Below are 55,929 nucleotides of genomic sequence, written 5' to 3' on the forward strand. Positions count from 1 at the left end.
CCCCCTCCCCCCCCGCCCCCCCCCCCCTGGGGAGAGGGGAGCTGCTCCGGAGCCTCGAAGGGCGCTTCAGGGAGTTCCCCACGGCTCACGAACGGGACGCGCTCCACGCGCGCTCGGCACGAGAGCTTTGAAACCGGTCATTCCGGGCGACCCTGGGAAGCCGTCCGCCCATCCGCGGCCCCGTCGGTCCCGGGCGCCGTGGAGCCCGCCCGGAGCGGCCCGGCGCGGTGGACGAACACCTCGCGCTGGGGCAGGGGGATCTCGACCCCGTTGGCCTGGAAGGCGTCCCACAGGGCAAGCAGCACGGCGCCGCGCACGTTGGTGAGCCCGGCGGCCGGATCGCGGATCCAGAAGCGCAGGACGAATTCCAGGGAATACTCGCCGAAGGCCTGGAGGTGGCACAGCGGGCCGGGCTCCGCCTCCACGCGGCCCACCCGCTCGGCGGCCTCCACGGCGATCCGGCGGATGGCGTGGGGATTGCAGTCGTAGGCCACCCGGAAGGTGACGTCGAGGCGGACGAGCTCCTCCGTGTAGGACCAGTTGATCACCTGCTTCGTGATCAGGTCCTCGTTCGGGATGAGGTACTTGCGCCCGTCGCGGGTCACCACCGACACGAAGCGCGCCCGCAGCGACTGGATCCAGCCGAAGGTCTCGCCGAGCTGGATCACGTCCCCCGGCTTGATCGACCGGTCGGCCAGGATGATCATCCCCGAGACGAGGTTCGAGATCACCTTCTGCAGGCCGAAGCCGAGGCCGAGGCCGATCGCGCCCGAGAACACGGTGAGCGTGGTGAGGTCGATCCCCGCGGCCGAGAGCGTGAACAGCACCGCCGCCGTGAACAGGGCCACCTTGGCGAGCTTGCCGAACAGGACCTGGAACGAGGGCGTGATGTCGGGGCTGCTCCCGAGCCAGCCCTCCACGAGATCGCCCACGAAGCTCGCCAACCACAGCAGCACCCCCAGCAGGGCGATGCCCTCGAGGAGCGACAGGACGGAGATCCGCGTCGCCCCGAGGGTCAGGCCGTAGGCGCCCAGAAGATCAGCCGCCGGCCGCAGGAGGCCGAGAACGGCGAGGGTGGCCAGGATCCAGCCCGCCACGGCGACGATCTGGCCGAGGGTGCGGTTGCGGATCACCCGCGAGGCGATGGCGATGAGCACCCAGGCCGAGACCAGCATGGCGGCGAGCCCGACGATGGTGCTGCGGCTCGGCCAGGTGGTCTCGCGGATGGCGACGTAGGCCGCCCACAGGAGAGCCGCCGCCAGGATCCAGCGCATGCGCCGCAGCACCACCGCGAGCACGCGCAGCATGCGCGGCCACCGCCGGATCCGGCGCACGCGCGCCTCCAGGGCGGGCTCGATCAGGGCGTTGAGGGCAAAGCCCAGCCCGACGCAGCCCGCCACGACGGCGAGCTGCACCAGCGCCCAGGGGCGGCCTACGGCCGCCGCCACGTCGGCTAGTCGTTCGCCGATCTGCTCCATTCAGCACCCGCGCTCATCCGCCCCGCCCCGCGAACGCATGGGCACGCCGGCGGGATCGCGGGACACGGCGCCTCACCGCTTCCAGACGCCGAGCTTCGCGTCGCGGGCATGGTCCTCCGCCTTCAGGAGCTCGGGCGTCGCCTCGGCGGTGGTGCGGCCGCCGCCGTTGAACAGGACGACCCGGGACAGGTCCTGCCCGTTCACGGTGCAGCGATAGGCGTTCGACCCGGACACGGGCCGGCATTCGGTCTCGCGGTCGCGCAGGTAGCTCGTGAGGTCGTCGGGCTGGCCGCCGCGGGCCCATTCGACGCCGAACAGCCGCACGACCCGCCCCTCCATACGAAGCGTCACCGTGTCCACCACCTCGGGCACCCCGCGCAGGACGCCCTCCTCGGCGGCAGGTCGCGCCGGCACCCCGCCGGTCGCCTCCGGCTCGGCGCGCGCGGGCGCCGGCGCGCTCGCCACCGCGGGCCGGTTCGGCGCGGGCGCCTTCGCCCCCGTGGGCCACAATGCGTAGAGCAGGAGGCCCGCGAGCAGCAGGGCCAGACCATAGACATAGGGCGTGACACGCGGGGCCGACGGCGTCGCGGGCGCGAGCGGGCGCGGCCCCGTCCGCTCGACCGGCGGGGCCTCGAACCCGCCCGCTGCGGGCGCGGCCCGCAGCGGCGCGTCGGCGATGGTGGCGCGGCGCTCGTGGATCGCGTCGCGGGCGGCGCCGATGCGGTCGGACACCCCTTGCGAGGCGAGCCGGGCGCGGGCATGCAGCGCCTTCGCCATGCCGCCCACCCCCGTGCCCGCGCTGATCAGGGCGCCCGCCGCCCGGGCCGGGCGGCTGCGGGCGGGCTCCCCGGCCGGCGCGGGCGCGGCCTCGCGGGGGGCGGGCGCGGGAGCGGCCTCCGCCGCCCCGGCCACGCCGCCGATCATCAGCCAGTCCCGCGAGCGCGGCTCGGGCGGGGCGGGAGCGTCCACGACGAGGCTCCCGCGGGCGGGCTCGCTCCCCGCCGGGGCGGGGGCCTCGAAGAGGGCGGGATGGCGCTCGCGGATGTCCGCCACGAGCCCCGGGATGTCCATGGGCACGCGCTCGCCGCCGCGCTCCATGAAGCGCTGCGCCCCGCTCTCGTCGACGACCTGGAAGCCCGCCTTGCCCTCGACGGCGGAGTAGCGCACCGCCATCTCGGCGATGAGCTCCAGGGTTCGGCGGGACACCTCCAGGGGACGATGGCGGTCCAGTTCGGCGCGGATCTGCGCCTGGGCTTCCTCGCGAGGCGTCATGGTCTCAGTTCTCCTCGTCCGATTCGGCCGGAACGAGGCGCCCGCGCCGCACGACGTTGCTCGTCTCCGAGACGATCACGGGGGTGGAGCCCGCGAGCGCCACCACGAGCTCCAGTTGGCCCGTGCCCGTCGAGCGCTTGCCGAGCTGCGGGTTGGAGGCGACGAAATCGAATTGCGTGCGCACGGTGCAGACCTCGCCGGCCGGCGCGCAGGAGACCCGCATCGTCTCCGGACGCGGCGTGTACTCGCGCTCGGGCCAGCGGCGCACGAACCGGCGCTTCTCGTCGAAGACCGCCCGCGCGCTCATGAGCTTGCCGTGGAACTCGACCCGGGAGCCGTAGAATTCCGGCATCACGTCGAGGGTCTCGGCGTTCGAGGCGGACCAGAAGCCGAGATAGTCGACGGCGAGGCGCTGCGCGGCGCTGCCGAGATTCGCGGCCGGGCGCTCCGGGGTCTCCCGATCGGCGGGGCGCTCCGTGACCACCGGCTCGCGGGGGGCGGGCCGGGGCGCGGGCGCGCGGGGCGCCGGGGCGAGGATGTCGGGGCTCGCCTGACGGCGCGGGGGCTCGGCCTCCGGCTCGGGCCGGGTCGCGACGTCGGGCTCGGGATCCACCGCCTCGGGGGCCGGGCGGGGCGGACGGGCGGCGCGGGTCGGGGGCGGGGGCTCCGGCGCGCGCGGGGCGGGCGAGGCCGTCGTGGCCGGCCGGTCGGCGAGCGGATCCGTCTCGACGCGGCGCGGTGCCGGCGGGGCCGCGGGCGGAGGCGGCGCCGGGGGAGCCGCCTGGGGCGGGGGAGGGGCGGGCGGCGGCGCCGGGGCCGCGGGTGCGTCCGTGCCAGGGGGGTCGACCCAGCCCCGGTCCGACTGGGCGAACCCGCCCGCGGGCACGAGCCCGGCGAGCAGCGCGATCGCGACAGCCTTCCTCCGATATGCCATGCTCTCCCTCCATCGCCCCGCTTCGCGGCCGACAGGGGAGAACGTTCCGACGGGGCACGCGGGTTCCCGTCGATCGCCATTCCAGGCCGGGCCGTCGCGCCCGGCCGGGTGATCACGCTTCGTAAAACGGACGTTTTGTACACTTTCCATTCAGCACGGCGGGCGCCTTTCTTGGGACGCCCGCAAGGACCCCGACGAGACCCGCCGCATGAGCAGCATCCTCGTGAAGATCTTCGCGACCGCCCTCACCTTGAGCCAGGTGACGACGGCGCCCGAGGCGGTGCGCACCTCGTTCGATCCCGTGCGGGACCAGGGGGAGGTGTCCCGCCTCCTGCGCCAGGGCTGCGACCACTTCCGCAAGGCCTTCGACATCGAGGACATCAACCTCGACGACCTCATCGCCACCGCGATGGAGGATCCCGGCGCCGTCGCGGGCGACGTGAAGATCCTCCAGGGCCTGCAGTTCGGCGATCTCGTGAGCTCGTACCGCCTGTTCTGCAAGGGCGAGGCGGTGAGCCCGTCGCCCGTCGACCTCGGCGAGGTGATCGCGTACTTCAACAAGGCCGTCGACAACCTGCCCGACCACACGACCCTCAAGAACGCCCGGCTCCCCGGCATGAGCGTGGTGATCGACGGCAAGGGCGAGCGCTTCGCGGAGGTGTTCGAGGCCGACCACCGGCGCCAATGGGTGCCGCTCGACCGCATCTCGCCCCTCGTGCGCCAGGCCTTCATCGCGGCGGAGGACAAGCGCTTCCCCACCCACCGGGGCATCGACGAGCGCGGCGTGTCGCGCGCCTTCATCGGCAACCTGAGCGCCCCCGGCCGCCCCCAGGGCGGGTCCACGATCACCCAGCAGGTGGCCAAGAACCTGCTGGTGGGCGACGACGTCACCTATGACCGCAAGATGCGCGAGATGATCGTCGCGGCGCGGCTCGAGCGCACGCTCACCAAGGACGAGATCCTCGAGATCTATCTCAACTCCATCTATCTCGGCCGCAATTCCTGGGGCGTCGAGATGGCGGCCCAAACCTTCTTCGGCAAGCCCGCCAAGGACCTCGACCTGCGCGAGAGCGCGCTCATCGCCGGTCTCGCCAAGGGGCCGAACTATTACGACCCGGACCGCTTCCCCGACCGGATGCGCGACCGCATCGCCTACGTGATCAGCCGCATGCGCGAGGACGGCTATGTCAGCCCCGAGCAGGCGCAGGCCGCGCTCGCGAAGCCGACCCGGACGGTGGCCTACGAGCGGGCGCGGCGCAACGGCGCCTTCCACCTCATCGACCTCGTGGACCGGGAGGCCCGCACGCTCGCCGGGATCCAGGGGCTCTCGAAGGCCTCCTACACGGTGCGCTCGACGCTCAATCCCGCGCTCCAGCGCGCCGCCGAGGGCGCGCTCCAGGAGGGGCTCGCCCGCTACGAGCTGAACACGGGCCGGGTGGCCTTCACCGGCCCCGAGACGAACCTCACGGCGGCGATCGACGCCATCGAGAAGGCGGCGAAGGGCGAGCCCCTCGCCCAGCCCGCCTGGCGCACCGCCCTGGAGCGGGCGCGCCTGCCCCTCTACGACGTGCAATGGCCCGCCGCCGTGGTGGTGCAGAAGGCGCGCGCGAAGGAGGGAGGCGAGGTGATCCGGGTGGGCCTACGCGACGGGCGCATCCTGCCCCTCACCACCTGGAACGCCGCCATCCGCAAGTCGCTCAAGCCCGGCGACGTGGTCCATGTGCGTGTCACGGAGGGCAAGGCGGGCGCCAAGGGCGGGGCCCGCGCCGAGCTGCGCGTGCGCCCCTCCGTGCAGGGCGCGCTCGCGGTGATCGAGAACGCCACGGGGCGGATCCTCGCCATGTCGGGCGGCTTCTCCTACCCCTTGAGCCAGCTCAACCGCGCCACCCAGGCGCACCGCCAGCCGGGCTCCACCTTGAAGCCGCTCGTCTATCTCGCGGCGCTCCAGCACGGCCTGCAGCCCAACACCCTGATCTGGGACGCCCCCGTGAGCCTGCCGCCCCCCGACGGCGGGCGCGGCGAGTGGTGGTCGCCCAAGAACTACGACGGCACGAGCAGTGGCACGATCACGCTGCGGCGGGCGCTCGAGAACTCGAAGAACCTCGTCACGGCCCGCCTGCTGGACGGCGGCATCGCCTCCGATCCCAAGGCAAGCCTCTCGGCCGTGTGCGACCTCGCCGTCGAGGCGCAGCTCTATCTCGAATGCGACCGCTACTACCCCTTCGTGCTCGGCGCCCAGCCCCTGCGGCTCATCGATCTCGCGGCCTTCTATGCCGGCATCGCCAACGAGGGCGCGCGGCCCCAGCCCTATGCCCTGGAGGCGGTGGAGCAGGACGGGCGCGTGCTCTACAGGCACGAGCCCAAGCCCCCCGTGTTCATCGGGTCGGCGGACCGCCCGGCCTTCTTCCAGCTGAAATCCATCCTCCAGGGCGTGATGGAGCGGGGCACGGCGCGCGCCTATCGGCGGCTCGGCCCCTACGTGGCGGGCAAGACGGGCACCACCGACAACGAGAACGACGCCTGGTTCGTGGGCTTCACCAACGAGGTGACGATCGCGGTCTGGGTCGGCTACGACAACGCCGACGGCAAGCGCCGCACCCTCGGCCGCGGCCAGACGGGCTCGAAGGCCGCCCTGCCGATCTTCGACGCGGTGCTCCAGGCGTCCTGGGCCCATCACGCGCCCAAGACCGCGCTCAAGGGGCCCTCGCCCGAGGCCGCGCGGCGCCTGGCAAGCCTCGCCATCGATCCCTATTCGGGCGACCGGATCGGGGGAGGGCAGGGGGGCTTCATGGAATATTTCCGCCTCGACGGCAGCGGGCGCCTGAGCGAGACCCAGTTCAGCCTGGTGCCCCGCGCCGAGGCCTATGCCTACGCCCCTGGAGGCTGGGGCGCGGACGACGGCGGCGATCGCGCCGAGGATCTCGGCCAGGACCCTTATGCCCGGAGCTACGGCTGGAACGAGCCGCGTCCCCGGCGGGATCCCAACCGGCGCGGGCCGGTCTACAACAGCCCGCTATGGCCCGACGAGGACGAGCCGGTGCGCCGGCCGCGCCGGGTGGATCCCGATTATCTCTGGGGCCGGCCCGTCTATTGACCCGCCGTCCCGCCTCCCACCAGGACATCGCCCCGATGCGTCTCGCCGCCTCCCTCTCCCTCCTTCTCGCGCTGGGCGGACCCGCGCTCGCGCAGCAGCAGCAGGCGTTCCGCATCGAGGAGGCGCGCTCCGCCGCCGCGGTGGCGCCCGCCGCGCTCAAGCCCGGCGTGGTCGTCGTGAGCGACGGGCGCGGCAGCGAGATCGCCGATCCGGTCACGGGCCTCGTGCGGTTCGAGGACTGGGAGCGCACGCAGCCAAGGCAGAAGCGGCTCCTCTCGCTCTACCCGTCCTATGTCGAGCCCACCATCAACGTGACGGTGCACGGGGTGACCAAGCCCTACAAGGAGAAGCTCCACGTCTACGTGGCCGAGGCGCGCTTCCTCATCGACAAGCCGGCCGAGAGCCTCGATCTCGCGCGCTTCGCCACGACCGGCTTCCTGGAGCGCATCGACCCGGCCATCCGGCACCGGCCCTTGAACGCCGCCGACATCGTGCCCCTCAAGGACCCGGAGGAGAAGCACGGCCTCAACCCGCAGCGGCCCTGGTGCGGGCCCGGCACCACCTGCCTCGCCTCCACCTACCAGCTCGAGGGCAAGCTCCCCATGGGGATCCGGCTCGCCAACAAGCTGGAGGACAGCGGCAAGAAGATCTCCGAGGCCATGGAATTCCAAAGCGAGCTGCGCGTGGTGCCCGCCGCCGAGACCGGTGCGCTCGCCGAGCTCACCGCCCTGGGCACGCCCGTCGCGGGGGCGGTGGAGCAGTCGATCTTCTGGGTCAACCAGGTGATGCAGTTCGGCAAGTTCCTCGCCGTGTTCCAGCGCCATCCCGCCGATCCGGCCAAGAGCGTCTGCACCGTCTTCATGGCGCTCGGCGTCGAGACGGACGTGCTGGAGAAGAAGAAGGAGTTCGAGCGCGTGCCCGTCCTGCGCAACCTCGTGCCGGCGCAGGTCCTCTCGGGCAACAGCTCGTTCAACACGGGCGCCTCGCTCAGCGCCGGCCTGCCGAGCTACACCCGGAACCAGATCAAGGCCGTGGCGGCCGTCGTCAACGGACGTTAGCACGCGAGACGCCGACCTCGGGCTGCAACCCTCACCGGGGCCTGGCGTTGGTCAACGAGACCAGCACCCAGGAGGCTTCCATGAGCGGCACGCGCCAGCAAGGCGGCGGAACCAATCCCGGCGACGACGCCCCTCCCGGCACCCCCGGCACGGGCGAGAACGTCTGCCCCGACTGCAAGGGCTCCGGCCGGATCGGCGCCGCGGCGTGCCAGACCTGCGGCGGGACCGGCAAGGTGATCGAGGGCATGGGCGGGGGCTGAGCCCAAGGACCCCCGTGACGACGCGGGAGACCATGCCTGACGCCCTCTTCCTCGACTTCGACGGAACGCTCGTCGAGATCGTCGGGCGCCCCGACGCGGTCGCCGTCGATCCGTCCCTGCCCGGCATCCTGACCCGGCTGCGGGAGCGCCTCGGGGGCGCGCTGGCCCTGGTCAGCGGCCGCCCGGTGGCGACCCTCGACGGGTTCCTCGATCCCTTTTCCGGCGACGCGGCGGGCCTGCACGGGGTCGAGCACCGGATCGGCGGGCACTTCTTCCCCTGCGATCCGCAGGCCCATCCGGCGCTGCGGCGCGGGGTGGATCGCCTGCGTGACGCCGTGGCCGGCTGGCCCGGCGTGCTCGTCGAGGACAAGGGGTGCTCGGTGGCCCTGCACTGGCGCCTCGCCCCCGGCCACGCCGCCGAGGCGCACCGCCTGATGCAGGAGCTTGCCGGCGATCTCGGCGGCTCCTACCGCCTCCAGGGCGGCAAGGCCGTGGCCGAGATCCTGCCGGCCTTCGCGGGCAAGGGCCCAATCATCGAGCGCTTCATGCAGGAGCCGCCCTATCGCGGGCGCCGCCCCGTCTTCATCGGCGACGATCTCACGGACGAGAACGGCTTTGCCGTCGTGAACCATCTCGGCGGCCTGTCCGTGCGGATCGGCGGCGGCGAGAGCATCGCGGCGGTCCACCTGCCCGATCCCACGAGCCTTCGGGCGGCTCTCGCGCGCTGGGCGGAGCTGGGCCGGGTCGACCTCGGCTGAAAGGACCGCGCGGGAGCGCCGAATGCGTTCCGCAGTGTGGAATCGGCCGGCTCCGGGCTGGAACTTTTCGTCGCGCCGAACCTTCCCCGTCCGGTTTTCCAATCTTCGCCACGGAGGTCCGTCCGCCATGTCGCGCGTACTCATCGCGTCCCTGTTCGCCTCCACAGGGCTGGTCTCGATCGCGGCGGCGCAGACGCCTCTGACTCCCGTCGCGGCCTCGGCCTGCGAGCGCCTCGTCCAGACGGTCGAGACCCGGCAGGGCGAGGCGCTGCCGGTCTCGGCCGAGACCGCGCGGGCCTATCGCACGGCGGGCGACGACGGCGCCTGCCGCGAGGCGCTGGCCCGCATGGGCGAGACCACCATCGTCACGCAGGGCGCTCCCGTGCGGGTCGATCCCTCGCGCATCGTGGTGCAGCCCGCGGCGCCGGCCGTCCAGGTCCAGTCGGCGGCGCCGCAGATCGCGGTGCAGCAGCCCCAGCCCAACGTCTCCGTGGGCCAGCCGCGGCCCGAGATCGTCGTGCGCCAGCCCGCCCCCACGGTGACCGTGGACATGCCCCAGCCCGAGATCATCGTGCGGATGCCGGACCCCGCGGTGAACGTCGCCCTGGGGACGCCGCAGGTCGAGGTGCGCCAGCCCCAGGTGCGCTACGAGCGCGCCGAGCCGCGGGTGGTGGTCAACCAGGCTCCAGGCGAGCCGACCGTGCGCTTCGAGGCGGCGCCCCCCGCCCCGGCGCTCCCCGCGCTCGCCCAGGCCCAGTCCCCCCAGGTCCAGCCCCTCCAGGTCCAGCCCGCCCCTGCGCTCGCGCCCCCGGTCTCTCCCCCGGCGCTCCAGGCGGCGCCGCAGACCCCGCCGCCCGCCGCCGAGGTGCCGCGGCTCACCGCCGAATCCGTCCCGCCCGTGCCCCTCGCGGCGGGCGCGGTCGCGGAGCGGGCCGAAACCCAGACCCCGGCCGCGCCGGTGCAGGGGCGTCAGCTCGGCGCGCGGGAGCTCGAGGACATGCGCGTCCACAGCGCCGCGGGCGACCTGATCGGCGAGGTGGACGACGTGCTGATCGGCCCGGCCGACCAGACCTTCCTCGTGGTCACCTATGGCGGCTTCCTCGCCATCGGCGAGCGGCAGGTTCTCCTGCCCCTGAGCCGGATGCGGGTCCAGGACGACCGGCTCGTCGCCGACATGACGGCGCAGGAGCTGCGCGCCCAGACCCCGCGCCAGGGCGACGCTCCGGGCTACCGCCAGGCCGGCGCCGACTTCCGGGCCCCCGCGTCCCTGACGCAGGGCGACCCCGCGATGGCGGCCTACGGCACGGCGCCGGTCCCCGCCGCGACAGGGGGGATCCAGTCGCCGCCGGCCGCCGGAACCCAGCAGGTCGCCGTCTCGCGTCTCAAGGACCTCAAGCTCTACACGGTGCAGGGGCAGGCCCTGGGCGAGATCGAGCGCGTCGTCCAGGGGCCCGACGGCGGCTTCCGCCTCGTGGTGTCGCATGGCGGCTTCCTGGGCCTGGGCGAGCGCCACGTGATGGTGCCCGCCGGCCAGGTGGCGTTGCGCGACGATCGTCTCGTCGCCCGCGACCTCGCCGACGACCAGCTGAAGGCGCTCCCGACCGCAAGCCGCAACGACAGCGTCTTCCGGGATATCCCCGACGAGCAGCAGGTGCCCGTCGGCAACGCGCCTTGAGCCCCTTGCGCGGGCGGCGCCGGAACAAGCGCCGGGTCCCCGGCGTTCGCTCCGGTTCGGGCGGTGCGCGGCAGGGGAGGCCGCGCGACCGTGCGGGAGCCGCCCCGTCGGGCGGTCCCGGGTGTGCAAGAGAACAGGTGCGGGCGTGATGAAGGCGGCGGAAACCACGTTCGAGATGGAAGCCACGCGGCGCCGGCCGGAGGAGCGCCGGCTCGCGTTGCGCACGCTCTACGTGCTCGCCGTCGCGGCCCTCGCCGCCCTGGTGCCCCTCATCCTCTTCGCGGGCCTGTGGCTGCGCTCCGAGCTCGCCCAGAGCCAGCGCGACATGGAAACCTACCTCGCCGACCGGGTGAAGGCCCTCTCGCAGCAGGTGGACGCGCAGATGCGCCAGCAGCTGAGCCTCGTCACCGCGGTCAGCGCCCTGCCGAGCCTGGATGGCCCCGACCCGGCCGCCTTCCTCGCCGACGCGAGCCGCCTCCTCACGGGAGGCCCCCGCTGGCACGCCCTCACCCTCGTGGAGGTGGAGAGCGGGCGCACCCTCGTGAGCGCCCCGCAGGAGGCCGAGACCGGGCAGCCCCTCACGCCCTCCGCCGAGCTGGTGCGCCAGGTGGCGACGAGCCGCCAGCCCGCCGTCCGGGCCTTCCCGCCCGGCACGGGCACCGGCGGGGCGCGGCCCGAGCAGCAGATCGCGCTCTACATCCCCGTCATCCGCAACGGCACGCCGGGCCACGTGCTCGTGGCCGCGGCGCGCGCCTCCGCCGTGCAGGACGTGCTCATGGCGGCGGCGACCCCTGAGCTCCTTACGGTCGTGATCGACGGCTCGGGGCGGGTGCTCGCACGCTCGCGCGGGCCCGACCTCACGGGCCAGCAGGCCAACGCGGACCTGCGCGGCGTCATCGACGAGCGCCCCACGGGGGTCTTCGCCGCCCGCACCCTCGACGGGCAGGAGGTGTTCACCGCCTTCCAGCGCTCGCCGCTCACGGGCTGGACCGCCGTGGCGGCGATGGACCGGGGGCGCTACGCCGCCCTGTCGAACCGCTCCACCTTCGCGACCCTCGCGGCGGGGCTCCTCAGCCTCACGCTCGCGGCGGTGCTCGCCATCGTCCTGTCCTACAACGTGGTCCAGAGCCGGGTGAACCACGAGCGGCTCGCCGCGTCGCGGGCCTTGAGCGACCTCGACGCGCGCCTGCTTGCCGCGACGCAGGACGCGCTCGCCGAGCAGCGCAAGGCCGCCACCGAGCGCGAGGTGCTGCTGCGCGAGATCTATCACCGGGTGAAGAACAACCTCCAGATCGTGCAAAGCCTCCTGCGGCTCGGCGCGCGCGACCTGTCGCCCGAGCAGCAGGAGCCCTTCGAGGCCGCCGTGCGGCGCATCGGCGCCATGGCCCGGGTCCACACCCTCCTCTACAATTCCCCCGATCTCGCCTCCGTGGACCTGCGCGACTATCTCGACGACCTCACCGAGGAGGTGGCGTCCTCCTTCGGGGCGCAGGAGCGCGGCATCAAGGTGGTGCTCGACGCCCAGCCCATGCGCGTGCCCCTCGACACGGCGGTGCCGCTCGCCTTCATCGCCGTGGAGCTCCTCACCAACGCCTTCCGCCACGCCTTCCCCGGCGATCGGACCGGCACCGTCACCGTGCGCAGCTACCTCTCGGGCGAGCGGGGCGTGCTGGAGGTGTCCGACGACGGCATCGGCCTGCCCGAGGCCCGCCCCGGGCGCCGCTCGCTCGGCCTCACCATCGTGACGAAGCTCGCCCGGCAGATCGAGGGCGAGCTGGAGATGCCTCCGCCCGGCGGCTCGCTCGCCCGCATCGCCTTCCCCCTCGACGCGAAGCCCGCGCCGCCCCTGCCCGGGATCGCGAAGGCCGCCGGCTGACCGGGGCGCGGTCCGCGACCCGGACCGACGGTCTCCCACCCCCTCATGCTGAGGAGCGCTCGAAGAGCGCGTCTCGAAGCACGCAGGACGCTGCCACAGCCTGAGGGAGGTTACTGGAGCGCCCTTCGAGGCCCACCTGCGGTGGGCACCTCAGGACGAGGGTGGAGGGTAGGCCGTACTTATGGGCCAGCCTCTCAGGACGAGGTCGGAAATTGGTCCCCACGTCTCATCCGGCCTCCGGGACCCCGGCCCTTGATGCGGCGGGCTGCCTTATCCATATTCGATGGCGAAGGAGAACGGTGCTGCATCCCGCGGGCCGCCCTCCGGCTAAGTGCCTTGAGAAGGGCTTTGCCATGTCGCGTCAGTCGCCGTTCGGGCATCCGTTCCTCCTGGGCTTCGACGAGATCGAGCAGGCGCTCGACCGCGTCGCCAAGGTCGCGAACGACGGATACCCGCCCTACAACATCGAACGCCTGGTCCGCACCGAGGCGGAGCCGGACCGATTGCGGATCACGCTGGCGGTCGCGGGCTTCACCCGGGATCAGCTCGAGGTGACGCTGGAGGACAACCAGCTCATCGTCCGCGGACGCCAGGTCGACGACAAGACGCGCCACTTCCTGCATCGCGGCATCGCCGCCCGGCAGTTCCAGCGCGCCTTCCTCCTCGCCGAGGGCATGGAGGTTCTGGGCGCGGACCTGTCGAACGGCCTCCTCTCCATCGACCTCGCCCGGCCCGAGCCCGAGCGGATCGTGCGGCGGATCGACATCGCGATGAAACCGAAGGCCTGACCGGGGCTTCACCCCTATTGCCGCTCGAAGGAGGGCGATCATGAACAACCTGATCCACGACACCACCCGCCTCGACCACGCCGATCTCGCCCAGATGGGCGAGGGGCAGGTCGCCTACGTGAAGCCCATGAGCTCCGACGAGGTGACCCGCCTCTTTCCCGGCGCCCCCGAGCTCCAGCCGGGCCTTGACCTCTTCGCCGTCATCTCCGCCTCCGGCGCCCCGATCCTCCTCGCGGACACCCGCGACGCGGCCGTGGCCAACGCCTGGGCGAACGACCTCGAGACCGTGAGCCTGCACTAGCGCCAAACTCCCCTCTCCCGAGTGGGAGAGGGGCCGGGGGTGAGGGTGGCGCGGTTATACCAGCGTGCTCCCGCACCTCCGCTTGTCGTGGCCGGGCTTGTCCTTCGACAGGCTCAGGATGAGGCCGGCCATCCAGGTGGCGCGTGACTTCGGGTCCCCGGGTCAAGCCTGGGGATGACAGAAGCGCGGCGGCCAGGTGGTGCGCCCCTCCCGGCTGTCCACCCTCACCCCCTGGCACTCCGTGCACTCCTCTCCCATCCGGGAGAGGGGAGGCCCGTCACCCCATCCCCTCCACCGCCCTGATCAGCCGCTCCAGATCCTCCGGTCTCGAGAGCCGGTGATCCCCGTCCTTGATGAGGGTCAGCGCCACGTCGTCTGCGGGCAGGTGCTCGACGAGGAGCATGGCGTGCTCCCAGGGCACGTCCGGGTCCTGCATGCCCTGCAGGATGTGGACGGGGCAGCCCGTCTCGATCGGCGCGCCGAGCATGAGGTGGCGGCGGCCGTCCTCGATCAGCGCCCTCGTGATCGGGTAGGGCTCGCTGCCGTACAGCGTCGGCCGCAGGAACCGGCCCGTCTCCAGGATCGCGCGGCGGATCTCCTCGGGGAAGGCGTCCCACATCAGCCGCTCGGTGAAGTCGACCGCGGGCGCGATGAGCACCAGGCCCGCCGGCGCTCGCTCGGGCGCGCGCTTGCGCAGGGCGCGCGTGACGAGGAGCGCGATCCAGCCACCCATGGACGAGCCCACGAGGATCGGGCGCTCGCCCACGAAGCGGTCGATCACCGCGAGCGCGTCCTCGGTCCAGCTCGAGATGGTGCAGGACTCGAAATCGCCGCCCGATTCGCCGTGCCCGCCATAGTCGAAGCGCACCAGCGCCCGGCCCCGCGTGGCCGCCCACTCGTCGAGCGCGCTCGCCTTGGTGGCCCGCATGTCGGAGCGGAAGCCGCCGAGCCACACCACGGGCGGGCCCGATCCCCCGCGCGCGCGCACCGCGAGGGGGCGGGCCGCGGATCCGGAGCCGGCCTGAAGAATTTGCAGCATTGGTTTACGAACCTTAAACCCATAGCCGCGACTCTGCCCGCGGCGAACCATCGGACAAGGCTCATATCAAGGTGTACCCCTCAGCGCGACAAGCCGTGCATGGCGACCCGCCGACGGGGCATCATCCCTTGGCGGGCCGGACCATCCTCCAGATCATCCCCGAGCTCGAGGCGGGCGGCGCCGAGCGCACCACCGTGGACATCGCGGCGGGGCTCGCGGCCGCCGGCGCGCGGGCGCTCGTGGCCACCGAGGGCGGCCGGCTCGTGGGCGAGCTCCAGGCCAAGGGCGGCATCTGGGCGCCGTTCCCCGCCGCGACGAAGAACCCGCTCGCGATGCTGCGCAACGTGCGCCGCCTCGCCAAGCTGTGCCTCGACGAGGGGGTGCACCTCGTCCATGCCCGCTCCCGCGCCCCGGCCTGGGTGGCGCTGGGCACCGCGCGGGCGCTCAACCTGCCCTTCGTCACCACCTATCACGGCAGCTATTCGGGCCGCTCGCCCATCAAGGTGCGCTACAATTCCGTGATGGCGCGGGGCGACGCCGTGATCGCCAACTCGCATTACACGGCGGGGCTCATCGCGAGCGCCTATCCCATGGCCGAGCCCCGCCTGCGGGTGATCTATCGCGGCACGGACTTTCGCTCGTTCACGCCCTCGGCCGTGGAGCCCGAGCGCGTCGAGGCCCTGCGCCAGGCCTGGGGCGTGGCGCCCCACGAGCGCATCGTGCTGCTCGCCGCGCGGCTGACCGCCTGGAAGGGGCAGCGCGTGCTCATCGACGCGGCGGCCCACCTCAGAGATATGGGCGTGCGCGACGTCGCCTTCGTGCTCGCGGGCGATCCGCAGGGGCGCGATTCGTACGTCAAGGATCTCGACCGCGCGGTGGAGGCGCGCGGGCTCGGCGGGATCGTCCACCGGGTCGGCCATTGCACCGACATGGCGGCGGCCTTCCTCGCGGCCTCGGTGGTGGCCGTGCCCTCCACCGAGCCGGAGGCCTTCGGCCGCTCCGCCGTGGAGGCGCAGGCCATGGGCACCCCCGTGGTGGTGTCCGATCTCGGCGCCGTGCCCGAGACCGTGCTCGCCGTCCCCGACGTGCCGGGCCCCGAGCGCACGGGCTGGCGCGTGCCGCCCAACGATCCCGAGGCCCTCGCCGACGCCCTCAAGGCGGCCCTGTCCATGGGGGCGAGCGCCCGGGAGGCCATGGCGGTGCGGGCGCAGCTCCACGTCCAGCGCCACTTCTCCCTCGACAGCATGGTGGAGCGCACGCTGGACGTCTATTGCGCGCTCCTGGAGCGCCGGACCGGCCGGCGTTGAGGATTCTTTGATCAGCATCGGGCCCGTTCCCCGCCGAAAGCGGGGCGCGGGCGCGAAGGCCATTGACTCTTTCGGGAAATCTGCCCAGCATCGGGCGTTTAAACGTCATGCGTCGAGGCCGGTCCCGGTTCGCTGCCCCAAGGAGCGGGCGCGGGTTTCCGTCGTCACCCATGTCACAGAGGAGAATGCCGCCATTCGCCGACCCATGAGAGCCCTGCCGACCCCGCAGAAGGAGGGGCCGCGCGCCAACCGAGACATCCGCGGCGTCCGCGACGTTCAGCTCATCGATCAGGATGGCCAGAACCGCGGCGCCATGCCCTTCTTCGACGCGCTCAAGATCGCGGAGGATGCCGGCCTCGACCTCGTCGAGATCGCGCCGAACTCCATGCCGCCGGTCTGCAAGATCCTCGATTACGGCAAGTTCCGCTTCAACGAGCAGAAGAAGGCCTCCGAGGCGCGCAAGAAGCAGAAGACCGTCGAGGTCAAGGAGATCAAGCTGCGCCCGGGGATCGACGACCATGACTACATGGTCAAGATGAAGGCGATGCGGGGCTTCTTCGAGGAGGGCAACAAGGTGAAGATCACCTTGCGCTTCCGGGGCCGCGAGATGGCGCACCAGGATCTCGGCCTCAAGGTGCTCGACCGCGTCCGCACCGACGTGTCGGAGCTCGCCAAGGTGGAGATGGAGCCCAACTTCGAGGGCCGTCAGGTCACGATGGTCCTGGCGCCGCGCTGAGACGCGGCCGCAGCATCCCGCATGAGGGCCGCCCCCGGGGCGGCCTTCGTCGTTTCGGGGGGCTGGACGCCCTCGCCACGCGCCGCCGCGCTCCCCCGCAAGGGGGAGCGCGGCGGCGCTCGTTCAGCCTCGCGTCGCCAGACCTGCACCGCGCATGGCACCGTAGGGCGTCACAGAATCCCCTCCCCCTTGCGGGGAGGGGCAAGGGGTGGAGGTGACGGCTGTGCCGAGCCAGAATGGATCTCGACCGATCGGCCGGTGACCTCTCCAGGCCCGACACCGCGATCACTCGACGTCAGGGGAGGGAGCCCCGCGGCGCTGGCCCGACTGAGCGAGGGAAGGGCCCGTGAGCGGTCCGGCTCATCGCGCCCCAGATGTTGCCATCCGTGCCGTCTTCTGTCATACACCGCGCCTTCGAACCGACCGGCTGTCAGGGCTGCCGTGGCGGTTCGTTTTGCTCAATCAGCAAACCACGACGGCGGGCGGGCTCGCGAGGGCCCCGTCGCGCTGCGTTCAGGAGAGCCAAATGCCCAAGATGAAGACCAAGTCGGGCGCCAAGAAGCGCTTCAAGATCACCGGCACCGGCAAGGTGCTCTACGCCCAGCGCGGCAAGCGCCACGGGATGATCAAGCGGACCAACAAGCAGATCCGGAACCTGCGCGGCACCACCGTCCTCTTCGAGGGCGATGCCGTGAAGGTGAGGAAGTTCTGGATGCCGCACGGCTGATCCAGCCCCTGATCGTTGTTCCGCTAACCCCCATTCTCCAGGAGATCATCCATGGCCCGCGTCAAGCGCGGCGTGACCTCTCACGCCAAGCACAAGAAGGTCCTGCAGCAAGCCAAAGGCTTCAAGGGCCGCCGCAAGAACACCATCCGCATCGCCAAGCAGGCGGTCGAGAAGAGCATGCAATATGCTTATCGCGACCGGAAGAACCGGAAGCGCACGTTCCGCGCGCTCTGGATCCAGCGCCTGAACGCGGCGGTGCGCGAGCACGGCATCACCTATAGCCGCTTCATCGACGGCCTCAACAAGGCCGGGATCGAGGTGGACCGCAAGCTCCTCTCTGAGGTGGCGATCCACGAGCCGGCGGCCTTCGCGGCCTATGTCGAGAAGGCCCGGGCGGCGCTGCCCGCCGAGACCGCCCAGGCGGCGTAAGGATGAAGGGCGGCCCCAGGGCCGCCCTTTTCGTTTCCACGTCTCCCCGCCCGCGGGGAGAGGGCCGGGGCTGGGGGGCGCAAAGTCGGAGCTGGGGATCGGGATTTGGAGCACGCCCGCCCGTACAGCCTTCTCCTGAGCCGACCGCGGATGGCGTCCCGACCCCCACCCCTGACCCCTCCCCGCAAGGGGGAGGGGGAATGCCCTCTTGACGCTTCCCGCCTCCCCGGTCCATGTCCCCCGCTCTTCCCCGAGGGACCGATGACCGATCTCAGCACTCTCGAACGCGACCTCCTGGCCCAGGTCCGGGCTGCCTCCGACGAGGCGGCGCTGGAATCCTTGCGCGTGGCGGCGCTCGGCAAGAAGGGCTCCGTGTCCGAGCTCCTCAAGTCGCTCGGCGCCATGACCCCGGAGGAGCGCAAGGAAAAGGGGCCGCTCATCAACGGCCTGCGCGACGCGGTCCAGTCGGCGCTGGCCGAGCGGCGCGAGGTTCTGGCCGCGGCGGCGCTGACGGCGCGCCTTGCCGCCGAGCGCCTCGACGTCACGCTCCCCGTGCGCGAGGGGCCCGAGACCCGCGGGCGCATCCACCCGATCTCCCAGGTCATCGACGAGCTCACCGCCATCTTCGCCGACATGGGCTTCGCGGTCGCCGAGGGGCCCGACATCGAGACCGACGACTACAACTTCACGGCGCTCAACTTCCCCCCCGGCCACCCAGCCCGGGAGATGCACGACACGTTCTTCCTCCAGCCCGACCGGAACGGCGAGCGCAAGGTCCTGCGCACCCACACCTCGCCCGTCCAGATCCGCACCATGCGCACCAAGGCGCCCCCCATCCGGGTGATCATCCCCGGCCGCACCTATCGCCACGACTCGGACCAGACCCACACCCCGATGTTCCACCAGGTCGAGGGCCTCGTCATCGACAAGGCCGCGAACATCGCCAACCTCAAGTGGATCCTGGAGGAGTTCTGCAAGGCGTTCTTCGAGGTCGACCAGGTGAAGATGCGCTTCCGCCCGTCCTTCTTCCCCTTCACGGAGCCCTCGGCGGAAGTCGACATCCAGTGCTCGCGCAGGGGCGACGAGATCCGCTTCGGCGAGGGCACGGACTGGCTCGAGATCCTCGGCTGCGGCATGGTCCACCCCAACGTCCTGCGCAATTGCGGCCTCGACCCGGACGAGGTCCAGGGCTTCGCCTGGGGCATGGGCATCGACCGCATCGCCATGCTGAAATACGGCATGCCGGACCTGCGTCCCTATTTCGACGCGGACGTACGCTGGCTCAACCATTACGGCTTCCGGCCGCTGGACCTGCCGACGCTGGCGGCGGGATTGAGCTCATGATCGGGCTCGCGCCCGAGGGCGCGGATCGCCAAGCCCATCCCTGGAGCGCCGGCGCCGATGCCGGTGATCCCTCTCCCCCCTTGCGGGGGAGAGATGGAGAGGGGGGTGTGGCGCGACAGCGCCGCGCGCCCGATGCTGCAATGCTCCCGGCTGATCGTTCCGTCGCGGCGCCGTTGCTGCGCACCGGCGCACCCCGCTCTGTTCCTGCGGGGCATCCGCCCCGCAAGGGGGTAGAGGGACGTGGTCCGCGGTGGAAGCAGGCCCCCGCGCATGCGGAGGTCGCGCCGCGGCTGAGGGCGTCCGCGAAGCGTCTTCGCCGCGAGATGACCGAGGCCGAGCGAAAGCTCTGGCATGCTTTGCGCGGACACCGCTTCCAGGGTCTCGGCTTCCGCCGGCAAGTCCCGATCGGGCCATATGTCGCCGATTTCGCCTGCCATCGCGCCCGGCTCGTCGTCGAGGTGGACGGTGGCCAGCACGGCTTCGACGATCACGTGGCTCGTGACGCGGTGCGCGACGCCTGGCTTGCAGGGCGTGGCTACCGCACGCTCCGCTTCGCCAACCACGATGTCCTTCGCCGGCGCGAGAGCGTGCTCGACACCATCCACGCTGCCTGCGAGCCCTTCCTCATCCCGGAGCCGACGGCCGGAGACCTGCTATGAAATTCACCCTCTCCTGGCTCAAGGACCACCTCGAGACCTCCGCGACCCTCGACCAAATCGTCGAGACCCTCACCCGCGTCGGCCTCGAGGTCGAGGACGTGCGCGATCCGGGCCGGGCGCTGGAGCCCTACCGGATCGCCCGGGTGATCTCCGCCGAGCAGCACCCCAACGCCGACCGCCTGCGCGTCTGCATGGTGGACACGGGCGAGGGCGCGCCGGTGCAGGTGGTGTGCGGGGCGCCGAACGCGCGCGGGGGCATGACGAGCGTGTTCGCGCCGCCGGGCACCTACGTGCCGGGCAAGAACATCACGCTGGGCGTCGGCACGATCCGCGGCGTCGAGAGCCGGGGCATGCTGTGCTCGGCGGCCGAGCTCGGGATCTCCGAGGACCACGAGGGCATCATCGACCTGAGCACCGACGCACCGGTGGGAGAGGCTTATGCCGCGTTCGCCGGCCTCGACGATCCGGTGATCGAGATCAACCTCACGCCGAACCGCCCGGACTGCACCTCGATCCACGGCATCGCCCGCGATCTCGCGGCGGCGGGCTTGGGGTCGCTGAAGAACGGCGCCGTCGCGCCCGTGCGCGGCGAGGGCAAGTGCCCCGTCGTGGTCGACATCGCCTTCGAGGGCGAGGACCGCAGGCTCTGCCCCGCCTTCGCGCTTCGCCTCGTGCGCGGGGTGAAGAACGGACCTTCTCCTGAGTGGCTCCAGCGTCGGCTGCGCGCGATCGGGCTTCGCCCCATCAACGCGCTCGTCGACATCACGAACTACGTCACCTTCGACCGGGGCCGCCCGCTCCACGTCTTCGACGCCGCGAAGGTGCGCGGTGCGATCACGGTGCGCCGCGCGCAGGCCGGCGAGGAGCTGCTCGCCCTCGACGGGCGCACCTACCGCCTCGACCCCGAAGTGGTGGTGATCGCCGACGAGGCGGGGGTGGAATCCATCGCGGGCGTCATGGGCGGCGAGCATTCGGGCTGCGACGAGGGCACCACGGACGTGCTCATCGAGTCGGCCCTGTGGGACCCGCTCAACATCGCCCAGACCGGACGGCGGCTCGGCATCATCACGGATGCGCGCTACCGCTTCGAGCGCGGCATCGACCCGAACTTCACCATCCCCGGCCTCGAGATCGCGACCCGCATGGTGATGGAGCTGTGCGGCGGCACGCCCACGGAGGGCGCCCTGTTCGGCGAGATCCCCGACGCCAGCCGCATCATCGAGTTCCCCTTCTCGGAGGTGCGCCGCCTGTCGGGGCTCGACGTGCCCGTGCCGGAGGCGCGCGCCATCCTCTCCGACCTCGGCTTCCACCTCTCGGGGAGCGGCGAGCGGATCCGGGTGCTGCCGCCGTCCTGGCGGCCGGACGTGGAGGGCAAGGCCGATCTCGTCGAGGAGGTGATCCGCATCGTCGGCCTCGACCGCATCCCCTCGACGCCGCTGGAGCGCATCGAGGCGGCGGTGATCCGCCCGCTCCTCACGACGATCCAGAAGCGCACCCGGCTCGCCAAGCGTGCGCTCGCCACCCGCGGCCTCGTCGAGGCCGTGACGTGGTCCTTCATCGCGGATGGCGAGGCGCGCCTCTTCGGCGGCGGCGGGGCCGCCCTCAAGCTCGCCAACCCCATCGCCTCGGATCTCTCCGACATGCGCCCGAGCCTCCTGCCGGGGCTGATCAAGGCCGCGCAGCGCAACGCCGACCGGGGTTTTGGCGACGTGGCGCTCTTCGAGGTCGGCCAGTGCTTCGCGAGCGACGAGCCCGAGGGCCAGACGATCCGCGCGGCCGCCGTGCGCCGGGGCAGCGCCCGCCACGAGGGCACGGGCCGGCACTGGGACGGGGGCGGGCGGGCCGTCGACGCCTTCGATGCCAAAGCCGACGCGCTGGCGCTCCTCGCGGCGCTGGGCGTGCCGACGGGCGGCCTCCAGGTGGCCCCGGGCGGGCCCGACTGGCTCCATCCCGGCCGCTCGGGCACGCTCCAGTTCGGGCCGAAGGGCGTGGTCGGCCATTTCGGCGAGGTCCATCCGGCGGTGCTGAAGAGCCTCGACGTGAAGGGCCCGGTCGTGGCCTTCGAGATCACGCTCGACGCCCTGCCGCTGCCGAAGGCGAAGCCCACCAAGGTCAAGCCGAAGCTCGTTCTGCCCGACTTCCAGCCCGTCTCCCGCGACTTCGCCTTCGTGGTGGACCGCGCCGTGCAGGCCGGCGACATCCTCCGCGCCGCGCAGGGCGCCGACCGCACCCTCGTCACGGGCGTGGAGCTGTTCGACGTCTACGAGGGCGCGAACGTCGCCGAGGGCAAGAAGTCCGTGGCCATCGCGGTGACGCTCCAGCCCACGGAGCGCACCCTCACCGATGCCGAGATCGAGGCGGCTTCCGCCAAGATCGTGGCCGAGGTGGCCAAGAAGACGGGCGCGACGCTCCGCTCGTGAGCGGGGCGGCCCGCTCATCCCGCCCGAGAGGCTGGCTCGTCAGTGCAGCCTACGCTCCACCCTCGTCCTGAGGCGCCCCGCAACGCGGGGCCTCGAAGGGCGCTCCAGGGATCTCCGGACGGCTGTGGCGAGGTGCTGCGTGCTTCGAGACGCGCTCTTCGCGCGCTCCTCAGCATGAGGGGGTGAGGAGACCGCCGTTCCGGGACAGACCCCGAGCCAGAGCCGCCCGGCGGCCCTCGGCGGCGAGGATCAGGGCGACGTCGAGGAGGCCGCGTTCCATGGCGCGCAGGGTGGGCCGGCGGTCGCGGCGGGCGTGCGAGCGGGGCAGGGGGATGTGGACGAAGACCGTCGGCGCCGCGCCCGTTTCCAGCGCCGCGTAAGACGAGGCGTTGCACAGGTAGCGCCCGGCATCGCGTGAGGCGTGGGCGTCGAGGCCGCTGCCCCGCAGGGCCCGGATCAGGCCCGCCAGGGGCGCCCGCGCCCGGCGCAGGTGCGGCCCGCCGGGGCGGAAGGCGAGGCGGGAGGCGACCCGGCCGCCCGCGTCGGGAAACAGGCGGCTCACCCGGTTCACGGCCCGGGTCTCGACGCTGACATGACGCCGCCTTGCCGCGACGCCGAGCATCAGGACCGCGTCGGGCCGGCGCTCGCGCAGGTGCGGCACGAGGGCGGCATCGACGGCGCCATAGGCCGTGCGCAGGATCAGCGCCTCCGCCTCGATCCCCCGCAGGCGCAGGCGGGGATGGGCGGCGAGCGCCCGCGCCAGCCGCTCGGACGGGTTCCTGGGCACGCGGGGGAAGGGGCCGAAGCCCGTGACGAGGAGGCGGGTCATCCTACAATCCGATCAGGGCCGCGATCTCGTCGGCGGCGGCGCTCGGCGAGGCGGCGCCCGCCCGCACCGAGGCCTCGATGGCGCCCATGCGGGCGCGCACGGCCGCGTCGCCGGTGAGGCGCTCGCGCAGGCGCTCGTCGACGAGGGCCCACATCCAGCGGATGTCCTGCGCCCGGCGCTTCGCCGCGATCTCCCCCGTGGCGTCGAGGCGGCGGCGATGGTCGAGGATCCGCTCCCACAGGTCGTCGAGGCCCTCGCCCGTCAGGCCCGAGACCGTCACCACGGGGGGCGACCAGGCGGGGGAGGCGGGGGTGAGGATGTGGAGCGCGGCGCGGTACTCGGCGGCGGCCGCGAGCGCCCGGGGCCGGCCCTCACCCTCCGCCTTGTTGACCGCGATCATGTCGGCGAGCTCCAGGATGCCCTTCTTGATGCCCTGGAGCTCGTCGCCGGCGCCCGGCAGCATGAGGACGAGGAAGAAATCCGTGAGGTCCGCCACCGCCGTCTCGGACTGCCCGACGCCCACGGTCTCGACGAGGATCACGTCGAAGCCCGCCGCCTCGCACAAGAGCATGGTCTCGCGGGTGCGCGCCGCCACGCCGCCGAGCGTGCCCGAGGTGGGGGAGGGGCGCACGAAGGCGGCCGGATCGGCGGCGAGCCGCGCCATGCGGGTCTTGTCGCCGAGGATCGAACCGCCCGTGCGGCTGGAGCTCGGGTCGACGGCGAGCACCGCCACGCGGTGCCCCTTGGCGGTGAGGCCTGCGCCGAGCGCGTCGATGGTGGTCGACTTGCCGACGCCCGGCACCCCCGTGATGCCCACCCGCACGGCACGCCCCGTGAGGGGCATCGCGGCCTCGATCAGGCGGCGGGCGGCGGCGCGGCGGTCGGGGCGCTTCGATTCAATGAGCGTGATAGCGCGGGCGAGAACCGCCCGGTCGCCGCCGGCCAGCGCCTCGATCGTGATCTCCATGCCCTCACCCCGTCGGCGGACCCCGCTTCCGCCTCTTGTGCCGGGGCCGCCCCCCGCCGTCGAGGGCGAATTGCGCGCGGGAGCCGAAGCTTTGCCGCGTCATGTCTTCACGCGTGCAATTCTTGCCGGCTCATTCACCATCTTGGCTTCATGGCTGATGGGATTGCTCGCATCGCATGGCTCGCAACTATGACGGAACTTGCGAATTCGAGCCATATGGATTATGGTTAGGTAACAAGTGAATTCAACGCGGCTATCGGTGACATGACGAAACTGACCATCACCCCCTTCGGCGTCCCTGCCGGGGAATTCAAGACCGGCTCGCAGCCCCTGGGCGGCGACACGGCCTTGTTCGATGCCGCGCGCCGGACCGCCGCCACCCAGAACGCCACTGCCGCCGACGCCGTGAACCGTCCGCCGGGCGTCCTGGTGGGGCAGAACGCCGGCGTCGCGCCCATGGGCGAGGCGGCCGCCACGTCGAGCCAGCCCTACGACTACAACCGCTATTCCTATAGCGACCCGCGCATGCTCCAGGCCTTCGAGCAGAAGGAGCGTCAGCACATCCAGACGCTCTACACCTCGATCCCCGGCAACACGAGCGTCTGACGGCTGACCCATGGCTCAGATCAACCTCGCGATCTTCACCCGCGTCCTGTTCATCTCGCAATATGGCCGCCCGGAGCATCGCAACGGCGCGCTGGCTCGCCTCGCGCTCCTGAAGGACGCCCTCCAGGCCGACCGCCGCTTCCCCAGCACCCAGCCGGTGCTCAACGCCGTCGAGACCGAGTGCTGGACCTGGTGGCACCAGGTCGACGCCGAATCGGCGCGCGCGATCGCGGCGGCTTAGGGAGCGGCTTCGCCGCAGCTCCTTGCGCTGGATTCCGGATCTGCGTCCCGCCGGCGCGGGACTTGCCCGGGACAGTGGCGGAGGGTGGTCCAGAGGTCTCTAGAACCTCAACCCGCTTTCCCGGGCAAGCTGCGCGAATGCGCAGCGCCGATCCGGGATCCAGGATTCAGCTGCCGCGAAGCGGCTCCTCAAATCCCCCTCACACCAGGCTCGCCACCCCGAAGCGGCCCCAGAAGGGCACCTTCACGGCGGGGCGGCGCAGGTCGATGCCGGCGACCGCGCCGAACAGGATCACGTCCACGCCCTCGACCCAGCCGACCGTGATCCCGGCATAGCCGCCGAGCGACAGGCTCACCCCCGTGCCGCTCGGGGTCAGGCTGAGCCAGCTCTCGAGGGGGCGCCAGTCCTTGCCCAGCGCGGTGGGCGGCAGGATGGCGCCGAGCTCCGGGGTGGCGCGCAGGACATGGGCGATGAAGGTGTTGGAGTTCGGCCCCGGCCAGGCCCGGTAGTCGCCAAAGCCCCGGTACGGGTAATCCGCCACGGCGGCGCGCACGCGCGGGATCAGGCGCTCGGCCGCCTCGCCCTCGAGGGCGGCGACGAGCTGGGGCGGGTTGCCGAACCAGCGCCCGTCGGCGGGCCAGCCATTGGTGCGCACGGGCGAGCCCCAGCCCACCTTGTCGAAGCGCGTGTAGCGCGCGGCGCCGGCCTCCTTCACCACGATCCAGGCGTGATGCGCCACGATCCCGCGCCAGCGCCCGACCCGGGCAGCGTAGACGTGGATCATGGCGTCCGGCTTGTCGGCGGGGCGGGGCAGGAGGCCGGCGCTCGACCAGTCGGCGCTGCCCCAGTCGCCGGGCAGGTCGCCGCGCAGGGTCCACCACGCGACGCGGGCCGCGAGCGGCACGACGAAGACGAGGAGCAGGATCACGACGAGGCGGGCGAGGGTCATCGCCCAGGACGTGGCCCTCCCGCGTGGCGCCATCAAGGCGGGCGGGGCCGCTTCATGCCGTCGCGGCGTGACGATCACCCGAGGTCTGGCTCGGACCGGGAGACCTCTCCAACCCCCTCATGCTGAGGTGCCCACCGCAGGTGGGCCTCGAAGCACGCAGCACGGTCGTGAGCCGGAGGGAGATCCCCGGAGCGCCCTTCGAGGCCCCGCGTTGCGGGGCGCCTCAGGACGAGGTTGGGGGTGGGATCGGCGGGCTGTTCCGGGCCCGCCCCCCTCACGCCGTCGCGGCGCGCAACCCGCTCAAGCCCCGCACGGCCTTGTAGGCGAACAGGCCCCAGACCGCGACGGTGAGCCCGCCGAGCACGCCCGCGATGGGACGCTCGAAGAAGGCGAGGAAGGAGCCGTCGGACTTGATCATCGAGGTCATGAAGTTCTGCTCGAACATCTCGCCGAGCACGAGGCCGAGGATGATCGGCGCCACGGGAAACCCGTTCTCCTCCAGGAGCCAGCCCGCGATCCCCATGGCGAGCATGACGACCACGCCGTAGATCGAGTTCGTCATGGCGTAGGAGCCCACCACGCAGAAGATCAGGATGAGGGGCACGAGCACGTTGCGGGGCGTGCGCAGGATGACCTTCGCCGACTTGATGGCGGCCCAGCCCAACGGCAGCATGAGGAGGTTCGCGAGGATGAAGATGAGGAACACCGCATAGATAAATTGCGGGTTCTGGATGAACACCATCGGCCCCGGGTTCATGTTCTTCATGTAGAGGACGCCGATGACGATGGCGGTGATGGAGTCGCCCGGGATGCCGAAGACGAGGGCCGGGATCCAGGCGCCGCCGAGCGCCGAGTTGTTGGCCGAGGTGGCGTCGACGATGCCCTCCAGGTGGCCGGTGCCGAACTTCTCGGGCTCCTTCGAGAAGCGCTTGGAGACCGCGTAGGAGATCCAGGCCGCGATGTCGGCGCCCGCGCCCGGCAGGGCGCCGATGACGGTGCCGATCACGGAGCCGCGCAGGACGTTGAACCAGTAGCGGCGGGCGACGGCGCCGATTCCCTTGAAGATCGAGCCCACCTTGCCCTCGACCGCCTCGAACCCGCCCTCCATCGCCACGGAGCTGCGCAGGATCTCGGAGATGGCGAAGAGCCCGATCATGGCGGGGATGAAGCTGATCCCCTGCATGAGCTCCACCGTGCCGAAGGTGAAGCGGGGAAAGCCCGCCGCCGGGTCGATGCCGATGGTGCCGATGGCGAGGCCGAGCAGCAGCGAGACGAAGCCCTTGAGGGGATCGAGGGTCGCGATGAGCACGGCGCAGGAGAGGCCGAGCGCCGCGAGCCAGAAATATTCATAGGACGAGAAGTTGAGCGCGATCTCGGCGAGCAGCGGCGCCGCCACGATGAGCACCGCGACCCCGAACAGGCCGCCGACGACCGAGAAGACGAGGTTGGTGCCAAGGTTCAGGTCGAGCTGGCCCTTGCGGGCCATGGCGTAGCTCTCGTCCGTATAGGCGGCGGAGGCCGGCGTGCCGGGCATGCGCAGCATGGCGGCGGGGATGTCGCCCGCGAAGATCGCCATGGTGGTGGCGCTGACGATGGCCGCGAGCGCCGGCACCGGGGGCATGAAGAAGGTCACCGGCACCAGGAGCGCCGTCGCCATGGTGGCGGTGAGCCCCGGCATGGCGCCGACGAACATGCCGAACAGCGACGAGGCGAGGACCACCCACAGGACGTAAGGGTCGGCGACGAGGACGAAGGCGGCGCTCAAGGCATCCATGGCGCCCTCCTCACAGGATCGAGTCGAGGATGCCGCGGGGCAGCGGCACCCGCATGAGCGAGGCGAAGAACCAGTGCACCACGAGGCTCGAGGCGACCGCGAGCGGCAGCACGAGGAGCGGGCGGACCTGGAAGCGCCAGAACAGGACGGCGAGGATCGCGGCCGCGGTCACGATGAAGCCGAGGCTCTCGGACACGAGGATGTAGCCGACGAGGCACGCGAGCACGAGGGCGAAGGTGAGGGGCTTGCCGGGCTCGCGGGTCCAGTCGCCGGCCGCGATCCACGCCTCTCCCATGCGCCTTGCGGCAAGCCCCCGCACCACGAGGGCCGCCCCGCACAGGATGATCCCGGCGCCGAGCAGGCGGGGGAAGAGCGCGGGTCCGTAGCGCTGGCCCGGAAAGGCCGGGAACGTCGCCGTATAAGCCACCATGGCGGCGGCGATGACGATGAGCAGGACACCGACGACGGCATCGTTGGCACGCATGGGGGGCTCCTGCGAGAGAGGCGGGCACCGTCGGACCCTAGATCCCCGGCCTCCCCACGGCTGGAGGCCTCGGCGTCCGGCTTCAGGACGATGCACCCCTCCCCCCTTGCGGGGGAGGATGCGGAGGGGGGTACGGCGCGCAAGCGCCGGACCACGGTTCTTTCCAACGATCGCTTGGTCGTTCTGTCGTGCGGCGAGGCTTGCGCCTCGCCGACCCCCCTCTGCCCCTGGCGGGGCATCTCCCCCGCAAGGGGGGAGAGGAGCGTCGCGCGCGCCCTAAGCCTTTGCCAGGCCGGCGGCCTTCATGGCGGCGCCCATCTTCTGGTCGCCGTCCTCCATGAAGGCGGCGAAGGCCTGCGGGTCGGCCCATTTGATGCCGAAGCCGCGGTTGGTCATGAAGTCGGTGAACTCCTTCGACTCGTAGGCCTTCTTGAGCCCCGCCACGAGCCGCGCCTGCACGTCGGCGGGGAGCCCCTTCGGGCCCGCGATGCCGCGCCAGGCGCCCACCGAGTAGTTGATGCCGAGCGCCTCGTTGAGGGTCGGCACGTCCTTGAACATCGGGTTGCGCTCGGCTGCCATGATGGCGAGGCTTTTCGCGCGGCCCGCGTCGATCATGGCGCGGCCCTCGGGCACCGAGCAGGTCACGATGTCGATGCCGCCCGCCGCGAGGTCCTGCATGGCGGGCGCGGCGCCATTGGAGGGCACCCAGGCGACGTGGTCGGGCTTCAGCCCCATGGCCTGGAGCCAGCCGATGAGGGCGAGGTGCCAGATGCCGCCCTGGCCCGTGCCGGACGCCTTGAACTTGCCCGCGGGCGCCGCCTTGATGGCGTCGGCGAGGTCCTTCACCGTCTTGTAGGGGCTGTCGCCCTTCACCTGCACGCCCGGCGGATCCTCGTTCATGAGGGCGAGCGGCGCGTAGCTCGTGGGCTTGAGCTCGGTGAGGCCCTGGTGGTGCATCATGGTGATCTCCACCGTCACCATGCCGATCGTGTAGCCGTCGGGCGCGGCGGTGGCGATGGCCGAGTGGCCCACGACCCCTGAGCCGCCGGTGCGGTTCACGACGTTCACGGGCTGGCCGAAATCCTTCTCCAGGAGCGCGCCGACGATGCGGGCGGTGGCGTCCGTGCCCCCGCCGGCGCCCCAGGGCACCACGAGGGTGAGGGGGCGGCTCGGATAGGCGGCTTGAGCGAAGCTCTCGCGGGACAGGGTGCCCGCGGCGGACGCCGCGGCGATGGACGCGATGAGGCCGCGCCGGGTGAACTGCGTCATGGTTTCCTCCTGCTCGCATCCCGGGTCGTGCGCCCGGTTCTGGTCGAACCCCGGCAGGCTAGAGCATTTCCGGGGGGGCTGTGAAGCGAAGATGCAACAGGTCCGGCGAACCCGCGCGCGCCCCCGTCGGCCCGCCGCACGCCTCAGGCGCTGCGCACGCTCGGCGCACGGGACGCGGGCTTCCCGGCGCAGGTCTCGCAGACGACGTTGATGGTGATGTTAATGGGCTGTAAAGCATGCGAGCCGCTTCCAGCCTGGTTAACGGATCCTAAACGCACTCCGTCCCCAGATGGATAAAGTTCGATGCAAAATGAGCGCGTTCCAGGAGTGGTGCAGCAACGTTCCGTGTTCGTTGGCGAGATCGATCCAATTCTCATCGTTATCGTCCTTTTCGGTGACGCTGTTTGCCTGTTATCTCCCGTTGCATGAGACGTGCCCCGCCACGGGCTCGCCATCTTTGCCCCCCATCAGGCGCTCGTCCGCCCGCACCGAAAGCCCCCGCCCCATGACCGCCCATCCCGCCGCCCGATCCCTTGCGCGCCTGGCTCTCGTCGGCCTCGTCGCGGCCGGCCTCGGCGGCTGCTGGGGGCCCCGCGAGGGCATCCTCGCCACCGGCTCGTCGGAGCCCGCCCTCGCCCAAGGCGAGCCGACGCTGCTGGTCGCCACCACGCGCCGCCCCGTGGCGGGCGGGCAAAAACCCTGGTTCTCGGGCGAGCGCGGGCGCGGCCTGTCCTTCGCCCGCGCCCGCATGGCGGGGCCGAGCGATTCGCTCGTCCAGCGGGTGACGAGCGTGGTGACGGGGGACTGGTCGGTGGCCCGGGTCGACACGCCCCAGTCCGAGCGCGCGGCCGAGACCTTCGCGGAGACCGCGGTGGGCAAGGACGTGCTCCTCTATGTCCACGGCTACCGCGAGACCTTCGAGACGGCGGCGGTGAGCGCCATGGAGCTGTCGCGCGGCATCGGCTTCCGCGGCGCCACGGGCCTGTTCACCTGGCCGTCGGGCGGCGCCACCTTCGACTATGCCTATGACCGCGAGAGCGCCCTGTGGTCCCGCGACGCGCTGGAGGACCTGCTCACGGCGCTCGCCCGCTCGCCGAGCGGCGGGCGCGTCCACGTGGTGGCCCATTCCATGGGCTCGTTCCTGACCATCGAGACCCTGCGCAACGTGCGCGCGGCTGGCGGCGAGGCCGCGATGGCGAAGATCGCCTCCGTGACGCTCGCCTCGCCCGACGTCGACATCGACCAGTTCGTGCGCGCCGTGGAGCGGCTGGGCCCCGACGCCCGCAAGATCACCGTGATCACGTCGGTGAACGACCGCGCCCTGGAGCTCTCCCGGCGGCTGGCCGGCGGCGTCGCCCGCGCCGGCGCCGCCGACCGCGAGAAGCTCGCCGGCCTCGAGGCGCTCGGCGTGCGCATCGCCGACGCCTCCGAGTTCGGCTCAGGCCTCATCAACCACGACCTGTTCCTCACCAACCCCGAGGTGAAGGCGGTGGTGAAGCGGGCGGTCGAGCGGGCGGGGTAGGGGGGCGAGGGCTGGTCCCCCCTCACCACAGGCTCTAGCTTAAGGATGTGAGACGCTTACCTTCAGCTTGGAGGCTGTATCGATGACCAAACGGGCGATCGTGCCGCCGGGGCTCAAGGAGGCGGCGGCGCGGGCTCGCATGTCGCCCGCCATCCTGTCCGGCACCCACCTGTTCCTGACCGGGGTGACGGGTGGTGACGCGCAGGGCATCATGCCGGCGGAGCCGGAAGCGCAGATACGCAACGCCTTCACGAAGATCGGCATGGTCCTGCACGAGGCGGGGCTTACCTTCGAGGCGATCGTCGAGATGATCACCTACCATGTGGGCCTGCGCGACCACTTCGAGCTGTTCGACGCGATCCGCCTCGAACACCTCGCCGAGCCCACCCCGGCGTGGACGGCCGTGGAGGTCGCGGGCCTCAGGCGCGAGGGTGCCGTCGTCGAGATCCGCGTCATCGCGAGCACCGAGCCGGGCGGCGGAGCCTAGCGCCGCTCCACCCCGAACAGCTCCCGCCGTGCCGCCGTCAGATGCGGCGCCAGCACCTCCGCCGGCACGAAGGCGGTGGCGCCCTCGGGCGCGCGCTCGCTCGTGCCGTAATGGAACGTGATCCCTGATGCCCGCGCCGCGTCCGCGCCGGGCGTGAGCGTCCAGGCGCGAAACGATTGCGGCTCGGCCTTGATGGCGTCTGCCAGCGCCGGCGCCCGCTCGCGCAGCGCCCCCCGCACCGCGTCGCGCAACGCCGTCATGGCGGGGCCGCCGGGGCGGGGCTCGCGGAACAGCTCGCCGAGGGTGACGTAGAGGCCCCGGTCGAGGTCCCAGGTGAGGCTGCGAGGGGTGACGGACGGGCGGGCGTCGCCCTCGCGCTCCGTCGCGGTCGAGAGCAGGCTCGCGACGCGGTCCGTGAGGTGCACGCGCTCCACGTCGAGGGTGAAACGCCGCTCGGTGCGCGCCTCCACGGCCTTGCCCCGCGCCTCGGCCTCCGCGCCCCCGACGGCCCGCCCCAAGGCCTGGCGCGCCTCCGCGATCACCCGGCCGGCGAGCCCCGTATCCCGCTCCACGGCGCATGTCACCCGCGCCTGCGCCACCACGATGGTCGGGCGGGCGACGCGGGTCTCGAAGCTGTAGGGGCAGCGGGGATCCGAAACCGCCTGGGCATGGGCCGGAAGCGACGCGAGGATCGCGGCTCCGGCGATCAGGGGGATGGGGCCCCTCACTCCGCGGCCGCCCTCGGCCCGTAGCCGAGCCGTCCGTTGAGCTCGTGGATCAGCTTTTCCGCGGCGTCGGCGATCACGGTGCCGGGCGGGAAGATCGCCGAGGCGCCGGCTTTCAGGAGCGTGTCGAAGTCGCCCGGCGGGATGACGCCGCCGACCACGATCATGATGTCCTCGCGGCCGAACCGCGCGAGCTCGGCCCGCAATTCCGGCACCAGCGTCAGGTGGCCGGCGGCGAGCGAGGAGACGCCGACGATGTGGACGTCGTTCTCGATCGCTTGGCGGGCGGCCTCGCCCGGCGTCGCGAAGAGGGGGCCGATGTCGACGTCGAAGCCGAGATCCGCGAAGGCGGAGGCGATCACCTTCTGGCCGCGGTCGTGCCCGTCCTGGCCCATCTTGGCCACCAGGATGCGGGGCCTGCGCCCGTCGTCGGTCTCGAAGCGCTCCACGAGGGCGCGAACCCGCTCGACCGCTGGCGACATGGCCCCGACCTCCTGCCTGTAGACGCCCGAGATCGCCTTGATCTCGGCCCGGTGACGGCCCCACACCTTCTCCAGCGCACCGGAGATCTCGCCCACGGTCGCCTTGGCGCGGGCGGCGCCGACCGCGAGGTCGAGGAGGTTGCCCGAGCCCGAGGCGGCGCAGGCGGTGAGCGCGTCGAGGGCGCGCACCACCTCGCCCTCGTCCCGCTCCCGGCGCAGGCGCTTCAGCTTGTCGATCTGGAGCGCGCGGACATTGGCGTTGTCGACTTTGAGCACCTCGATCGGCCGCTCGTTCTCCGGGCGGAAGCGGTTGACGCCCACCACCGTCTGGAGGCCGGAATCGATGCGGGCCTGCGTGCGGGCCGCGGCCTCCTCGATGCGCAGCTTCGGGATGCCCGCCTCGATGGCCTTCGCCATGCCGCCTAAGCGCTCCACCTCCTGGATATGCTCCCACGCCCGCTCGGCGAGCTGCTGGGTCAGGCGCTCGACATAGTACGACCCGCCCCACGGATCGATGATCCGGGTGGTGCCGCTCTCCTGCTGGAGGAAGAGCTGGGTGTTGCGGGCGATGCGGGCCGAGAAGTCGGTGGGCAGCGCCAGCGCCTCGTCGAGCGCGTTGGTGTGGAGCGACTGGGTGTGGCCTTGCGTCGCCGCCATGGCCTCGAGGCAGGTGCGGGAGACGTTGTTGAACACGTCCTGCGCGGCCAAGGACCAGCCGGAGGTCTGCGAGTGGGTGCGAAGCGGCAGGGACTTGTCGCTCTTCGGGTCGAACTCCTTCACGAGGCGGGCCCACAGGAGGCGGGCGGCCCTGAGCTTCGCCACCTCCATGAAGAAGTTCATGCCGATGGCCCAGAAGAACGAGAGCCGCGGCGCGAACTGGTCGACGGTGAGCCCCGCGCCCAGGCCCGCCCGGATGTATTCGACGCCGTCGGCGAGCGTATAGGCGAGCTCCAGGTCCTGCGTCGCCCCCGCCTCCTGCATGTGATAGCCGGAGATCGAGATCGAGTTGAAGCGCGGCATGTGGGCGGAGGTATAGGCGAAGATGTCGCCGATGATCCGCATCGAGGGCGCGGGCGGGTAGATATAGGTGTTGCGGACCATGAACTCCTTGAGGATGTCGTTCTGGATGGTCCCCGACAGCTTCGCCGCCGGCACGCCCTGCTCCTCGGCCGCCACGATGTAGAGCGCCATCACGGGGAGCACGGCCCCGTTCATGGTCATGGACACGCTCATCTGGTCGAGCGGGATGCCGCCGAAGAGCGTGCGCATGTCGTAGATGGAATCGATCGCGACGCCCGCCATGCCGACGTCCCCCGAGACGCGGGGGTGGTCCGAGTCGTAGCCCCGGTGCGTCGCGAGGTCGAAGGCGACCGAGAGGCCTTTTTGCCCCGCGGCGAGGTTGCGCCGATAGAAGGCGTTGGAATCCTCCGCCGTCGAGAAGCCCGCGTACTGGCGCACCGTCCAGGGCTGGTTCACGTACATGGTGGGGTAGGGGCCGCGTACGTAAGGCGGCAGGCCGGGATAGGTGTCGAGGAAGTCGATGCCCTCCCGGTCCTCGGGGCCGTAAGCCCCCTTCACCGGGATGCCCTCGGGCGTCATCCAGGGCTCGGCCGCCGTCTCGGGGGCGGGGACCGCGACGGGGGCGAGGGGGATCGCGGTGAAGTCGGGGATGCGGGTCATGAGCGCACTCTTGCCTCGGGTCTCTGGCGTGCCGGCAGCCGTCGCTTGATCTCGTCCATCAAATCCTTGGCCTCACAATGCGCAAGGTACAAGGCCCGTTCATCATCGCTGTCGAATGTGTGGATGTTGCGGGTCAGCAGGATGCCCAGGATTTCGGGCAGGCGCCAGATCAGCCGATAAAAGATGCGTCCGCGCAGCGGCCCGCGCCAGGCACGCCTGATGGCCCAGCCATGGGGGGCCAACGTGTGGAAAGGCGCGCCGTGCCGAGCGGCGACGAGATGCTCGATCATGAGCAGGACCTCGTCGAGGCGCGCCGCGAGCGCGGCGTCGTCCAGCTTCGCCAAATCGCCACGCAGGTTGACGCCAGGTCGCCAGAGAAAGCCGAGCATGGCGTCCCATGTAGGGTCACGGCCCGGTCCCGACCAGATCGGGCCCGGGCATGCCTAGCCCCGCCGCCGCCAGGATCAGCCCCATGTCGTGCCCCGTGGCCTCCAGGAGGCCGAAGCGGAAGGGGTAGCCCCAGGCGCGCCGGCCGCGGGTGAGGTCGAGGCGGTCGAGGAGGGGGGGGATGGGCACGGGCGCGGCCTCCCGCCACGCCACCGCCCGGCGCCAGGGCCGGAAGCCCTCGTCCATGTCGGCCTGGTAGACGGCGTCGTCCGCCACCGTGCCGAACGCCGTGAAGGCCTGGCAGCGCTCGGAGCCGCGGAAGGCGATCACGGGCGAGTAATAGACCACCGCGTCCCCAGCGTTCAGCCGCCGCAGCGGTCCCGCCTTGCCGTGGCAGACCTGCATGACCCCCTCCGCGATCCCGCGCCGGACATGGTCGGCGCAGGCGACGGCGATCCAGTGGCGCGGCTCCCTGGCGGCCGGGGTCTCGCGGGGTGGGTGAAGCCCGAGGGCGGTCGTGGTCTCGTGCAGATGGCGGGGCATCGGTGGGTTCCTCATGACCCGATGAGCATCGCCCCGGCCTGCTGACAGCCTCTGTCAGCAGCGTGGAATCAGGTGAGGTCCGGGATGCCCTCCTTCAGCCGCCACTCGGCGGTGAGCGCCGCGCGGCGGCGGGGATAGCGCTCGGGCAGGAGGGCGGGCGCCGCGATGCGGTCGACGCGGAAGTGCCGGAAGCCGGCCCGCAGCTCGCACCAGGCCGCCACCACCCGGGCCTGCTTGAAGAAGGCCAGCGCGAAGGGCCACACGGTGCGCTCGGTCCACTCGCCCGCGCCGTCCATGTAGGTGATGCGCAGCTTGCGCTCGGCCTGGATCGCCTCGCGCACGAGCCCGAGATCGGCGCCGGGCTCGGCCTCCTCGGGGACCGCGAGGAGGCCGGAGGTCTGCGCCCGGTCGCGCAAGCCTGCGGGCAGCACGTCGGCGATCTTGGCGAGCGCGTCGCGGGCGGCGGCGGCGAGCGACGGGTCGCCGTTCTGGGCCACCCAGCGGGCGCCGAGCACCACGGCCTCGATCTCCTCGTCGGTGAACATGAGGGGCGGCAGGGTGAAGCCCGGGCGCAGCACGTAGCCCACCCCCGCCTCGCCCTCGATGGGCGCGCCCTGGCCCATGAGCGCCCCGATGTCCCGGTAGAGGGTGCGCAGGCTCACCCCGAGCTCGTCGGCGAGCTGCGCCCCCGTCACGGGCCGTCGGTGGCGCCGCAGGATCTGGAGGAGGTCGAGGAGCCGCTCGGAGCGGGCCATGGCGCTACTCGCAGGCGGTGCGCTGGCGGGCGCAGACCGCGTCCGTCCAGCCCCGGCCCATGTCGGTGTCGAGTTCGACCCAGGCGCCCCGGCAGGCGCGCAGGGCCCGCACGCCGACGCCCTCGGGCCCGTGGAGGACGAAGACCGACCCCGGCATGCGCTGGAGGCCCATCACGCGCGCCGAGACCGGCGCCCCCTCGCGGGGCTCGGCGCGCAGCTCCAGGCCCGCCGCCGTGGTGCGCACGGCGTCCTGCGCCACCCAACCGGCCCGCTCCAGCGGCACCCGCCGCCCGCCGGGCACGAACCCCACCTCGTCCGAGTAGCCCGCCTCCTCGATCCGGAACCAGCCCGGCACCCACCCCGTCACGGTGAACGCCACCGCCACCTCCCCGTCGCCCACGAGGACGGGATCAGGCAGCCGCAGCAGCACCGCCGCCTCTGGGGACGGCGCCTCCCGCACCGCGACCCCGGTTCCGTGCCCATAGGCCTCCACGAGGCAATCCACGGGCGCCTGAGCGCGGGCAGGGGAGGCGAGGAGGGCGAGGGCGAGGATGAGGGGGCGCACGGCAGGGTCTCGGTGTGGGGCGGGGGAGTGTGGCGGATCGGGGGAGGGGGGTGCAAGCCGGGAGAGGAGCGGACGGGCGCTCCCCTCCCCCTTGCGGGGAGGGGCTGGGGGTGGGGGTCGGAAAGTCGGAGCTGGTGCGGACGTAGGGAGCACGCACGCTCGTACAGCCTTCATCTGGACCGGGATCTCTCGCGCCCCGACCCCCACCCCTGACCCCTCCCCGCAAGGGGGAGGGGAAGCGCCGCGAGCCCGTGCCCTTGATTTCGGCGGCTCGCGCCGCAACGTTACGGCACCCGACAGCGGAGATTCCCATGGACGAGCTCATTGCCCGCGTGACCCAGAAGACCGGCCTCGACGCCGCGACGGCGGAGAAGGCCGTCGCGATCATCATGAACTTCCTGAAGAAGGAGGGGCCGCCCGCCGAGGTGAACCAGCTCGTGGCGGCGATCCCCGGCGCCGAGCAGGCCATGGCGAACGCGCAGGCGAGCGACACGGGCGGCGGCGGGATGATGGGCGGCATGGGCGGCGGCGTCATGGCGCTCGGCGGCCAGCTCATGGGCATCGGCGTCGGCATGGGCCAGATGCAGCCGCTGGGCCGCGAGCTCTTCACCTATGGCCGCGAGAAGGCCGGCGAGGACGTCATGGGCCCGATCGTCGGCGCGATCCCCGGCCTCACCCAGTTCCTCTAGTCCGATAGGGCCACGGGGCCGGACGCGAGCCCGGCCCCGTGCAGATTCTACCCGCGCTTCTCGGCGTTCCAGCGGCCGGAGCACTGGGTGTTGCCGGCCGCGCTCCAAGTGCCGACGCCGTTGGCGCCGTCGAGCTGGCCCTTCACGGCCACCCGGTCGCCGCCGCGCCCGATCGTGCCCTGGACGGCGCCGTTGGGCTGCACCTTGCCGGTGACCTGGAAGTTCTCGGTGCCCGCATAGCGCACCTCCCCCTTGTCGATCGCCACCGCGTAGCGATAGGCGCGATCGCAGTCGCCCTTCTCGGTGATCACCTCAACGCTCCAGCGCCCGTCGAACTTGGCCGCGCTCCCCTGCGCGAGGGCGGGCCCGGCGAGCCCGGCGAGCGCCAGGGCCATGAGAAGGCTCTTCGTCGGCATCTGCGTCTCCTGCACGGTTTCGTTGGCGGAAGGATAACGCGCCAACCTGAATCCGGGATGAGCGGGCGTTTCGGGATGGGACTGCGGCGGATGGCGGCGGGGGTTGCTCCACCGTGTCATCCCCGGCTGGAGCTGGCGAAGCCAGCGGAAGGGAAGAGGATCCAGCGTTACTCTTGTCGCGAAGCGACACCTTATGCCCGTCCAGGGCCCTTCGCGGGCCAAGTCGTGCCGCTGACGCGGCAGCATCGCTTGCGCTGGATCCCCTTCCCCTTCACCGGCCTTTCGGCCGGTTCCGGCCGGGGATGACAGGGTGGAGCGAGGACGGAGGTGGGAGCGCTATCGCCGGCCCCACGCAAAAAAGGCGCCCGGGGATCCCCGAGCGCCTCGAAACCTGAGCCGAGCCCTGCCCCTCAGCGCGAGGCGGTCTCCGTGCGACGGGTGGCGGTCCAGCGGCCGGAGCAGCCGAGGAACTCCACCTTCCAGGCGCCGGCGCCGCCGTTGCCCTTGAGCTTGCCGGAGGCTGCGGCGCTGGCGAGCGAGCGGCGGATGCCGAGGGTCACACCGCCGTCCTGGCCGATGCGGCCCGACACGGTCACCTTCGGCTCGTCCGGGGAGGCCTGGTGATAGCGCACCGCGCCGTCCTCCACCGCGATCGTGTAGGTGTAGCTGCGATCGCAGGAGCCCGCCTCCGTCACCATCTCGACGGCCCAGGTGCCGTCGAACCCGGCCGGGGCCGGACCGGCGCCAGCCGCAACGGCGCTGCCGGCGGCAAGGGCGCTGCCGGCGGCAAGGGCGCTGCCGGCGGCAAGCGTGCCGAGGCCGAGGACGAGCGTGCGGATCTGATGGCGCATCTGGAGCCTTCCCGTGGCAAGAGGCCGGGCCGCCGCAAGGCGATGGGCGCGGTCAGGACCGTCGGCAGGCCGTCTCGTGGGCCTGATCGAGGATCCCGAGCGCGTCGCACCCGGCATGGATGGTGGACGTCAGTCCGGCGGCGCGGAGGTCAGCTTCGATGTCCGTCGCCCGGCCTGCACTGTAAATAGCCCCACAACCCGCCTGTTTCAACCCTTTCACGGCGTCTATCGCTAGTTCTACGTAAGTCTCGTCCGTCGAGCACAGGCACGCAAGCTTGGCCCCTGACGCAAGGTAAGTAGTCACGATGCTGTCGACGTCTGTTAATTCGCCGTTCAGGGTCGCTTCTATGCCACCGGCTTCAAAGAAGTTCTTTGCGAATGTCGCGCGCGCCGTGAACGCCGCCACGGGGCCGAGCCCCGCCAGGAACACCCGCGGCCGCGCTCCCGTGCGGGCGAGCCACGCGTCGGAGGCCGCGCGCAGGCGCTCGAAAGGCTCGGCCGCGCGCACCGGGCGCAAGGCCGGGAAATCGCCTTGCCCCCGCGACGGGGCGTCCACGGGCGCGGGCATCAGGACATCGACGGGGGCCTCCGCGATGTCGGGGAACTCGCTCGTGCCGGTGATGGGATCGCGCCGGCGCGCCACGTTGCGGGCGCGCTCCTCCCGCACGGCCGCGATCCGCCCCTGGAGGGCGCCGGCCGAGAGGCTCGCCGCGATCCCGCCCTCGCGCTCGATCTCCTGGAAGGCGCTCCAGGCCGTCGCCGCGAGCGCGTCGGTCAGCGCCTCGAAGCCGCCGGCTCCGGCGGCCGGGTCGGCGACGCGCCAGAGCTGACCCTCCTCCATGAGGACGAGCTGGGTGTTGCGGGCCACGCGCCGGGCGAAGGCGTCGGGGAGCCCGAGCGCCGCCGTGAACGGCAGCACGGAGACGATATCCGCGCCGCCGACGCCCGCCGAGAACACGGCGACGCTCGCCCGCAGCATGTTGACCCACGGGTCGGCCCGCGTCGTCATCCGCCACGCGGTCTCGGCCGTGAGGCGGACGGGTTCGGGCGCCAGGCCGCACGCCGCCTCGGCCCGCGCCCACAGGCGGCGGAACGCGCGCAGCTTCGCGATGGTGAGGAACTCGTCGGCGTCGGCCACGAGGGTGAAGGCGATGGCGCGGCGCGCCTCGTCGAGATCGATCCCGTTGGCCTCCAGGCCGCGCAGATAGGCGACGCCCGTGGCGAGCACGGCGGCGAGCTCCCCCGCCTCGCTCGCGCCCGCCTCGTGGTAGGGCCGGCCGTCGGCGCGCAGCTGCGGGCCGTGCAAGCCCCCCTCGCGCAGGAGGCGCAGGGTGCCGGCGACGCGCTCCATCAGGGCCGCGAAGGGCATCGGTGAGCGGCCCGTGCGCGCCATGTCGCCCGCGGGATCGAGGCCGATCTCGACCGACAGGGTGGCGGGGTCGAGGCGGCGGCGCTCGACGAGGGCCAGCACCTGCGTCGCGGCCTCCCGGCCGGCGAAGGGGGCGGTCTCGATGGCGAGGTGGATGAGGTCGAGCATCACCCCGTCGAGGGCCCGGTCGAGATCGTCGACGCACGTGACCCCGACGCCGAAGCCGCGCCCCGTGGGGGCACCCGCGAGGGTGAGGACGAGGGCGTCGGCGCCGCCCTCCAGGTCGGCCAGCGCGAGGCGGTTCGCCTCCACGGGGTCAGGATGGTCCATGTGCGCCGCGATCCGCCACCGGCCTCCCGCCGCCCGCCCCGGCTGCGCCGGCGGCTCGGCCTTCGGGTAGAGCGGCTCGATGCGAAGGCCGTCATAGGTCCGGCCCACGAGGCGCTTCTCGACATCGGCCCCCTTGAGCACGCCCTCCACGAGACGCAGCCACGCCTCGCGGGTGGGGCTCTCGAAGGCGGCGGCGAGGGGCAGCGGGGACGCGTCCGTCATGGGCCCATCCTTTCGGTTCTGATGCTCCCGCGTGTTTGCAACAGTCCCGCGCGCCGCGCCAGGGGGGATGGGCCGGACGCAAGCGGAACCGGTGCTGGCTCTTCCCCTCCCCCTTGCGGGGAGGGGTTAGGGGTGGGGGTCGGGACGCGAGAGGTCCCGGTCCGGAAGTGGGCTGTACCGGCCTGCGTGTGCCCCCTCCCCCTTGTGGGGAGGGGTAGGGGTGGGGGTCGGGACGCCATCCGCGGCCGGTGCAGGATAGGGCTGTAGCAGCCTGCATTCTCCCGACCTTCCCGCCAGCTCCGACTTTACGACCCCCACCCCCAACCCCTCCTCACAAGGGGGAGGGGAGATACGCCACCTTGACATTCCTACTCACCTGATTTATGTCCTACCCCGCATCACCCGATGAGGGGCGCTGTCGCGAGGCGTCGTGAGGTGGGGTGGTGCGCGGCGCCTGCGCCCCCGGATACGCGGTCCGGGGTCTCGGGGGACGGATGCCTAAGCGGGTGGCGACACCCGTGATGTCGGCGATACCCGTACTATGGCGGGATCTGGTGGGGTTATCGTGACGGGACGCACCCAAGCACGGACGACCCACGGGGCGACGGCGGTGGGGCACAACGGCGGGGTTTCCTCTTGCGAGGGCCCTTAGCCCGGCTCGGCCGCGCGTCAGTCTGACCGATGGCGACGCGCCTAGACCGCCGCTGATGCGTGCCGGGGCGACCCGGACGGGGCCGGACCATCGATCCGGGCCCCCGTGGACGCCGCTGGGCTCTAAGCTCACGGCCGACTGCCACAATCGAGCCCGCGGCGTCCCGCGCCCCCTCGATGTTCTCTCGCCCGCCCTCCGGCAGACGGCCGGACAGGACGGGCCGCCCCCGGGGCGCGATGCGCCATGTCCAGGGCGCGCCTCCCCTCTCCCCACGGGAGAGGGGAGGGAGGTTCCTATGGCCTCCCGCTTGCGATCCCATTATCTCTAGCCGCAAACCAGGGGCACGCGAGACCATGAGCACGGACGGGACCATCCTCATCGGGAAGAGCACCAAGCCGGAGCATCTTCACCTGCGGCTCGCCAACCGGCACGGGCTCGTGACGGGCGCCACGGGGACGGGGAAGACCGTGACGCTGCAGGTGCTGGCGGAGGGGTTCTCCAACGCGGGCGTGCCCGTCTTCGCCGCCGACATCAAGGGCGATCTGTCGGGGATCGCGGCGCCGGGGGAGGGCAAGCCCGTCTTCGTCGAGCGCGCCGCGGAGGTGGGGGTCGAGTACGCCCCCGACCGCTTCCCCGTGGTGTTCTGGGACCTGTTCGGCGAGAAGGGGCACCGGGTGCGGGCGACCGTGTCCGAGATGGGACCGCTCCTGCTCTCGCGCCTCCTCGACCTCAACGACACGCAGGAGGGCGTCCTCAACATCGCGTTCCGGGTCGCCGACGAGCAGGGCCTGCTCCTCGTCGACCTCAAGGACCTGCGGGCGCTCCTCGCCTTCATCGCCGACAACGCGAAGGAGCTCACCACCGCCTATGGCAACGTCTCGAAGCAGAGCGTGGGCGCGATCCAGCGCCAGCTCCTCGTCCTGGAGAACCAGAACGCCCACGAGTTCCTCGGCGAGCCGGCCCTCCAGATCCGGGACCTGATGCGGGTCGACCGGGACGGGCGGGGCGTGGTGAACCTGCTCGCCGCCGACCGGCTCATGAACAACCCGCGCCTCTACGCCACCTTCCTCCTGTGGCTGATGTCGGAATTGTTCGAGGAGCTGCCCGAGGTGGGCGATCTCGACAAGCCGAAGCTCGTGTTCTTCTTCGACGAGGCGCATCTCCTCTTCGCGGATGCGCCGAAAGCCCTCGTGGACTCGGTCGAGCGTGTGGTGCGGCTCATCCGCTCCAAGGGGGTGGGCGTCTATTTCGTGACGCAGAATCCCCTCGACGTGCCCGAATCCGTGCTCGGCCAGCTCGGCAACCGCGTCCAGCACGCGCTTCGCGCCTTCACGCCCCGCGACCAGCGGGCGGTGCGCGCCGCCGCCGAGACCTTCCGCCAGAACCCCGCCTTCAGCACGGCCGCCGCGATCACCGAGCTCGGGGTGGGCGAGGCCCTGGTCTCGACGCTGGAGGGGAGGGGCGCGCCCTCCATGGTGGAGCGCACCCTCGTCGCCCCGCCCATGGGCCGGGTCGGGCCGGTGGACGACGCCGAGCGCCAGGCGCTGATCGCCGCGAGCCCCTTCCGGGGCAAGTACGACGAGAGCGTCGATCCCGACTCCGCCGCCGAGATGCTCGCCCGGCGCGCCGAGGCCGCGGCGGGGGGCGAGGCGGCGGGCGGGGGCGGCATCCTCGACATGCTGGGCGGCCTGTTCGGCACGAGCCGCAAGCGCGGCGAGACCCTGAGCGTCGGCCAGACGGTCGCCCGCGAGGTCACCCGCACCGTGGCGAACCAGGTGGTGGGCGAGATCGCGGCCAATATCGGCAAGGCGATCCTCGGCCGGCAGGGCGGCTCCATCGGCCGGGCGGTGGTGCGCGGCACGCTGGGCGGCCTCCTCAAGCGCTAGAGCCGCCAGGTGTCACAGGATCCCCGGATCCCGGGATCCGGCGCCTCCAGCCCCGCGCAAGGGTGGGAGCGGAAGGTGGCGCGGTGACGCCTGCGTGCCGGACCCCGCATGGCGGCTCACACCCGAGACCGGAGCGACCGCCATGCTCTCCACGGCCCTGGCCTACAACCTCGTCACCCGCGATCTCGACAAGTCGCTGGCGCGGACGGCGTCCGATCCCGCGATCAAGCGCGAGATCACGGCCTACGAGAAGTCGATCCGGTCGGTGAAGTCGATCGACGATTTCCTGGAGAACGACACCGTCTATCGGGTGGCCATGAAGGCGTTCGGCCTCGAGGACATGATCTACGCCAAGGGCTTCATGCGGAAGGTGCTGGAGGGCGGCATCGCGAGCCGCGACAGCTTCGCCAACAAGCTCGCCGACAAGCGCTACCGCGAGTTCGCCGACACGTTCAACTTCGCCCAGTTCGGCTCCGCGACGACCGCGTTCAGCGCCGCCCAGGACGGCGTGGTCAAGCGCTACGTCCGCCAGACCCTGGAGCAGCGCGAGGGCGAGTCGAACGAGGGCGTCCGGCTCGCGCTCTATTTCGCCCGCATGGCGCCCGGCTTGAAGAACGCCTACCAGGTGCTCGCCGACCCGGCCCTGTCCAAGGTGGTGCGCACCGCGCTCAACCTGCCGGAAGCGATGGCCACCACCGACATCGACAAGCAGGCGCGGCTCATCGAGAGCCGGATCACCTTCGCGGACTTCAAGGACAAGACGAAGCTCGACGCCTTCCTGAAGCGCTTCGCGTCCATGAACGACGTGAACCAGCCCCAGCCCATGGCGACCGCGCTCGCCTCCCTCATGGCGCCGGTCGGATCCGCCGGGTCCGTCGGCATCCGGCCCGACCTCCTCGTCGGCCTCCAGTCCATCCGGTTCGGACGCTGACCATGCAATCCTCCAAGGATCAGCCCCAGCCCATCGCGGCGGCACTGGCCTCCCTCATGGCGCCGACGGGATCCGTCGGCCCCCAGATCACCCGCTTCGGACGCTGACCATGCAATCCTCCCTCTATGTCGCGCTGTCCGGCCAAGTCGCCCTCGAGCGGCGCATGCAGACGCTCGCCCGCAACGTCGCCAACATGAACACGGCGGGCTACCGCGCCGACGAGGTGACCTTCGAGGCGGTGCTGGCCCAGGCCGGGCGCGACCCGGTCGCCTTCGCCTCCGCGGGCGAGACCTACATCTCCCGCCGCCCGGGCGGCCTCACCAAGACCGACGCGCCCCTCGACGTCGCGGTCGACGGCGAGGCCTGGTTCGCGTTCCAGACCCCGAAAGGCGTGGTCTATACCCGCGACGGGCGCATGAACATGACCGCGAACGGCGAGCTGCGCACGGTGGCGGGCCACCCCGTCCTCGACGCGGGCGGCACGCCGATCCAGCTCAACCCGAACGGCGGCCCGCCCGTCATCAGCCGCGACGGCGCCATCTCGCAAGGGGCCCAGCAGGCCGGCGTGCTCGGCCTCCACCTCATCCCCGCCGACGCCAAGCTGTCGCGGTTCGAGAATTCCGGCGTGATCCCCGACAAGCGCGTCGAGGCCGTGAACGATTTCAGCCGCAACGGCGTCGTGCAGGGCTTCGTCGAGGGCGCCAACGTCAACCCCGTCATGGAGATGGCGAAGCTCGTCATGGTGACCCGCGCCTTCGAGAGCGCGTCGGCGGCCGTGGACGAGGCCGCCCGCGCCCAGCAGGAGGCGACCCGCACCCTGGGCGATCCGCGATGACCCCGCCGCTCGCCCCGACGTCGTCCCTTCTTGCGGCAGGCCCCGCCACGCCCGCGACCGTCGAGGCGTTGAAGGACACCCTCGCTGCTTTACGCGCCGCCCGCGGCGGCCCGAAAGCCGTGGCCGCGGCGCCCGCCCCCGTCCAGGGCCCGCCCCTGCCGCCGGATTTCGGCCGCGAGCTCGCCCGCACAGCCGCCGCGAAGCCCGCTCCTCCGCCGGCCTCCCCCGACATGATCCCGCCGGAGATCCTGCCGCTCCTCTTCGACGGCGGCGCCTTCGCGCCGGGCAAGGCGCTGCGCCTGTCCGACATCCCGGACGAGGAGACCATGGGCCCGCCGATGCCGGCGCCCGCCGCCGCTCCGGCGACAGGCCCCATCGATCTCGGCCGCTTCCGGAGCGAGGCGCCGTCGCCGAAACCCGACACCACCGCCTCGGCCCGCCCTGCCGCCCCAGCGACCGCCTCCGCCGAGGAGCCGGGGAAACCCGTCGAGGTGGACGTGGACCGCCTCGCCAAGGCGCCCTCGAACTTCCTACCCCTCGACGTGCTCCAGGCCATGAAGGCCCGCCACGCGGGCGCCGCCTCCATCCGCGCCGAGGCGCCCGCGAAGCCCGAGCCGCGCCCCGTGAGCCCCCATGCACGCTGACGCCCGCCCCGCGCCGAACGCGCTCTCGCGGCTTGCCGACGCCGTGGCCTCGGCGCATGCCGACATCGAGCCCGTGCGGGTCGGGGGCCAGATCTCGGCCGTCACCCCCGCCTTCTACCGCGTCTCCGGGATCTCGCCCTTCCTGAAGCTCGGCGAGCGCATCCTGCTCGGGGGCGAGGGGCGGCCGCAGATCGGCGAGGTGGTGCGCATCGACGACGGCGGCGCCACGGTGAAGCCCTTCGAGGGCTCCATCGACGCCCGCCTCGGCGAGCGCGCCTACCGCATCGGCCCCGTCTCGCTCTCCCCCGACGCCAGCTGGCGCGGCCGGGTCGTCGACGCCCTCGGCCGCCCCATCGACGGCGGCGCGCCCCTCGTGGTGGGCGAGCACCGGGTGATGCCGTTCTCCGATCCGCCCCCCGCCATGAACCGGGCCCGGGTCGGCCGGCACGTGAAGACGGGCGTGCGGGCCATCGACATCTTCACGCCGCTCTGCCTCGGCCAGCGGGTCGGCATCTTCGCGGGCTCGGGCGTCGGCAAGTCCACCCTGCTCTCCATGATCGCGGGGGCGGAGGGCTTCGACACCATCGTGATCGCGCTGGTGGGCGAGCGGGGCCGCGAGGTGCGCGAGTTCCTGGAGGAGACCCTCACTCCGGCCTCGCGGGCCCGGGCCGTGATGGTGGTCTCCACCAGCGACGAGAGCCCCATGATGCGCCAGCTCGCCCCCAACACGGCGATGGCGGTGGCGGAATATTTCCGCGACCGGGGCGACCAGGTGCTCCTCATCATCGACTCCGTGACCCGCTACGCCCATGCAGCCCGGGACGTGGCGCTCGCCGCCGGCGAGCCAGCCGTGTCGCGCGGCTTCACGCCGAGCGTGTTCAGCGAGCTGCCCCGGCTGCTCGAGCGGGCGGGGCCGGGCTTCGAGGGGGGAGGGGCCATCACGGGCATCTTCTCCGTGCTCGTCGACGGCGACGACCACAACGACCCCGTGGCCGACAACATCCGCGGCACGCTGGACGGCCACATCGTGCTGGAGCGCTTCATCGCGGATCGCGGGCGCTTCCCCGCCATGAACCCGCTCACCTCGATCTCGCGCCTGTCGCGCCAGGTCTGGAGCGCCGACCAGCAGGCGCTGGTGCGCCGCTTCTGCGCCCTCATCGCCCGCTTCGAGGACACCCGCGACCTGCGGATCATGGGCGGCTACGCGCCCGGCAACGACCCCGACCTCGACCAGGCCGTCGCCATCGTCCCGCGCCTCTACGACGCCCTGCGCCAGGACCCCACCTCGCCCAAGAGCGAGGACGCTTTCCGCGAGCTCGCCGCGATGCTCAAGGGCGAGTGAGCGCCCGTCCCCCTCCCCCTTGCAGGGAGGGGTTAGGGGTGGGGGTCGAAAAGTCGGAGCTGGGGGCGGGGGAGGGGAGCACGCCGGCGCGTACAGCCCTCTCCTGCACCGGGACCTCTCGCGTCCCGACCCCCACCCCTGCTCCCTCCCCGCAAGGGGGAGGGGGATTGGCGTCCCGCCTATTCCTTGCGCGCCCAGTAGAGCAGGATCTGGTTGTCCGCCCGCTGGGTGAGCTTCACCTTGTTCGAGACGCCCCAGGCCAGCGCCTGCTGGTGCAGCGGGATGAAGCCCCAGTCCTTGTTGGCGATCTCGAAGGCCTGCTTGATCATCGCGTCGCGCTTCGTCGTGTCGGCCTCCACGAGGATCTTGTCGGTGAGGGCGTCGAGCTCCTTGTTGCAATAGCCGCCGTAGTTCGTCTCGCCGCGGCTCGAGGTCGGCACGTCGCGGCAGCCCATGATGTCGTAGAGGACGTTGTGGCTGTCGAAGGTGCCGGGGGTCCAGCCCAGGAGATAGAGCGTGCTCTGGTAGCCGCCCGACTTGCCGGCCTTGCCGAAATATTGCGCCTTCGGGATTGCGCTCAGCGCCACCTTGACGCCGGCCCGGGCCAGCATGCCCACCACCGCCTGGCAGATCTCGGCGTCGTTCACGTAGCGGTCGTTGGGGCAGTCCATCCCGACCTCGAAGCCGTTAGGGTACCCGGCGTCGGCGAGAAGCTTCTTGGCCGCCGCGAGGTCGGCCTTGGGCCGCGTGAACTCCTTGGAGCCGGAGAAGAGCTGGGGCGCGATCATCAGGGCGGAGGGCGTCGAGAGGCCGCGCATGACCCGGTCGCGGATCACGTCGATGTCGACCGCCCGGTAGAACGCCTCGCGGACGCGAGGGTCCTTGAAGGGGTTCTTGCCCTTCACGTTGGAGACGAGGAGCTCGTCGCGCACCGTGTCGAAGCCGAGGAAGATGGTGCGAAGCTCCGGCCCGGTGAGCACCTTCGCGTTGGGGCTCGCGTTCACCCGGGCGATGTCCTGCACCGGCACGGGCTCGATCACGTCGACCTCCCCCGACAGGAGCGCGGCGACGCGGGTGGCGTCGTTGGTGATCGGGGTGAAGACGATCTCGTCGAGATTGTGCTGGGGCTTGTCCCACCAGGCCTCGTTCTTCTTGAACACCGTGCGGACGCCAGGCTGGTGCGTCTCGATGCGGAAGGGCCCCGTGCCGTTGGCGTTGAGGGCCGCATAGCCCGGCGTCGTGGCGGCGGCGGGGGTGGGCTGCGTGGTGTTGTTCGCCTCCGACCACTCCTTATCCATGATGTACCAGGTGTCCCACTGGCTGTTCAGGATGGGGTTGGGCGAGTCGAGGATGACGTCGACCGTGTGGTCGTCGACCTTCACGAACTTTGCCGTCGTGGGGATGCGGGTGGTGAAGTTCGAGCCCTTGGCCCGCACGCGCTCGGCGGAGAAGATCACGTCGTCGGCGGTGAAGTCGTTGCCGTTGTGGAACTTCACGCCCTTGCGCAGGAACAGGCGCCAGCGCAGGCCGTCCTCGCTCGTCTCCCAGCGCTCGGCGAGCGCCGGCTCGATCTTGAGATCCTTTCCGCGCCGGGTGAGGCCCTCGTAGACGTGGCCGTGATGGGCGTTCGTCGTGGTCTCGTTGAGCGTGTAGGGATCGAGCGACTTGAGGTCGCCCTGGTTGGCGTAGCGCAGGGTGACGGCGGAGGCGGGCAGGGCGCCCGTCGCGAGCAGCAGGGCTGCGACGCCGGCGAGCATCGTGGTGCGGTGGGTCATGCTGTGGTGGTCCCCTCGTGGTCTTGGCGGGCGGCGCACCCCTCGAGGTACGGCGCCCGCAGGAGGGGGAGCCTAGAGGGGCGGGAACCGGCCTGTCCAGGCCGCTCGAAAGAGGCTTGAGGCCGTTAAGCCTCGCGCAAGCTTCGCGGCGTAGGGTGCCCTCATGACGGATTGGACCCCAACGCACAGCGGTCCATAGGCATGATGCCGCTCCGTCATTCCGGTGAAAGCCCGGCATGTCCCGCAACACTCTTTCAAGGGACATACGACCATGGGTTCGTCCATCAACACCAACACCGCCGCGATGACGGCGCTGGCCACGCTCAACCAGACCCAGAAGTCCATGGAGATGACGCAGGCGCGCATCTCGTCGGGCTTCCGCGTCTCGACGGCGCAGGACAACGCCGCCTACTGGTCCATCGCGACCACGATGCGGTCCGACGACAAGGCGCTGGGCGCCGTGCAGGACTCGCTCGGCCTCGGCGCCGCCACCATCGACGTCGCCTACACCGCCATGAACGCGACCGTGAAGGTCGTCGACGACATCAAGGCCAAGCTCGTCGCCGCCCGTACCCCCGGCGTCGACCGCGGCAAGATCCAGTCCGACATCACCGAGCTCCAGAAGCAGCTCAAGAACACGGCGAACTCCGCGGTGTTCAACGGCGAGAACTGGCTCTCGGTCGACGGCGGCGCCGCGAGCTTCAACCCGACCAAGACGGTCGTGGCCTCGTTCTCGCGCACCGGCGGCCAGATCGCGATCGGCACCGTCGACGTCAACCTGAACGCCTCGAAGCTGCTCGACTCGCAGACCGAGACGGCGCTGGCCAGCATGCGCAACACCACCGCTTCGGTCACGGCCGGCGGCGGCTTCGTCGTCCAGGCCGGCGGCGGCTCGCTCGCCGTCAACGTCGGCGGCACCACCACGACGCTGCGCTTCGACCAGGGCGCGAGCCTTGGCGACGTGGCGACCGCGCTGAGCGGCATCTCCGGCATCACGGCGCAGGTCGACTCCACCGGCGTGCTCCGCATCGCCAACCGCAACAGCGTGGCGGTGAGCTTCACGCAGACCAACCTCTCGGCGGCCCCGGCGGACTTCACGATCACCGCGATCGCCGCTCCCGCCGCTCCGGGCCTGCTCGCCTCCAAGAAGGGCATCCTGGACAAGGGCTACGACTACTACGACGGCGCCGCCTGGACGACGGCGAGCGTGACCACGGTCGACATCAGCAAGCTCACGGACAGCGCGGCCGACCTCAGCCGCCTGGAAGTGTTCATCCGCGCGGTCGACAAGGGCCTCGGCGCGATCACGACCGCCGCGACCAACCTCGGCTCGCTCAAGTCGCGCATCGACCTGCAGCAGGACTTCACGAAGGCCCTGCGCGACTCGATGAGCCGCGGCGTCGGCCAGCTCGTGGACGCCGACATGTCGGCGGAGTCGACCCGCCTCCAGGCGCTCCAGACCCAGCAGCAGCTCGGCATCCAGGCCCTCTCGATCGCCAACCAGGGCGCTCAGAGCATCCTGTCGCTCTTCCGCGGCTGATCCTCGAGGCCACGCCTCCATCCCAGGGCCACGCTCGAAAGAGCGTGGCCTTTTTGCGTGACGGCGGCCGCGCCGCGCCTGTCGCAACCCTCGGGCAAGCTTGCGCCGCCATGGTGTCGCTTGATCGGCCGGACCGCGCGCCACGCGGCCCGGCTCTCGAACAGCATCGCGAGACCCGATGAGCGTTCTAGAACATGCCGACCGCCTGCGGCTGAACCTTCTCGACCTCGGCTTGAAGCGCCTCGTGGCGCTCGCCATCGTCGGGCTCACCGTGATCGTGGGCGTCGGAACGGGCGCCTATCTCCTCAGCCGCCCGCAATACGCGGTCCTCTATACGGGGCTGGAGCGCGACGACGTCACCCGCATCGGCACCGCGCTCAACGAAGCGGGCATCCCCTACGACGTGAGCGCGGCCGGCAACGCCGTGATGGTGGGCCACGCCAACGTGAGCAAGGCCCGCATGCTGCTCGCCGAGAAGGGGCTGCCCTACAGCGCCAAGGCGGGCTACGAGCTCTTCGACAAGCTCGGCTCGCTCGGCATCACCTCGTTCATGCAGGAGGTGACCCGCGTCCGGGCTCTGGAGGGCGAGATCGCCCGCACGATCCAGGGCATGCGCGGCATCAAGGCGGCGCGCGTCCATCTCGTGATGCCCGACCCGGGCTCCTTCCGCCGCGAGCAGCGCCCGCCCTCGGCCTCCGTGGTGATCCGCGCCGACCACGCCGACCTCCAGGGCTCGGCCCAGGCCGTGCGCCACCTCGTCTCGGCCGCCGTGCCCGGCATGACCCCCGACAAGGTGACGGTGCTCAGCGCCGACGGGACGCTTCTCGCGTCCGGTGGCGATGCCGCCCAGGCGGGCGGCCGGGCCGCCGGCCTCCACCGCACGATCAACCGGGAGATCGAGGACAGCGTGCGGCGCACGCTCACCCCCTATCTCGGCCTGGAGAACTTCGAGATCAGCGTCGCGGCGAAGATCAACACGGACAAGAAGGTGGTGAACGAGACCATCTTCAATCCCGAGTCCAAGGTCGAGCGCTCGATCCGCGTGGTGCGCGAGAGCGAGACCTCGCAGAACCAGAACCGCCAGGCCCCCACCACCGTGCAGCAGAACCTGCCCAACGAGCGGATCAACACCGACAAGGGCGACCAGTCGAGCGAGGAGACGAAGCGGCGCGAGGACCTCACGAATTTCGAGATCTCGTCGAAGCAGATCCAGACGTCGAGCGACGGCTACGGCATCGAGCAGCTCTCCATCGCGGTCCTCGTCAACCGGGCCCGCCTCGCGGCCGCCGCGGGACCCGAGGCGGGCGAGGAGGGCATCGCCCGCCAGATCGCCGAGATCGAGGCCCTCGTCGGCTCGGCCGCGGGCTACCGCGAGGCGCGCGGCGACGTGCTCAAGGTCTCCGCCGTGAGCTTCCTCGCGGGCTCTAGCGGCGGGCTCGACCCGGTGCCGGACGCGAGCCTCAAGGAGCTCCTCCTGCGCCAGACGGGCACGATCGTGAACTCGCTGATGATCCTCGTGATCGCGCTCACCGTGATCTGGTTCGGCCTGCGCCCGGCGCTCGCCGTGCTCCTCGACCGGCCCAAGGCCGAGGCCGCCGCCGCCCTCGGGGGCGCCGCGCTCGGCGGTCCCGCGGGCGAGGCGCCCCCGGCGCTCGCCGCGCCTGAGGTCAACCTCGTCGAGAACGTCGCGACCCGCCTCAACAGCTCGACCATCAAGCGCCTCGAGCAGATCGTCGAGCAGAACGAGGAGCAGGCCGCCCACATCCTGAAGCAGTGGATGCACGCAGGCGAGACCGCTTGATGGCCCATCCCCTCGCAGCCCGGCTGATCGAGCTCAAGCCCACCGTCGCGGTGCTCACCCCCGAGCCCGAGGCGTCCGGCGCGCGGGGCGCCCCGCCGCCGGTGGAGGATCCCGGCCCGCCGGAGCCCGACCTCGACACCCTGCTCGCCGAGGCCTTCGCCCGCGGCGTCGCGCAAGGCGAGGCCGGCGCCGCCGCGGTGCACGGCGCCGCCCTGGAGGCGGCTGAGGCCCGCGCGGCCGAGCTGCTTGCCATGGAGCGCGCCCGCTGGGCCGACGAGGAGGGCGCACGGCTCGCCGCGCTGCTGACCGAGCTCGCCGGCGGAATCGAGGAGCGGATCGCCGCGGGCGCGGCCCGGGTGCTCAGGCCGTTCCTCGACGAGGCCGTGCGCGACCGGGCGCTCGCCGGGCTCATGGCCGCCCTCGACACGATCCTTCGGGGCAAGCCCGCCGCCGCGATCGCGCTCACCGGCCCCGCGGATCTCGGGGAGGCTCTGCTTCGCCGGCTTCCCGCGCCGACGGCCGAGCGGATCCGCTTCACGCCGGGCGAGGGGATCGAGCTCCTCCTCACCGTGGACGACCTCGTCGTCGAAACCCAGCTCGCCTCGTGGTCTCGCGCCCTGCGCGAGCCCGCCGTTTGAGGACGCCCCCGTGCCGGACAAAGACACCTCCGAGATCCTGATCATCCGCCGCGGCGGGCACACGGATTACGACGAGCCCAAGGGCGGCGTGTGGAAGATCGCCTATGCGGACTTCATGACCGCCATGATGGCCTTCTTCCTCGTCATGTGGCTCATCAACGTCACGGACCAGCAGACGAAGGAAAGCGTCGCGCGCTACTTCAACCCGATCCGCTTCGCCGAGGCGACCGTGGACCGCAAGGGCATCCGCGATCCCGAGCCGCGCCCGCCCGTCGAGGGCGAGAAGGAGGGGCAGGGGAAGGCCGTCCCGGCGCCGCCGCAGGGCCCCGCCCGCGAGGGACCCGGCGCCTCCGCCCCCGGACGCCAGACCCGCTCCGAGGCCGCCCTGTTCCAGGACCCCTACGCGGTTCTGGCCGACATCGCGGCGAGCGCCCCCGTGGAGCCCCGCGCCGCCGCCCTCGCCGTCGAGGGCATCCCGGGCGAGGGGTCGAAGCCGGGCCTCTCGGCGGGCGACCAGGCGCGCGATCCCTTCGACCCGGTCTATTGGCAGGTCTCGGCCAAGGCGCAGATCCCTCGCGGCACGGGCGAATCCCGCGGCCAGGCAGGCGCCCCCGATGCGGGCGCCGCGCTCCCGGCGCCTCCCGCGAAACGCGACGCGGCAGGGGAGGGCAAGGCCATGGCTGCCAAGCCCGCGCCCAAGCCCGCCGACGCGAAGGCCGACGCGGCCGCCCTCGCGACCCGCGACGTGGCCGAGACGGCAAGCCCTGTGCCCACCGCCGAGGCTCAGGGCGCCAAGCCTCCCGAGAGCAAGGCGTCCGAGGCCAAGATGGTCGAGGCCAAGATGGCTGACGCCAAGATGGTCGAAGCGAAGGCCGCCGAGCCGAAGCTCGTCGAGGGCAAGGGGGGCGAGGGCAAGGCGGGCGAGGGCAAGGCGGGCGAGGCCAAGCCGATCGAGCGGCGGGTGGCGGAGCTGCGCGAGAGCATCGCCACGGCCGTGGGCCGCGTCCAGAGCGCCGGTGCGCCGGACATCCGCGTGGAATCGACGGGGGAGGGGGTTCTCGTGAGCCTCACCGACGCGCCCGATTTCGGCATGTTCGCCATCGGCTCGGCCGAGCCGCGCCCGGAGGCGGTGCGGATCGTCGAGAAGGTGGCGGAGGTCATCCGCAAGGGGGGCGGGCCCGTGGTGGTGCGCGGCCATACGGACGGCCGGCCCTTCCGCTCCAAGGACTACGACAACTGGCGCCTGTCGAGCGCCCGGGCCCACATGGCCGCCTACATGCTGATCCGCGGCGGCATCCCGGAGGCGCGCATCGAGCGCATCGAGGGCTGGGCCGACCGGTCGCTGAAGGTCGCGGCCGATCCCGGCGCCGCCGCCAACCGCCGCATCGAGATCCTGCTGCGGGAGCCGCGCCCGTGATCCGCGCCTCGCTCCTCCTCGCGGCGGTCCTTCTCGGCGGCGCCCCGGCCCTGGCCGAGCCAGTGCCGCCCGCGCCCGCCGAGGCTCCAGCCGCCGCGGAGGCCAAGGAGCCCTATGCCCTGGTGCGCACCCTGCACGCCCTGCAGGAGCAGATCGCGGCGGGCGACGTGCGGGCCCATGCGGCGCAGCGCGCCCTCGTCCAGCACATCGCCGAGCGGATGGACGCCGCCGACCCGTCCGTCTGGCAATCCGAGCGCAATGCCCGGGCCGCCGTGGCCTTCCTGCTGAGCGGCGGCCCGCCCGCCCTGATGCGCCGCCTCCTGGAGCTCGACCCGAAGCCCCGCATCGACGAGCGGCTGATGCGCGGCGCGCTCGCCTATGTCGAGGGCAACGAGATCCGGGCGAAGGCGCAGCTCGCCGAGATCGACGCCAAGACCCTGCCGGCAGGGCTCGGGGCCCAGATCGCCCTCGTCCAGGCGGCCCTCGTGGTGCGGGACGACCCGGCCAAGGCCGCCTCCCTGCTGGCGCTCGCCCGCCTCCTGGCGCCGGGCTCCCTCGTCGAGGAGGCGGCCCTGCGCCGCGAGATCGTCGTCGAGGGCCAGCGCGGCAACTTCGACCGCTTCGAGGCGCTGACCAACGTCTATCTGCGCCGCTTCCGCCAGTCGGTCTACGCGGGCAATTTCCGCGACCGCTTCGGCGCGCTCCTCGTCGGCCTCGACCTCGAGCGCGATCCGGCGATCCTGCGGCGGGTGGAGGCGCTCCTCGCCCGCTTCGAGCCCGAGGGACGGCGCGAGCTGCTCCTGGTGCTCGCCCGCCACGGCTTCCTCGCCGGCCGCCCGATGATGGCGCGCCGCGCGGCATCCCTCGCGGCCGATCTCGCGCCCGGCGGCAGCCCCGAGGCCGAGCGCGCCGCCTTCTACGGCGCGGCCTCCCTGGTCGCGTCCCCCCAGGCCGACGAGGGTGCCCGCGCGCTGCTCGCCATCGATCCCGCGCGGTTGCCCGAACCCGACCGCCGCCTCTTCGAGGCGGTGGCGGACCTCGCCGTGCAGGTGGTCGAGCCCCTGACGCTGCCGCCCGGCCCCATGCCCCGGATCGCGCTCGGCCCCGACAAGGCCGCCGACGGGGGGGCCGACCTGCCGGGAAGCGCGACCCTGCGGCGCGCCGAGCGCCTGCTCGCCGACATCGACACCCTTCTCGAACGGAGCCGCCCATGACACGCGTCGACGTGCCCACGACCGCCCCGATCCGGGGTCACGCGGGAGCCGCCTCCACCGAGGCCGGCGCGGGCGAAGCCTTCGAGCGCTGCTTTCCCGCGCCCTCGGACAAGCATGGCGGTCGCGAGGGCAAGGGCAAGGCCAAGACGGCGCCCCAGGGCGAGATGCTTGTCGAGGCGGCGGGCGAGACGGCTCCCCCGCCCAAGGCCATGTCCGCTCTCAATGCGCTGGTGTTCGACCTCGGCCGGGGCGCCCCGCCGATCCGCGAGCCGGGCCTGCCCCTGGATCAGGCGTCGGCTCCTGACGAAGCCGCCGGGAACGACGCCCTCGCGGGGCTCCTCGCCCAGGCCGTCGCGGCGGTGACGCCGGGCGAGCCCCAGGCGAAGCGCGGGACGGCCGAGGCCGACGGGGCGCGCGAGCCGCGCCGGGGCACGACTGACGCTCCTGCCGTCGGCACGGACGCGCAACCCGCCGGCTCGCGGCCTGGCGTGCGGCTCTCCGGCCCCCTCATGCGGGGCACCGCCGATCTGGCGCTCGCCGTGAAGGCGTCGGCGGGCGAGGCGCCGATGAAGGCCACGGTCCTGTCGCAGGCGACCTTCTTCGCGCCGGCGCTCGGCGCCGCGAACGTCCAGGCCATCGCCGACGCGGTATCGGGCGCGGCGCCGGACCGGGCGCCGCTGCATTTCGCCCCGACCCTCGCCTCCACCGATCCGCTTGCCCGGGGCTCCGCCTCGCCGGTCAAGGTGCTCACGGTGCAGCTGGAGCCCATCTCGCTCGGCAAGGTCACCCTCGCGATCCGCCTCACGGCCGACGGGGTGCGGGTGGACGTCACCGCGGCGGATCCGAGCGTCGTGCCGCTTCTCAACCAGGACAAGGACCTCATCACGGACGCGATCCGCCGCAGCGGCGTCGTGCCCGACGTGGTCACGATCCAGGCGGGCGAGCCGCCTGCCCGCC

General features: G+C 72.0%; 51 protein-coding genes (1 of these 51 running past the window's edge). 31 read left to right on the forward strand and 20 right to left on the reverse strand.

The window, feature by feature from the left end; genetic code table 11:
- Positions 1-137: 137 nt before the first annotated feature.
- The 3 genes from F0L46_RS10030 to F0L46_RS27045 all read right to left on the reverse strand — a co-directional run bounded on the left by F0L46_RS10030 (position 138) and on the right by F0L46_RS27045 (position 3,684).
- On the reverse strand, positions 138-1,478 hold the full coding sequence (locus F0L46_RS10030) for a mechanosensitive ion channel family protein (RefSeq protein ID WP_149817032.1): 1,341 nt from the start codon (positions 1,476-1,478) through the stop codon (positions 138-140).
- Positions 1,479-1,550: 72 nt separating this feature from the next.
- Positions 1,551-2,750: a thermonuclease family protein gene (locus tag F0L46_RS10035; RefSeq protein WP_149817034.1), complete on the reverse strand. Its 1,200-nt coding sequence runs from the start codon at positions 2,748-2,750 to the stop codon at positions 1,551-1,553.
- Between the two features lie 4 nt (positions 2,751-2,754).
- Positions 2,755-3,684 (reverse strand): hypothetical protein, encoded by a 930-nt coding sequence (locus F0L46_RS27045; protein ID WP_188311912.1) that lies wholly within the window; start codon positions 3,682-3,684, stop codon positions 2,755-2,757.
- A gap of 208 nt (positions 3,685-3,892) precedes the next feature.
- Between F0L46_RS27045 and F0L46_RS10045 the strand changes: the two genes are divergently transcribed.
- The 8 genes from F0L46_RS10045 to F0L46_RS10080 all read left to right on the forward strand — a co-directional run bounded on the left by F0L46_RS10045 (position 3,893) and on the right by F0L46_RS10080 (position 13,494).
- Entirely contained in the window at positions 3,893-6,778 is a 2,886-nt protein-coding gene (locus F0L46_RS10045; RefSeq protein WP_149817037.1) for a penicillin-binding protein 1A, read from the forward strand.
- A 35-nt stretch (positions 6,779-6,813) separates the two neighbouring features.
- On the forward strand, positions 6,814-7,836 hold the full coding sequence (locus F0L46_RS10050) for a hypothetical protein (RefSeq protein WP_149817039.1): 1,023 nt from the start codon (positions 6,814-6,816) through the stop codon (positions 7,834-7,836).
- An 80-nt stretch (positions 7,837-7,916) separates the two neighbouring features.
- The gene (locus F0L46_RS10055; RefSeq protein WP_149817041.1) at positions 7,917-8,096 is read left to right on the forward strand and encodes a hypothetical protein; all 180 of its coding nucleotides are present in this window, start codon (positions 7,917-7,919) and stop codon (positions 8,094-8,096) included.
- Between the two features lie 32 nt (positions 8,097-8,128).
- Positions 8,129-8,854: a trehalose-phosphatase gene (gene otsB / locus F0L46_RS10060; protein ID WP_149817043.1), complete on the forward strand. Its 726-nt coding sequence runs from the start codon at positions 8,129-8,131 to the stop codon at positions 8,852-8,854.
- Between the two features lie 127 nt (positions 8,855-8,981).
- On the forward strand, positions 8,982-10,529 hold the full coding sequence (locus F0L46_RS10065; protein WP_149817045.1) for a PRC-barrel domain-containing protein: 1,548 nt from the start codon (positions 8,982-8,984) through the stop codon (positions 10,527-10,529).
- 148 nt (positions 10,530-10,677) lie between these two features.
- Entirely contained in the window at positions 10,678-12,405 is a 1,728-nt protein-coding gene (locus F0L46_RS10070) for a sensor histidine kinase (protein WP_149817047.1), read from the forward strand.
- A gap of 353 nt (positions 12,406-12,758) precedes the next feature.
- Positions 12,759-13,193 carry an Hsp20 family protein gene (locus F0L46_RS10075; RefSeq protein WP_149817049.1) on the forward strand — a complete coding sequence of 145 codons (435 nt, stop codon included), beginning with the start codon at positions 12,759-12,761 and terminating at the stop codon, positions 13,191-13,193.
- Between the two features lie 40 nt (positions 13,194-13,233).
- On the forward strand, positions 13,234-13,494 hold the full coding sequence (locus F0L46_RS10080) for a BQ00720 family protein (RefSeq protein ID WP_149817051.1): 261 nt from the start codon (positions 13,234-13,236) through the stop codon (positions 13,492-13,494).
- A gap of 277 nt (positions 13,495-13,771) precedes the next feature.
- Here the strand turns inward: F0L46_RS10080 and F0L46_RS10085 are convergent, their stop codons facing one another.
- Positions 13,772-14,533, reverse strand: a complete 762-nt coding sequence (locus F0L46_RS10085) for an alpha/beta hydrolase (protein ID WP_149817053.1) — start codon at positions 14,531-14,533, stop codon at positions 13,772-13,774.
- 128 nt (positions 14,534-14,661) lie between these two features.
- Here F0L46_RS10085 and F0L46_RS10090 point away from each other — a divergent pair, with 128 nt between their 5' ends.
- The 7 genes from F0L46_RS10090 (at position 14,662) to pheT (ending at position 22,155) form a co-directional block, all read left to right on the forward strand.
- Positions 14,662-15,840, forward strand: a complete 1,179-nt coding sequence (locus F0L46_RS10090; protein WP_240539936.1) for a glycosyltransferase family 4 protein — start codon at positions 14,662-14,664, stop codon at positions 15,838-15,840.
- Positions 15,841-16,045: 205 nt separating this feature from the next.
- The gene (gene infC, locus F0L46_RS10095; protein WP_149817057.1) at positions 16,046-16,576 is read left to right on the forward strand and encodes a translation initiation factor IF-3; all 531 of its coding nucleotides are present in this window, start codon (positions 16,046-16,048) and stop codon (positions 16,574-16,576) included.
- Between the two features lie 526 nt (positions 16,577-17,102).
- Positions 17,103-17,303, forward strand: coding sequence for a 50S ribosomal protein L35 (gene rpmI / locus F0L46_RS10100; protein WP_149817059.1), 201 nt, complete (start codon positions 17,103-17,105; stop codon positions 17,301-17,303).
- 51 nt (positions 17,304-17,354) lie between these two features.
- Positions 17,355-17,732: a 50S ribosomal protein L20 gene (gene rplT / locus F0L46_RS10105; protein WP_149817061.1), complete on the forward strand. Its 378-nt coding sequence runs from the start codon at positions 17,355-17,357 to the stop codon at positions 17,730-17,732.
- Between the two features lie 261 nt (positions 17,733-17,993).
- Positions 17,994-19,076, forward strand: a complete 1,083-nt coding sequence (gene pheS / locus F0L46_RS10110) for a phenylalanine--tRNA ligase subunit alpha (RefSeq protein WP_149817063.1) — start codon at positions 17,994-17,996, stop codon at positions 19,074-19,076.
- Positions 19,077-19,366: 290 nt separating this feature from the next.
- Positions 19,367-19,735 (forward strand): endonuclease domain-containing protein, encoded by a 369-nt coding sequence (locus F0L46_RS26810; protein ID WP_276315529.1) that lies wholly within the window; start codon positions 19,367-19,369, stop codon positions 19,733-19,735.
- On the forward strand, positions 19,732-22,155 hold the full coding sequence (gene pheT / locus F0L46_RS10120; protein ID WP_149817065.1) for a phenylalanine--tRNA ligase subunit beta: 2,424 nt from the start codon (positions 19,732-19,734) through the stop codon (positions 22,153-22,155). Before F0L46_RS26810 ends, pheT begins: the two co-directional genes overlap by 4 nt.
- A gap of 169 nt (positions 22,156-22,324) precedes the next feature.
- Here the strand turns inward: pheT and F0L46_RS10125 are convergent, their stop codons facing one another.
- Together F0L46_RS10125 and meaB are read right to left on the reverse strand one after the other, a co-directional pair.
- The gene (locus F0L46_RS10125) at positions 22,325-22,984 is read right to left on the reverse strand and encodes a pyroglutamyl-peptidase I (RefSeq protein WP_149817067.1); all 660 of its coding nucleotides are present in this window, start codon (positions 22,982-22,984) and stop codon (positions 22,325-22,327) included.
- 1 nt (position 22,985) lies between these two features.
- A complete protein-coding gene (gene meaB / locus F0L46_RS10130; RefSeq protein WP_149817069.1) occupies positions 22,986-23,951 on the reverse strand; it encodes a methylmalonyl Co-A mutase-associated GTPase MeaB in 966 nt (321 codons plus the stop codon).
- A gap of 264 nt (positions 23,952-24,215) precedes the next feature.
- Between meaB and F0L46_RS10135 the strand changes: the two genes are divergently transcribed.
- Both F0L46_RS10135 and F0L46_RS10140 read left to right on the forward strand, forming a co-directional pair.
- A complete protein-coding gene (locus F0L46_RS10135; protein ID WP_149817071.1) occupies positions 24,216-24,557 on the forward strand; it encodes a hypothetical protein in 342 nt (113 codons plus the stop codon).
- Between the two features lie 10 nt (positions 24,558-24,567).
- Positions 24,568-24,798, forward strand: coding sequence for a hypothetical protein (locus tag F0L46_RS10140; RefSeq protein ID WP_149817073.1), 231 nt, complete (start codon positions 24,568-24,570; stop codon positions 24,796-24,798).
- A gap of 199 nt (positions 24,799-24,997) precedes the next feature.
- Here the strand turns inward: F0L46_RS10140 and F0L46_RS10145 are convergent, their stop codons facing one another.
- From F0L46_RS10145 to F0L46_RS10160, 4 genes are all read right to left on the reverse strand, one after another.
- The gene (locus F0L46_RS10145; RefSeq protein ID WP_149817075.1) at positions 24,998-25,747 is read right to left on the reverse strand and encodes a DUF3750 domain-containing protein; all 750 of its coding nucleotides are present in this window, start codon (positions 25,745-25,747) and stop codon (positions 24,998-25,000) included.
- Between the two features lie 274 nt (positions 25,748-26,021).
- Entirely contained in the window at positions 26,022-27,521 is a 1,500-nt protein-coding gene (locus F0L46_RS10150; protein ID WP_149817077.1) for a tripartite tricarboxylate transporter permease, read from the reverse strand.
- Positions 27,522-27,531: 10 nt separating this feature from the next.
- Positions 27,532-28,005, reverse strand: coding sequence for a tripartite tricarboxylate transporter TctB family protein (locus F0L46_RS10155; protein WP_149817079.1), 474 nt, complete (start codon positions 28,003-28,005; stop codon positions 27,532-27,534).
- A 276-nt stretch (positions 28,006-28,281) separates the two neighbouring features.
- Positions 28,282-29,274, reverse strand: a complete 993-nt coding sequence (locus F0L46_RS10160) for a tripartite tricarboxylate transporter substrate binding protein (RefSeq protein WP_149817081.1) — start codon at positions 29,272-29,274, stop codon at positions 28,282-28,284.
- 505 nt (positions 29,275-29,779) lie between these two features.
- Here F0L46_RS10160 and F0L46_RS10165 point away from each other — a divergent pair.
- Entirely contained in the window at positions 29,780-30,796 is a 1,017-nt protein-coding gene (locus tag F0L46_RS10165) for an alpha/beta hydrolase (protein WP_149817083.1), read from the forward strand.
- A gap of 82 nt (positions 30,797-30,878) precedes the next feature.
- Positions 30,879-31,283: a RidA family protein gene (locus F0L46_RS10170; protein ID WP_149817085.1), complete on the forward strand. Its 405-nt coding sequence runs from the start codon at positions 30,879-30,881 to the stop codon at positions 31,281-31,283.
- Here F0L46_RS10170 and F0L46_RS10175 read toward each other — a convergent pair.
- The 6 genes from F0L46_RS10175 to F0L46_RS10200 form a co-directional block, all read right to left on the reverse strand.
- A complete protein-coding gene (locus F0L46_RS10175) occupies positions 31,280-32,011 on the reverse strand; it encodes a hypothetical protein (protein WP_149817087.1) in 732 nt (243 codons plus the stop codon). The two genes, F0L46_RS10170 and F0L46_RS10175, sit on opposite strands and share 4 nt — an antisense overlap.
- On the reverse strand, positions 32,008-34,170 hold the full coding sequence (gene scpA, locus F0L46_RS10180; protein ID WP_149817089.1) for a methylmalonyl-CoA mutase: 2,163 nt from the start codon (positions 34,168-34,170) through the stop codon (positions 32,008-32,010). The genes F0L46_RS10175 and scpA overlap by 4 nt, the downstream gene beginning before the upstream one ends.
- Positions 34,167-34,559 carry a hypothetical protein gene (locus F0L46_RS10185; protein WP_149817091.1) on the reverse strand — a complete coding sequence of 131 codons (393 nt, stop codon included), beginning with the start codon at positions 34,557-34,559 and terminating at the stop codon, positions 34,167-34,169. The genes scpA and F0L46_RS10185 overlap by 4 nt, the downstream gene beginning before the upstream one ends.
- A 16-nt stretch (positions 34,560-34,575) precedes the next feature.
- Positions 34,576-35,100, reverse strand: a complete 525-nt coding sequence (locus F0L46_RS10190; RefSeq protein WP_149817093.1) for an EVE domain-containing protein — start codon at positions 35,098-35,100, stop codon at positions 34,576-34,578.
- Positions 35,101-35,168: 68 nt separating this feature from the next.
- Positions 35,169-35,855: a helix-turn-helix transcriptional regulator gene (locus F0L46_RS10195; protein ID WP_149817095.1), complete on the reverse strand. Its 687-nt coding sequence runs from the start codon at positions 35,853-35,855 to the stop codon at positions 35,169-35,171.
- Positions 35,856-35,859: 4 nt separating this feature from the next.
- Positions 35,860-36,420, reverse strand: a complete 561-nt coding sequence (locus tag F0L46_RS10200) for a hypothetical protein (protein ID WP_149817097.1) — start codon at positions 36,418-36,420, stop codon at positions 35,860-35,862.
- A gap of 311 nt (positions 36,421-36,731) precedes the next feature.
- On the opposite strand from F0L46_RS10200, the gene F0L46_RS10205 reads away from it, so the two are divergent.
- A complete protein-coding gene (locus tag F0L46_RS10205; RefSeq protein WP_149817098.1) occupies positions 36,732-37,109 on the forward strand; it encodes a DUF2267 domain-containing protein in 378 nt (125 codons plus the stop codon).
- 47 nt (positions 37,110-37,156) lie between these two features.
- On the opposite strand, the gene F0L46_RS10210 is transcribed toward F0L46_RS10205, so the two are convergent.
- From F0L46_RS10210 to F0L46_RS10220, 3 genes are all read right to left on the reverse strand, one after another.
- The gene (locus F0L46_RS10210) at positions 37,157-37,525 is read right to left on the reverse strand and encodes a hypothetical protein (RefSeq protein ID WP_149817100.1); all 369 of its coding nucleotides are present in this window, start codon (positions 37,523-37,525) and stop codon (positions 37,157-37,159) included.
- A gap of 410 nt (positions 37,526-37,935) precedes the next feature.
- Positions 37,936-38,376 (reverse strand): hypothetical protein, encoded by a 441-nt coding sequence (locus F0L46_RS10215; RefSeq protein ID WP_149817102.1) that lies wholly within the window; start codon positions 38,374-38,376, stop codon positions 37,936-37,938.
- Positions 38,377-38,428: 52 nt separating this feature from the next.
- On the reverse strand, positions 38,429-40,297 hold the full coding sequence (locus tag F0L46_RS10220) for a methylmalonyl-CoA mutase family protein (RefSeq protein ID WP_149817104.1): 1,869 nt from the start codon (positions 40,295-40,297) through the stop codon (positions 38,429-38,431).
- 1,005 nt (positions 40,298-41,302) lie between these two features.
- Here F0L46_RS10220 and F0L46_RS10225 point away from each other — a divergent pair.
- The 5 genes from F0L46_RS10225 (at position 41,303) to fliI (ending at position 46,587) form a co-directional block, all read left to right on the forward strand.
- Positions 41,303-42,835: a helicase HerA-like domain-containing protein gene (locus tag F0L46_RS10225; RefSeq protein ID WP_149817106.1), complete on the forward strand. Its 1,533-nt coding sequence runs from the start codon at positions 41,303-41,305 to the stop codon at positions 42,833-42,835.
- Between the two features lie 142 nt (positions 42,836-42,977).
- The gene (locus F0L46_RS10230; protein ID WP_149817108.1) at positions 42,978-43,766 is read left to right on the forward strand and encodes a DUF1217 domain-containing protein; all 789 of its coding nucleotides are present in this window, start codon (positions 42,978-42,980) and stop codon (positions 43,764-43,766) included.
- Between the two features lie 109 nt (positions 43,767-43,875).
- A complete protein-coding gene (gene flgF / locus F0L46_RS10235) occupies positions 43,876-44,601 on the forward strand; it encodes a flagellar basal-body rod protein FlgF (protein ID WP_149817110.1) in 726 nt (241 codons plus the stop codon).
- Positions 44,598-45,245 (forward strand): hypothetical protein, encoded by a 648-nt coding sequence (locus F0L46_RS10240; RefSeq protein ID WP_149817112.1) that lies wholly within the window; start codon positions 44,598-44,600, stop codon positions 45,243-45,245. The genes flgF and F0L46_RS10240 overlap by 4 nt, the downstream gene beginning before the upstream one ends.
- Positions 45,235-46,587: a flagellar protein export ATPase FliI gene (gene fliI / locus F0L46_RS10245; RefSeq protein ID WP_149817114.1), complete on the forward strand. Its 1,353-nt coding sequence runs from the start codon at positions 45,235-45,237 to the stop codon at positions 46,585-46,587. The genes F0L46_RS10240 and fliI overlap by 11 nt, the downstream gene beginning before the upstream one ends.
- 179 nt (positions 46,588-46,766) lie before the next feature.
- Here the strand turns inward: fliI and F0L46_RS10250 are convergent, their stop codons facing one another.
- Positions 46,767-48,362, reverse strand: coding sequence for an ABC transporter substrate-binding protein (locus F0L46_RS10250; RefSeq protein WP_149817116.1), 1,596 nt, complete (start codon positions 48,360-48,362; stop codon positions 46,767-46,769).
- A gap of 271 nt (positions 48,363-48,633) precedes the next feature.
- Here F0L46_RS10250 and F0L46_RS10255 point away from each other — a divergent pair, with 271 nt between their 5' ends.
- From F0L46_RS10255 to fliK, 6 genes are all read left to right on the forward strand, one after another.
- Positions 48,634-49,902: a flagellin N-terminal helical domain-containing protein gene (locus F0L46_RS10255; protein WP_149817118.1), complete on the forward strand. Its 1,269-nt coding sequence runs from the start codon at positions 48,634-48,636 to the stop codon at positions 49,900-49,902.
- Between the two features lie 178 nt (positions 49,903-50,080).
- Entirely contained in the window at positions 50,081-51,703 is a 1,623-nt protein-coding gene (gene fliF, locus F0L46_RS10260; protein WP_149817120.1) for a flagellar basal-body MS-ring/collar protein FliF, read from the forward strand.
- A complete protein-coding gene (locus F0L46_RS10265) occupies positions 51,703-52,341 on the forward strand; it encodes a hypothetical protein (RefSeq protein ID WP_149817122.1) in 639 nt (212 codons plus the stop codon). Before fliF ends, F0L46_RS10265 begins: the two co-directional genes overlap by 1 nt.
- A gap of 10 nt (positions 52,342-52,351) precedes the next feature.
- Positions 52,352-53,758, forward strand: a complete 1,407-nt coding sequence (locus tag F0L46_RS10270; protein ID WP_149817124.1) for a MotB family protein — start codon at positions 52,352-52,354, stop codon at positions 53,756-53,758.
- Complete coding sequence (locus tag F0L46_RS10275) at positions 53,755-54,972, forward strand: MotC family chemotaxis protein (protein ID WP_149817126.1); 1,218 nt, start codon at positions 53,755-53,757, stop codon at positions 54,970-54,972. The genes F0L46_RS10270 and F0L46_RS10275 overlap by 4 nt, the downstream gene beginning before the upstream one ends.
- Positions 54,969-55,929 carry the 5' portion of a flagellar hook-length control protein FliK gene (fliK, locus tag F0L46_RS10280; RefSeq protein ID WP_149817128.1) on the forward strand. Its footprint extends 197 nt past the window's final position, so the window shows 961 of its 1,158 coding nt (coding positions 1-961); it begins with the start codon at positions 54,969-54,971; the stop codon falls past the right edge of the window. Before F0L46_RS10275 ends, fliK begins: the two co-directional genes overlap by 4 nt.

It is taken from the genome of Salinarimonas soli (genome assembly GCF_008386575.1).
GTDB lineage: Bacteria > Pseudomonadota > Alphaproteobacteria > Rhizobiales > Beijerinckiaceae > Salinarimonas_A > Salinarimonas_A soli.

Coding starts and splice junctions, on each gene's coding strand:
- F0L46_RS10030 (WP_149817032.1), bottom strand. CDS start 1,478: ATGGAGCAGATCGGCGAACGACTAGCCGACGTGGCGGCGGCCGTAGGC.
- F0L46_RS10035 (WP_149817034.1), bottom strand. CDS start 2,750: ATGACGCCTCGCGAGGAAGCCCAGGCGCAGATCCGCGCCGAACTGGAC.
- F0L46_RS27045 (WP_188311912.1), bottom strand. CDS start 3,684: ATGGCATATCGGAGGAAGGCTGTCGCGATCGCGCTGCTCGCCGGGCTC.
- F0L46_RS10045 (WP_149817037.1), top strand. CDS start 3,893: ATGAGCAGCATCCTCGTGAAGATCTTCGCGACCGCCCTCACCTTGAGC.
- F0L46_RS10050 (WP_149817039.1), top strand. CDS start 6,814: ATGCGTCTCGCCGCCTCCCTCTCCCTCCTTCTCGCGCTGGGCGGACCC.
- F0L46_RS10055 (WP_149817041.1), top strand. CDS start 7,917: ATGAGCGGCACGCGCCAGCAAGGCGGCGGAACCAATCCCGGCGACGAC.
- otsB (WP_149817043.1), top strand. CDS start 8,129: ATGCCTGACGCCCTCTTCCTCGACTTCGACGGAACGCTCGTCGAGATC.
- F0L46_RS10065 (WP_149817045.1), top strand. CDS start 8,982: ATGTCGCGCGTACTCATCGCGTCCCTGTTCGCCTCCACAGGGCTGGTC.
- F0L46_RS10070 (WP_149817047.1), top strand. CDS start 10,678: ATGAAGGCGGCGGAAACCACGTTCGAGATGGAAGCCACGCGGCGCCGG.
- F0L46_RS10075 (WP_149817049.1), top strand. CDS start 12,759: ATGTCGCGTCAGTCGCCGTTCGGGCATCCGTTCCTCCTGGGCTTCGAC.
- F0L46_RS10080 (WP_149817051.1), top strand. CDS start 13,234: ATGAACAACCTGATCCACGACACCACCCGCCTCGACCACGCCGATCTC.
- F0L46_RS10085 (WP_149817053.1), bottom strand. CDS start 14,533: ATGCTGCAAATTCTTCAGGCCGGCTCCGGATCCGCGGCCCGCCCCCTC.
- infC (WP_149817057.1), top strand. CDS start 16,046: ATGAGAGCCCTGCCGACCCCGCAGAAGGAGGGGCCGCGCGCCAACCGA.
- rpmI (WP_149817059.1), top strand. CDS start 17,103: ATGCCCAAGATGAAGACCAAGTCGGGCGCCAAGAAGCGCTTCAAGATC.
- rplT (WP_149817061.1), top strand. CDS start 17,355: ATGGCCCGCGTCAAGCGCGGCGTGACCTCTCACGCCAAGCACAAGAAG.
- pheS (WP_149817063.1), top strand. CDS start 17,994: ATGACCGATCTCAGCACTCTCGAACGCGACCTCCTGGCCCAGGTCCGG.
- pheT (WP_149817065.1), top strand. CDS start 19,732: ATGAAATTCACCCTCTCCTGGCTCAAGGACCACCTCGAGACCTCCGCG.
- F0L46_RS10125 (WP_149817067.1), bottom strand. CDS start 22,984: ATGACCCGCCTCCTCGTCACGGGCTTCGGCCCCTTCCCCCGCGTGCCC.
- meaB (WP_149817069.1), bottom strand. CDS start 23,951: ATGGAGATCACGATCGAGGCGCTGGCCGGCGGCGACCGGGCGGTTCTC.
- F0L46_RS10135 (WP_149817071.1), top strand. CDS start 24,216: ATGACGAAACTGACCATCACCCCCTTCGGCGTCCCTGCCGGGGAATTC.
- F0L46_RS10140 (WP_149817073.1), top strand. CDS start 24,568: ATGGCTCAGATCAACCTCGCGATCTTCACCCGCGTCCTGTTCATCTCG.
- F0L46_RS10145 (WP_149817075.1), bottom strand. CDS start 25,747: ATGACCCTCGCCCGCCTCGTCGTGATCCTGCTCCTCGTCTTCGTCGTG.
- F0L46_RS10150 (WP_149817077.1), bottom strand. CDS start 27,521: ATGGATGCCTTGAGCGCCGCCTTCGTCCTCGTCGCCGACCCTTACGTC.
- F0L46_RS10155 (WP_149817079.1), bottom strand. CDS start 28,005: ATGCGTGCCAACGATGCCGTCGTCGGTGTCCTGCTCATCGTCATCGCC.
- F0L46_RS10160 (WP_149817081.1), bottom strand. CDS start 29,274: ATGACGCAGTTCACCCGGCGCGGCCTCATCGCGTCCATCGCCGCGGCG.
- F0L46_RS10165 (WP_149817083.1), top strand. CDS start 29,780: ATGACCGCCCATCCCGCCGCCCGATCCCTTGCGCGCCTGGCTCTCGTC.
- F0L46_RS10170 (WP_149817085.1), top strand. CDS start 30,879: ATGACCAAACGGGCGATCGTGCCGCCGGGGCTCAAGGAGGCGGCGGCG.
- scpA (WP_149817089.1), bottom strand. CDS start 34,170: ATGACCCGCATCCCCGACTTCACCGCGATCCCCCTCGCCCCCGTCGCG.
- F0L46_RS10185 (WP_149817091.1), bottom strand. CDS start 34,559: ATGCTCGGCTTTCTCTGGCGACCTGGCGTCAACCTGCGTGGCGATTTG.
- F0L46_RS10190 (WP_149817093.1), bottom strand. CDS start 35,100: ATGCCCCGCCATCTGCACGAGACCACGACCGCCCTCGGGCTTCACCCA.
- F0L46_RS10195 (WP_149817095.1), bottom strand. CDS start 35,855: ATGGCCCGCTCCGAGCGGCTCCTCGACCTCCTCCAGATCCTGCGGCGC.
- F0L46_RS10205 (WP_149817098.1), top strand. CDS start 36,732: ATGGACGAGCTCATTGCCCGCGTGACCCAGAAGACCGGCCTCGACGCC.
- F0L46_RS10210 (WP_149817100.1), bottom strand. CDS start 37,525: ATGCCGACGAAGAGCCTTCTCATGGCCCTGGCGCTCGCCGGGCTCGCC.
- F0L46_RS10215 (WP_149817102.1), bottom strand. CDS start 38,376: ATGCGCCATCAGATCCGCACGCTCGTCCTCGGCCTCGGCACGCTTGCC.
- F0L46_RS10220 (WP_149817104.1), bottom strand. CDS start 40,297: ATGACGGACGCGTCCCCGCTGCCCCTCGCCGCCGCCTTCGAGAGCCCC.
- F0L46_RS10225 (WP_149817106.1), top strand. CDS start 41,303: ATGAGCACGGACGGGACCATCCTCATCGGGAAGAGCACCAAGCCGGAG.
- F0L46_RS10230 (WP_149817108.1), top strand. CDS start 42,978: ATGCTCTCCACGGCCCTGGCCTACAACCTCGTCACCCGCGATCTCGAC.
- flgF (WP_149817110.1), top strand. CDS start 43,876: ATGCAATCCTCCCTCTATGTCGCGCTGTCCGGCCAAGTCGCCCTCGAG.
- F0L46_RS10240 (WP_149817112.1), top strand. CDS start 44,598: ATGACCCCGCCGCTCGCCCCGACGTCGTCCCTTCTTGCGGCAGGCCCC.
- fliI (WP_149817114.1), top strand. CDS start 45,235: ATGCACGCTGACGCCCGCCCCGCGCCGAACGCGCTCTCGCGGCTTGCC.
- F0L46_RS10250 (WP_149817116.1), bottom strand. CDS start 48,362: ATGACCCACCGCACCACGATGCTCGCCGGCGTCGCAGCCCTGCTGCTC.
- F0L46_RS10255 (WP_149817118.1), top strand. CDS start 48,634: ATGGGTTCGTCCATCAACACCAACACCGCCGCGATGACGGCGCTGGCC.
- fliF (WP_149817120.1), top strand. CDS start 50,081: ATGAGCGTTCTAGAACATGCCGACCGCCTGCGGCTGAACCTTCTCGAC.
- F0L46_RS10265 (WP_149817122.1), top strand. CDS start 51,703: ATGGCCCATCCCCTCGCAGCCCGGCTGATCGAGCTCAAGCCCACCGTC.